Annotated in this window: 58 protein-coding genes and 1 tRNA gene (2 of these 59 cut by a window edge); 33 read left to right on the forward strand and 26 right to left on the reverse strand. The window is 66.8% G+C overall.

What is annotated here, in order from left to right; all coding sequences use genetic code 11:
* Window positions 1-465, reverse strand: the 5' portion of a protein-coding gene (rpiA, locus tag AC13D8_RS10755) for a ribose-5-phosphate isomerase RpiA (protein ID WP_482968835.1). 324 nt of this gene lie to the left of the window's left edge; the window shows 465 of its 789 coding nt (coding positions 1-465); its start codon is at window positions 463-465; the stop codon falls past the left edge of the window.
* Between the two features lie 81 nt (window positions 466-546).
* On the reverse strand, window positions 547-972 hold the full coding sequence (locus AC13D8_RS10760) for a tellurite resistance TerB family protein (RefSeq protein ID WP_129431232.1): 426 nt from the start codon (window positions 970-972) through the stop codon (window positions 547-549).
* 119 nt (window positions 973-1,091) lie between these two features.
* On the opposite strand from AC13D8_RS10760, the gene AC13D8_RS10765 reads away from it, so the two are divergent.
* Both AC13D8_RS10765 and AC13D8_RS10770 read left to right on the forward strand, forming a co-directional pair.
* The gene (locus AC13D8_RS10765; protein WP_482968836.1) at window positions 1,092-2,666 is read left to right on the forward strand and encodes a lysine--tRNA ligase; all 1,575 of its coding nucleotides are present in this window, start codon (window positions 1,092-1,094) and stop codon (window positions 2,664-2,666) included.
* Between the two features lie 65 nt (window positions 2,667-2,731).
* Entirely contained in the window at window positions 2,732-3,136 is a 405-nt protein-coding gene (locus AC13D8_RS10770; protein WP_482968837.1) for a c-type cytochrome, read from the forward strand.
* Between the two features lie 13 nt (window positions 3,137-3,149).
* Here the strand turns inward: AC13D8_RS10770 and AC13D8_RS10775 are convergent, their stop codons facing one another.
* The 6 genes from AC13D8_RS10775 to AC13D8_RS10800 form a co-directional block, all read right to left on the reverse strand.
* Entirely contained in the window at window positions 3,150-3,476 is a 327-nt protein-coding gene (locus AC13D8_RS10775) for a DUF3775 domain-containing protein (RefSeq protein WP_129431229.1), read from the reverse strand.
* Window positions 3,477-3,541: 65 nt separating this feature from the next.
* A complete protein-coding gene (locus AC13D8_RS10780; RefSeq protein ID WP_482968838.1) occupies window positions 3,542-4,276 on the reverse strand; it encodes an SDR family NAD(P)-dependent oxidoreductase in 735 nt (244 codons plus the stop codon).
* Window positions 4,273-4,833 (reverse strand): DUF3833 family protein, encoded by a 561-nt coding sequence (locus tag AC13D8_RS10785; protein WP_482968839.1) that lies wholly within the window; start codon window positions 4,831-4,833, stop codon window positions 4,273-4,275. Before AC13D8_RS10785 ends, AC13D8_RS10780 begins: the two co-directional genes overlap by 4 nt.
* Window positions 4,834-4,837: 4 nt before the next feature.
* Window positions 4,838-6,082 (reverse strand): MFS transporter, encoded by a 1,245-nt coding sequence (locus AC13D8_RS10790; protein ID WP_482968840.1) that lies wholly within the window; start codon window positions 6,080-6,082, stop codon window positions 4,838-4,840.
* Window positions 6,079-6,837: a DUF1365 domain-containing protein gene (locus AC13D8_RS10795; RefSeq protein WP_482968841.1), complete on the reverse strand. Its 759-nt coding sequence runs from the start codon at window positions 6,835-6,837 to the stop codon at window positions 6,079-6,081. Before AC13D8_RS10795 ends, AC13D8_RS10790 begins: the two co-directional genes overlap by 4 nt.
* Window positions 6,834-8,132, reverse strand: a complete 1,299-nt coding sequence (locus tag AC13D8_RS10800; RefSeq protein WP_482968842.1) for an NAD(P)/FAD-dependent oxidoreductase — start codon at window positions 8,130-8,132, stop codon at window positions 6,834-6,836. The genes AC13D8_RS10795 and AC13D8_RS10800 overlap by 4 nt, the downstream gene beginning before the upstream one ends.
* Before the next feature lie 275 nt (window positions 8,133-8,407).
* Here AC13D8_RS10800 and AC13D8_RS10805 point away from each other — a divergent pair, with 275 nt between their 5' ends.
* Window positions 8,408-8,947 (forward strand): sigma-70 family RNA polymerase sigma factor, encoded by a 540-nt coding sequence (locus tag AC13D8_RS10805; RefSeq protein WP_482968843.1) that lies wholly within the window; start codon window positions 8,408-8,410, stop codon window positions 8,945-8,947.
* 5 nt (window positions 8,948-8,952) lie between these two features.
* A complete protein-coding gene (locus tag AC13D8_RS10810; protein ID WP_482968844.1) occupies window positions 8,953-9,606 on the forward strand; it encodes a ChrR family anti-sigma-E factor in 654 nt (217 codons plus the stop codon).
* A 19-nt stretch (window positions 9,607-9,625) separates the two neighbouring features.
* Here AC13D8_RS10810 and AC13D8_RS10815 read toward each other — a convergent pair whose 3' ends face one another.
* Window positions 9,626-10,030, reverse strand: coding sequence for a MerR family transcriptional regulator (locus tag AC13D8_RS10815; RefSeq protein ID WP_482968845.1), 405 nt, complete (start codon window positions 10,028-10,030; stop codon window positions 9,626-9,628).
* A gap of 91 nt (window positions 10,031-10,121) precedes the next feature.
* Here AC13D8_RS10815 and merF point away from each other — a divergent pair, with 91 nt between their 5' ends.
* Together merF and AC13D8_RS10825 are read left to right on the forward strand one after the other, a co-directional pair.
* On the forward strand, window positions 10,122-10,331 hold the full coding sequence (merF, locus tag AC13D8_RS10820) for a mercury resistance system transport protein MerF (RefSeq protein ID WP_104020104.1): 210 nt from the start codon (window positions 10,122-10,124) through the stop codon (window positions 10,329-10,331).
* The gene (locus tag AC13D8_RS10825; RefSeq protein WP_482968846.1) at window positions 10,328-10,534 is read left to right on the forward strand and encodes a GDCCVxC domain-containing (seleno)protein; all 207 of its coding nucleotides are present in this window, start codon (window positions 10,328-10,330) and stop codon (window positions 10,532-10,534) included. Before merF ends, AC13D8_RS10825 begins: the two co-directional genes overlap by 4 nt.
* Here AC13D8_RS10825 and AC13D8_RS10830 read toward each other — a convergent pair.
* The gene (locus tag AC13D8_RS10830; protein WP_482968895.1) at window positions 10,529-10,615 is read right to left on the reverse strand and encodes a hypothetical protein; all 87 of its coding nucleotides are present in this window, start codon (window positions 10,613-10,615) and stop codon (window positions 10,529-10,531) included. The two genes, AC13D8_RS10825 and AC13D8_RS10830, sit on opposite strands and share 6 nt — an antisense overlap.
* 125 nt (window positions 10,616-10,740) lie before the next feature.
* Here AC13D8_RS10830 and dddP point away from each other — a divergent pair, with 125 nt between their 5' ends.
* Window positions 10,741-12,081 carry a dimethylsulfonioproprionate lyase DddP gene (gene dddP / locus AC13D8_RS10835; RefSeq protein ID WP_482968847.1) on the forward strand — a complete coding sequence of 447 codons (1,341 nt, stop codon included), beginning with the start codon at window positions 10,741-10,743 and terminating at the stop codon, window positions 12,079-12,081.
* A 6-nt stretch (window positions 12,082-12,087) separates the two neighbouring features.
* On the opposite strand, the gene AC13D8_RS10840 is transcribed toward dddP, so the two are convergent.
* Window positions 12,088-12,276: a hypothetical protein gene (locus AC13D8_RS10840; protein ID WP_482968848.1), complete on the reverse strand. Its 189-nt coding sequence runs from the start codon at window positions 12,274-12,276 to the stop codon at window positions 12,088-12,090.
* Window positions 12,277-12,399: 123 nt separating this feature from the next.
* Entirely contained in the window at window positions 12,400-13,149 is a 750-nt protein-coding gene (locus AC13D8_RS10845) for a GGDEF domain-containing protein (RefSeq protein ID WP_482968849.1), read from the reverse strand.
* Window positions 13,150-13,348: 199 nt separating this feature from the next.
* Between AC13D8_RS10845 and AC13D8_RS10850 the strand changes: the two genes are divergently transcribed.
* From AC13D8_RS10850 to rpmE, 13 genes are all read left to right on the forward strand, one after another.
* Window positions 13,349-14,560, forward strand: coding sequence for a bifunctional alpha/beta hydrolase/OsmC family protein (locus AC13D8_RS10850; protein WP_482968850.1), 1,212 nt, complete (start codon window positions 13,349-13,351; stop codon window positions 14,558-14,560).
* A gap of 120 nt (window positions 14,561-14,680) precedes the next feature.
* Window positions 14,681-15,487 (forward strand): mechanosensitive ion channel family protein, encoded by an 807-nt coding sequence (locus AC13D8_RS10855; protein WP_482968851.1) that lies wholly within the window; start codon window positions 14,681-14,683, stop codon window positions 15,485-15,487.
* Window positions 15,488-15,704: 217 nt separating this feature from the next.
* Window positions 15,705-17,201 carry a signal recognition particle protein gene (gene ffh / locus AC13D8_RS10860; protein WP_104020094.1) on the forward strand — a complete coding sequence of 499 codons (1,497 nt, stop codon included), beginning with the start codon at window positions 15,705-15,707 and terminating at the stop codon, window positions 17,199-17,201.
* A 51-nt stretch (window positions 17,202-17,252) separates the two neighbouring features.
* Window positions 17,253-17,816 (forward strand): GNAT family N-acetyltransferase, encoded by a 564-nt coding sequence (locus tag AC13D8_RS10865; protein WP_482968852.1) that lies wholly within the window; start codon window positions 17,253-17,255, stop codon window positions 17,814-17,816.
* Entirely contained in the window at window positions 17,813-18,421 is a 609-nt protein-coding gene (locus AC13D8_RS10870; protein WP_482968853.1) for a GNAT family N-acetyltransferase, read from the forward strand. The genes AC13D8_RS10865 and AC13D8_RS10870 overlap by 4 nt, the downstream gene beginning before the upstream one ends.
* An 83-nt stretch (window positions 18,422-18,504) precedes the next feature.
* On the forward strand, window positions 18,505-18,804 hold the full coding sequence (locus tag AC13D8_RS10875) for a chorismate mutase (RefSeq protein WP_104020091.1): 300 nt from the start codon (window positions 18,505-18,507) through the stop codon (window positions 18,802-18,804).
* A 48-nt stretch (window positions 18,805-18,852) separates the two neighbouring features.
* Window positions 18,853-19,218, forward strand: a complete 366-nt coding sequence (gene rpsP / locus AC13D8_RS10880) for a 30S ribosomal protein S16 (RefSeq protein ID WP_104020090.1) — start codon at window positions 18,853-18,855, stop codon at window positions 19,216-19,218.
* Between the two features lie 18 nt (window positions 19,219-19,236).
* On the forward strand, window positions 19,237-19,866 hold the full coding sequence (bluB, locus tag AC13D8_RS10885; RefSeq protein ID WP_482968854.1) for a 5,6-dimethylbenzimidazole synthase: 630 nt from the start codon (window positions 19,237-19,239) through the stop codon (window positions 19,864-19,866).
* 25 nt (window positions 19,867-19,891) lie between these two features.
* Window positions 19,892-20,395, forward strand: coding sequence for a ribosome maturation factor RimM (gene rimM, locus AC13D8_RS10890; RefSeq protein WP_482968855.1), 504 nt, complete (start codon window positions 19,892-19,894; stop codon window positions 20,393-20,395).
* A 5-nt stretch (window positions 20,396-20,400) separates the two neighbouring features.
* On the forward strand, window positions 20,401-21,207 hold the full coding sequence (gene trmD / locus AC13D8_RS10895) for a tRNA (guanosine(37)-N1)-methyltransferase TrmD (protein ID WP_482968856.1): 807 nt from the start codon (window positions 20,401-20,403) through the stop codon (window positions 21,205-21,207).
* Window positions 21,208-21,268: 61 nt separating this feature from the next.
* Entirely contained in the window at window positions 21,269-21,880 is a 612-nt protein-coding gene (gene cobO, locus AC13D8_RS10900; RefSeq protein ID WP_482968857.1) for a cob(I)yrinic acid a,c-diamide adenosyltransferase, read from the forward strand.
* Between the two features lie 261 nt (window positions 21,881-22,141).
* Window positions 22,142-22,525 carry a 50S ribosomal protein L19 gene (gene rplS / locus AC13D8_RS10905; protein WP_104020085.1) on the forward strand — a complete coding sequence of 128 codons (384 nt, stop codon included), beginning with the start codon at window positions 22,142-22,144 and terminating at the stop codon, window positions 22,523-22,525.
* 11 nt (window positions 22,526-22,536) lie between these two features.
* The gene (rpmE, locus tag AC13D8_RS10910) at window positions 22,537-22,758 is read left to right on the forward strand and encodes a 50S ribosomal protein L31 (RefSeq protein WP_104020084.1); all 222 of its coding nucleotides are present in this window, start codon (window positions 22,537-22,539) and stop codon (window positions 22,756-22,758) included.
* 375 nt (window positions 22,759-23,133) lie between these two features.
* On the opposite strand, the gene AC13D8_RS10915 is transcribed toward rpmE, so the two are convergent.
* Window positions 23,134-26,589 carry a chromosome segregation SMC family protein gene (locus AC13D8_RS10915; protein ID WP_482968858.1) on the reverse strand — a complete coding sequence of 1,152 codons (3,456 nt, stop codon included), beginning with the start codon at window positions 26,587-26,589 and terminating at the stop codon, window positions 23,134-23,136.
* Window positions 26,590-26,769: 180 nt separating this feature from the next.
* Here AC13D8_RS10915 and AC13D8_RS10920 point away from each other — a divergent pair, with 180 nt between their 5' ends.
* Entirely contained in the window at window positions 26,770-27,237 is a 468-nt protein-coding gene (locus tag AC13D8_RS10920) for a GNAT family N-acetyltransferase (RefSeq protein ID WP_482968859.1), read from the forward strand.
* Here AC13D8_RS10920 and AC13D8_RS10925 read toward each other — a convergent pair.
* From AC13D8_RS10925 to AC13D8_RS10935, 3 genes are read right to left on the reverse strand one after another with little or no spacing between them, the layout of a single operon-like run.
* Window positions 27,234-27,626 (reverse strand): hypothetical protein, encoded by a 393-nt coding sequence (locus AC13D8_RS10925; protein WP_482968860.1) that lies wholly within the window; start codon window positions 27,624-27,626, stop codon window positions 27,234-27,236. The genes AC13D8_RS10920 and AC13D8_RS10925 overlap by 4 nt on opposite strands.
* Before the next feature lie 48 nt (window positions 27,627-27,674).
* Complete coding sequence (gene dnaE / locus AC13D8_RS10930; protein WP_482968861.1) at window positions 27,675-31,235, reverse strand: DNA polymerase III subunit alpha; 3,561 nt, start codon at window positions 31,233-31,235, stop codon at window positions 27,675-27,677.
* 46 nt (window positions 31,236-31,281) lie between these two features.
* Window positions 31,282-31,725, reverse strand: a complete 444-nt coding sequence (locus tag AC13D8_RS10935; protein WP_482968862.1) for a hypothetical protein — start codon at window positions 31,723-31,725, stop codon at window positions 31,282-31,284.
* A 242-nt stretch (window positions 31,726-31,967) separates the two neighbouring features.
* Between AC13D8_RS10935 and AC13D8_RS10940 the strand changes: the two genes are divergently transcribed.
* Genes AC13D8_RS10940 through AC13D8_RS10955 form a run of 4 tightly spaced genes read left to right on the forward strand, consistent with a single transcriptional unit; the run spans window position 31,968 to window position 36,627 of the window.
* Window positions 31,968-33,485, forward strand: coding sequence for an ABC transporter ATP-binding protein (locus AC13D8_RS10940; RefSeq protein ID WP_482968863.1), 1,518 nt, complete (start codon window positions 31,968-31,970; stop codon window positions 33,483-33,485).
* 48 nt (window positions 33,486-33,533) lie between these two features.
* Complete coding sequence (locus AC13D8_RS10945; protein ID WP_482968864.1) at window positions 33,534-34,616, forward strand: ABC transporter permease; 1,083 nt, start codon at window positions 33,534-33,536, stop codon at window positions 34,614-34,616.
* The gene (locus AC13D8_RS10950) at window positions 34,616-35,530 is read left to right on the forward strand and encodes an ABC transporter permease (RefSeq protein ID WP_482968865.1); all 915 of its coding nucleotides are present in this window, start codon (window positions 34,616-34,618) and stop codon (window positions 35,528-35,530) included. The genes AC13D8_RS10945 and AC13D8_RS10950 overlap by 1 nt, the downstream gene beginning before the upstream one ends.
* 23 nt (window positions 35,531-35,553) lie before the next feature.
* A complete protein-coding gene (locus AC13D8_RS10955; RefSeq protein ID WP_482968866.1) occupies window positions 35,554-36,627 on the forward strand; it encodes a BMP family ABC transporter substrate-binding protein in 1,074 nt (357 codons plus the stop codon).
* A 56-nt stretch (window positions 36,628-36,683) separates the two neighbouring features.
* Here AC13D8_RS10955 and AC13D8_RS10960 read toward each other — a convergent pair whose 3' ends face one another.
* From AC13D8_RS10960 to AC13D8_RS10970, 3 genes are read right to left on the reverse strand one after another with little or no spacing between them, the layout of a single operon-like run.
* Window positions 36,684-37,304, reverse strand: coding sequence for a class I SAM-dependent methyltransferase (locus AC13D8_RS10960; RefSeq protein WP_482968896.1), 621 nt, complete (start codon window positions 37,302-37,304; stop codon window positions 36,684-36,686).
* A 19-nt stretch (window positions 37,305-37,323) separates the two neighbouring features.
* Window positions 37,324-38,067: a CDP-alcohol phosphatidyltransferase family protein gene (locus tag AC13D8_RS10965; RefSeq protein ID WP_482968867.1), complete on the reverse strand. Its 744-nt coding sequence runs from the start codon at window positions 38,065-38,067 to the stop codon at window positions 37,324-37,326.
* Window positions 38,064-38,726 carry a phosphatidylserine decarboxylase gene (locus tag AC13D8_RS10970; RefSeq protein WP_482968868.1) on the reverse strand — a complete coding sequence of 221 codons (663 nt, stop codon included), beginning with the start codon at window positions 38,724-38,726 and terminating at the stop codon, window positions 38,064-38,066. Before AC13D8_RS10970 ends, AC13D8_RS10965 begins: the two co-directional genes overlap by 4 nt.
* Window positions 38,727-38,836: 110 nt before the next feature.
* Here AC13D8_RS10970 and AC13D8_RS10975 point away from each other — a divergent pair, with 110 nt between their 5' ends.
* From AC13D8_RS10975 to AC13D8_RS10990, 4 genes are all read left to right on the forward strand, one after another.
* A complete protein-coding gene (locus AC13D8_RS10975) occupies window positions 38,837-39,775 on the forward strand; it encodes an aldo/keto reductase (protein ID WP_482968869.1) in 939 nt (312 codons plus the stop codon).
* Window positions 39,772-40,431, forward strand: coding sequence for a DUF938 domain-containing protein (locus AC13D8_RS10980; protein WP_482968870.1), 660 nt, complete (start codon window positions 39,772-39,774; stop codon window positions 40,429-40,431). Before AC13D8_RS10975 ends, AC13D8_RS10980 begins: the two co-directional genes overlap by 4 nt.
* 72 nt (window positions 40,432-40,503) lie before the next feature.
* Window positions 40,504-40,845, forward strand: coding sequence for a carboxymuconolactone decarboxylase family protein (locus AC13D8_RS10985; RefSeq protein WP_482968871.1), 342 nt, complete (start codon window positions 40,504-40,506; stop codon window positions 40,843-40,845).
* An 83-nt stretch (window positions 40,846-40,928) separates the two neighbouring features.
* Entirely contained in the window at window positions 40,929-41,666 is a 738-nt protein-coding gene (locus AC13D8_RS10990; RefSeq protein ID WP_482968872.1) for a GH25 family lysozyme, read from the forward strand.
* A 30-nt stretch (window positions 41,667-41,696) separates the two neighbouring features.
* Here the strand turns inward: AC13D8_RS10990 and AC13D8_RS10995 are convergent, their stop codons facing one another.
* Entirely contained in the window at window positions 41,697-44,204 is a 2,508-nt protein-coding gene (locus AC13D8_RS10995) for a GcvT family protein (RefSeq protein WP_482968873.1), read from the reverse strand.
* Window positions 44,205-44,399: 195 nt separating this feature from the next.
* Here AC13D8_RS10995 and panB point away from each other — a divergent pair, with 195 nt between their 5' ends.
* Together panB and panC are read left to right on the forward strand one after the other, a co-directional pair.
* Window positions 44,400-45,224, forward strand: a complete 825-nt coding sequence (panB, locus tag AC13D8_RS11000) for a 3-methyl-2-oxobutanoate hydroxymethyltransferase (RefSeq protein WP_482968874.1) — start codon at window positions 44,400-44,402, stop codon at window positions 45,222-45,224.
* Window positions 45,221-46,066, forward strand: coding sequence for a pantoate--beta-alanine ligase (gene panC / locus AC13D8_RS11005; protein WP_482968875.1), 846 nt, complete (start codon window positions 45,221-45,223; stop codon window positions 46,064-46,066). Before panB ends, panC begins: the two co-directional genes overlap by 4 nt.
* A 212-nt stretch (window positions 46,067-46,278) precedes the next feature.
* Here panC and AC13D8_RS11010 read toward each other — a convergent pair whose 3' ends face one another.
* On the reverse strand, window positions 46,279-47,271 hold the full coding sequence (locus tag AC13D8_RS11010; protein WP_482968876.1) for a P1 family peptidase: 993 nt from the start codon (window positions 47,269-47,271) through the stop codon (window positions 46,279-46,281).
* Window positions 47,272-47,423: 152 nt separating this feature from the next.
* On the opposite strand from AC13D8_RS11010, the gene AC13D8_RS11015 reads away from it, so the two are divergent.
* A complete protein-coding gene (locus tag AC13D8_RS11015; RefSeq protein ID WP_482968877.1) occupies window positions 47,424-48,632 on the forward strand; it encodes an aminopeptidase P family protein in 1,209 nt (402 codons plus the stop codon).
* 41 nt (window positions 48,633-48,673) lie between these two features.
* On the opposite strand, the gene AC13D8_RS11020 is transcribed toward AC13D8_RS11015, so the two are convergent.
* The 4 genes from AC13D8_RS11020 to AC13D8_RS11035 are packed head-to-tail and all read right to left on the reverse strand — an operon-like array spanning window position 48,674 to window position 52,178.
* The gene (locus tag AC13D8_RS11020; protein WP_482968878.1) at window positions 48,674-49,816 is read right to left on the reverse strand and encodes a saccharopine dehydrogenase family protein; all 1,143 of its coding nucleotides are present in this window, start codon (window positions 49,814-49,816) and stop codon (window positions 48,674-48,676) included.
* Between the two features lie 3 nt (window positions 49,817-49,819).
* Window positions 49,820-50,875 (reverse strand): saccharopine dehydrogenase, encoded by a 1,056-nt coding sequence (locus AC13D8_RS11025; RefSeq protein ID WP_482968879.1) that lies wholly within the window; start codon window positions 50,873-50,875, stop codon window positions 49,820-49,822.
* 10 nt (window positions 50,876-50,885) lie between these two features.
* Window positions 50,886-51,500, reverse strand: a complete 615-nt coding sequence (locus AC13D8_RS11030) for a glutathione S-transferase family protein (RefSeq protein WP_482968880.1) — start codon at window positions 51,498-51,500, stop codon at window positions 50,886-50,888.
* A gap of 27 nt (window positions 51,501-51,527) precedes the next feature.
* Window positions 51,528-52,178, reverse strand: coding sequence for a histidine phosphatase family protein (locus AC13D8_RS11035; RefSeq protein ID WP_482968881.1), 651 nt, complete (start codon window positions 52,176-52,178; stop codon window positions 51,528-51,530).
* A gap of 192 nt (window positions 52,179-52,370) precedes the next feature.
* On the opposite strand from AC13D8_RS11035, the gene AC13D8_RS11040 reads away from it, so the two are divergent.
* A tRNA-Thr gene (locus AC13D8_RS11040) sits at window positions 52,371-52,446 on the forward strand.
* Window positions 52,447-52,964: 518 nt separating this feature from the next.
* Here AC13D8_RS11040 and AC13D8_RS11045 read toward each other — a convergent pair.
* Window positions 52,965-54,254, reverse strand: partial view of an FAD/NAD(P)-dependent oxidoreductase gene (locus AC13D8_RS11045; protein ID WP_482968882.1) — the 3' portion only. The gene runs 105 nt beyond the window's last position; the window shows 1,290 of its 1,395 coding nt (coding positions 106-1,395); the start codon falls outside the window, past its right edge — the gene reads right to left on this strand; the stop codon is at window positions 52,965-52,967.

The raw sequence follows: 54,254 nt of genomic DNA on the forward strand, positions 1-54,254 counted from the left end.
GATCAACGATTTCGTGGTTTGCCAACCGAACGGGATCACCTCGACCGGCAGCGGAAAGGCGCCGAGATGCTCGACCTCCTTGCCCACATCGGCGATCACGATCATCTGGTCGCTGGCGGTGGCGACGATCTTTTCCTGCAACAGCGCCCCGCCGCCGCCCTTGATCAGGTTGAGATTGGCATCGAACTCATCCGCGCCGTCGATGGTCACGTCCAGCCATTTCGCCTCGTCGAGGCTGATGACCTCGATGCCCACCTCGCGGGCAAGCTCGGCGGTACGGGTGGAGGTGGGCACGCCCTTGATCTTGAGCCCGTCCTCGCGCACCAATTCGCCTAGGCAGCGCACCATCCACGCGGCAGTAGAACCGGTGCCAAGCCCGACGCGCATCCCGTCCTCGATGTAGTCGACCGAACGTTTGGCGGCGACGAACTTGGCCTTGTCGATGGGCGAAAGCTCTCCTGTCATGGCGGCGTCCCTCCAGGCTGTGGCACCTGACGTTATAGGCGCGTTGCGGTGGCGGCGCGAGTGGCAATCGCCGTCCCGCACTCAGATCGTGAGGTGGCGCGCGCGCGCGCCGCGCTCGATCGCGGCGGCGTGCAGCCGATCGATATCGAGCTCGTAGCGCATTTCCTCCAGCAGCCGCAACTCACGGTCGTTGAGCGTGCCATCGGCCGCCGCAACGTCGCAGGCAAGCGCGTAGGCGGTCTCGTTCAGCGCCTCGGGCAGGTTGGCACGCATGAGACCAAACAGCGCGTCAAGCCCGTCCTCGACCGAGAACAGGTCGAACACCGTCTGCGACATCACGCGCAGCCGGTCGAGATCGTAGCTGGCAAAGATGGGCAGGTTGTTGATCGTGCTCTCGATCTTGACGAGTTCGGCGGTTCGCATGTTCTCGTCGGAGGCAGAGACCGCGATCATCAGGGCGACGAGGCAATCCTGCGGCGAGAGCGAATGTGGGATCGGGTCTGACATGGGGGGGCCTTTCAGGGGGCGCGTGTTGCGGTGCAGAATATTGACTGTCTCGCGCCCCGGCAATAGGAACCCGCAAGGTCGCGCGGGCCATTGCCTGCGACAAAACCGGAGTTTGAGCGATGTCCGATCTGCGCGAAGCGGCGATGAATTCGAAGGCGTGGCCTTTTGAAGAGGCGCGCCGCGTGCTCAAACGCTACGAAAAGGCCCCGCCGGAAAAGGGGCACGTGCTGTTCGAGACCGGCTATGGCCCGAGCGGATTGCCGCATATCGGCACCTTCGGCGAGGTGCTGCGCACCACCATGATCCGCCGCGCCTTCGAGACGATCAGCGACATCCCCACGCGGCTCATCTGTTTTTCCGACGATCTCGACGGGATGCGCAAGGTGCCGGGCAACGTGCCCGATCGCGAAATGCTGGCCGAGCACCTGCAAAAGCCGCTGACATCCGTGCCCGACCCGTTCGGCACGCACGAAAGCTTTGGCGCGCACAACAACGCCATGCTGCGGCGGTTCCTCGATACGTTCGGGTTCGAGTATGAATTCGTCAGCGCCACGGAATTCTACCGCTCCGGGCAGTTCGACGAGGTGCTGCTGCGCGCCGCCGCGCGCTATGACGACATCATGAAGATCATGTTGAAATCGCTGCGCGAAGAGCGTCAGCAGACTTATTCGATCTTCCTGCCCATCCACCCCGAGACGGGGCGCGTGCTCTACGTCCCGATGAAGCATGTGGACGGCGCCAAGGGCGAGATCACCTTCGACGACGAGCAGGGGCGCGAATGGACGCTTCCCGTCACCGGTGGCCGGGTAAAGCTTCAGTGGAAGCCCGATTTCGGCGCGCGCTGGGCGGCGCTGGGCGTCGACTTCGAAATGTATGGCAAGGACCATTCCACCAACACGCCCATCTATGACGGCATCTGCCGGGCGCTGGGCGTGCGCCCGCCCGAGCATTTCACCTACGAGCTGTTCCTCGACGAGAGCGGGCAGAAGATCTCGAAATCCTCCGGCAATGGCATCAGCATTGATGAATGGCTGCGCTATGCCTCGACCGAGTCCCTCAGCTATTTCATGTATCAAAAGCCCAAGACCGCCAAACGGCTGCATTTCGACGTGATCCCCAAGGCGATGGACGAGTATCACCAGCAATTGCGCGCCTATGCCGGTCAGGACGCGGCGCAGCGGGCGGCCAACCCGGTCCATCACATCCACAACGGCGACGTGCCCGAGAGCCGGATGGTGGTGCCCTTCTCGATGCTGCTCAACCTTGCCTCGGTTTCCGCCGCCCATGACAAGGAGACGCTCTGGGGCTTCATCCGCCGCTACGCGCCCGAGGCAAGCGCCGCGACGCATCCCGATCTCGATGCCGCGGCGGGCGGGGCGGTGCGCTATTACGAGGATTTCGTCGCCCCTACCAAGGTCTATCGCGCGCCCACCGATCTGGAGCGTGAGGCGCTGACCGATCTGCGCGATCAACTGCTAGCCTATGACGGGCCCACGGATGACGAGGCGCTGCAATCAATCGTCTACGCCGTGGGGCGCGACCGGTTCGACCCGCTCCGCGACTGGTTCAAGGCGCTCTACGAGGTGCTTTTGGGGGCCTCTCAGGGCCCGCGCTTCGGCGGATTCATCGCGCTCTATGGCATCGAGGAGACGGTGGCGCTGATCGACCGGGCGCTGGCGGGCGAACTCGCGTGATCGGGACCATTGCGCCACGCGGGCGACGCGGATAGCCTCGAATGCAAACGCGAATGAGGCCCCCGATGCAGACCCGTCCCCTGTTCCTTGTCGCCGTGCTGGGCGTTGCCGCCTGCGTTCAGGCCGTTTCCATGCCCGATGCGGGCGAAGGCGCGGCGATTTATGCCGAGAACTGCGCGCAGTGCCACGGCGCGTCCGGAAAGGGTGACGGACCCTGGGCCGCACAGATGACCCCCCCGCCCGCCGATCTGACCCGACTTTCCGAGGATGGCACCTTCCCGCGCCGTCACGTGCTGTCGGTGATCGACGGCTACGACCGCACCGGCCTGCCGGGGCAGGACATGCCGGAATTCGGCCTGCTGCTGGAGGGCGAGACAGTGCCGGTGGATGTGGGCGACGGGGTGCTCACGCCCACACCGCGCCCGCTCGCGGCGCTGATGGCCTACCTTGAGAGCATCCAGGAGGGGTGAGGGCAGCCCCCGGCTAGCCGCCGCGGATCAGGTCGTCCTCATCCGCCGCCGCCGACAGGCCGAGCGCGTCCAGCCCGTTCTCGAGGTGATCGGACAGGTGCGGCGTGCCGATCAGGTAATCGGCGCAAGGCGTCGTCGCCTCCTCAAAGGCGGTGCGCTTGGCCTCCTCGATCTCCTCGGCCTCAAAGCTGCCGCGCCCGATCCACATGACCGCGACGAGACTGGCCTGCTCCTCCTCGCTCAGCCGGTCGATGAAGGCACGCAACTCGCCCTCGGCACGGCCAAGCTCGCGCGCCATCAGAACGATCTGAGCAATCTTGTAAACGGTGATGTCCAGCATGGGTGGCCTCCTCGCGCACGATCATGCCACACATTTGCCCGCGCGCAGAGACCCTTTCCTTGATCTCACGCAAACAGGCGATAATAGAGCCCGTCCGGCAAGAATCGCGACAGGCGAAACACGTAGCTGAAAAGCCGGGGAAAATGGCGCTGAAAGGCGCCCGCGTCGCACATCAGCTCGAACATTTCCTGTGCGGCGGCCTCGGGCGACATGATGAACGGCATGTGAAACGCGTTCTTGTCGGTGAGCCGTGTCCTGATAAAGCCGGGATTGGCAAGCTGCACGCGCACGCCACTGCGCCACAGATCGGCGCGCATCGATTCGGCGAGGCTCATCACCCCGGCCTTCGACGCCGCATACCCGATGGCGCCGGGCAGGCCGCGAAACCCCGACAGCGAGCCGGTCAGCACGATGTGCCCCGCGCCCTTCGCCACCATGCCGGGCACGACATGGCCCAGAACCCGCACCGCGCCGGTGAAATTCACATCGGCCATCGCCGTGGCCTCCTCCGCGCGCCATTCGGTCGCGGGCATCGGCCAGTAGACGCCAGCCAGGTAGACCAGGCCGTCGAACTCGCCCACGGCTTCAGCCGCCTGTGCCACGCTCGCATCGTCGCGCACGTCCACCGGCACGGCGCGGGCACGTCCCGGCAGTGCAGCGACAAGCTCCCCGAGCCGCGCCTCGTTGCGGGCGGACACGATCACCTCCGCCCCCGCCGCGCTCAGCTTGTGCGCCAGCGCCGCACCGAGCCCCTCGCTCGCCCCCACCAGCCAGTAGCGCTTGCCCTGCCAGCCGGTCATGGCTCCACCCGGCGCATGGTGGCGACAAGCTCGGCCACCTTGATCCCGAACTTGCGGAACTGGCTGCGGTTCACGATCACGCCACCGGGGGTGAGATACATCCAGTCGGTCACGCTCAACACATGGCCACCCGCCTCCCGCGGCAGGCGGATGCGATAGCTCAGCCGCGCCGCCGCGCCGGTCTGCTGCCCGTGGCCGGGGCCCACGAGATCGTCGGCCTCGGCGCGAATGGTTCCGTCATTGCTGAGCGTGAGCTGCCATTCGCGATCCTGCCGGTTGCCGCTGTCATAGCGGAAATGCTCGCGCATGACGCCACGCCCATCGTGCCATTCCGCCTCGAAATCGGCGTCGAACCGCGACGCGACCCGCCCCAGCGGGCCATAGATCACGCCCTCGCACTTGATCGGGCCATTGAGATGCTCGCGCAGGTCGAGACGCGGCGCAGAGGCGGCATAGTCACCGAGCCGCTGCGCGCCGAACCCGGCAAATCGCGCGGCCACCGCCATGAACGCCAGCATCCCGACCGCGCCGAGGAGAATCAGTCCCACCGCGTCCATCCCGTCATCCTTTCCCGTCGTCGAGGTCCGTGCGCAAGAGCAGCGCGATAGCCCCCAGTTTCAGCAGGCAGGGCAGCCCGCCATACATCAGCGCGAGCAGCCACAGCGCCTGCGCGTCGTTCTCCCCACCCGCACGAAAGCCCCCCGCCTCCAGCGCGGGCAACACCGCCACGGCGGCGAGCGCCAGCGTGAATTTCGACACAAAGGCCCAGAGGCCAAAGCCCTCGGCCCCACCCGGCGCGATGGCCGCCATGCGGCGGGCGAAAAGCGCGGGGAGCAGCGTCATGTCCGCCCCCGTGGCCGCGCCCGAGACCACGCAAATCACCGCAAAGGCCGCGAGATCGCCCGCGCCCAACGTGACCGCCCAGCCAAAGGCGACAATCGAGACGCCCATCGCCCAGAGCAGCATCCGTTTCGCACCATACCGCTCGGCCAGCGCACCCCAGAGCGGCGCGGCACAGGCGGCGCTGAGAAAGAACAACACGAGATAGGACCCCTCCCATCCCGGCGCGGCGAGGAGGCTTTCGACGAAAAACAGAAACAGCGTCGAGGTGACGGCCACCGGCGCGGCATTGACCAGCGCCACCGCCAGCAGCCTCCGGGCGCGCGCGTCGCGCAGCACGGTGCCAAAGCCGGTGGGCGCGGCGGCTCCACCGCCCTGCCATTGGCCGACCATCGCCAGCCAGGCCACCACCACCAGCGCGGCAAAGGCCAGCGCAAATCCCGCGTAGCCGCCCAGCAGCGTCGGCGCCGTCGCCGCGGCACAGATGCCCAGCAGCGCGCCGGTCTCGCGCCAGCGCGCCAGCCGCAAATGCCCCGCGCCGGGCAGCCGGTCAGCGGCAGCGACGCCCTCGGCATACATGCAGATGGTCAGAAAGCTGAACGCGCTGAACACCAGCGTCAGCATCAGCGCGAACCAGACGAGCGGCGCGACGGGCGGCGCGATGGCAAAAAGCCCCAGCATCCCGCCCGCGATCATCGCGGCGGCAACGCTCACCGCCAGCCCCCGCCAGCGCGCGCTGCGCGCCGCCAGCCAGCCAAGCGCCGGATCCTGCACCACGTCGATCAGCCGCAGCGCGAACAGGACCGTGCCCAGCGCCGCAAGCGAGACGCCATGCGCGTCGGCATAGACCTTGGGCGCGTGAATATAGACCGGCAATCCCGCCGCCGCGAGCATCCCGGCAAAAAGCGCGTAGCCAGGCAGGCGCGGGGCGGGGGCCGCACCGGACAAGGTGGCGGCGTGGCTCATCGACTGACCTCGTCGGCGGGCGGCGCGGGGCGTGCGTGAAACCGCGCCCCCTTCCACCACAGCCGCAGAGCCTGCCAATGGATCAGCGCCAGCACCCGGCGCGACCCGAACGGGCGGCGCAGCAGCGCCCCCGCCATGCCCCGCAGGCTCAGCGGGCGCACGGGGCCGGTGAGCGTGGCCACCACCCCGCCATTGCCCGCCGTCAGGTCGATCCAGATGCCGATGCGGTCGGGGCGCAGATCAAACCGGAATTCATACTCCCCCTCGACCGGCTGAAACGGCGAGACGTGGAATACCTTGCGCGCGCGCAGCCTGTCCGTGGCGGTGATCGGCGCGTGGTCGTCGCGGTGGCACAGGTAGGAATGGCGATCGCCATAGGTGTTGGTCACCTCCGCGATGATGCAGCGGGTCGCGCCGCCTTCGTCGTGGCACAGCCAGAATGCGACCGGGTTGAAGACATGGCCCAGCACCCGCGGCTGCGCCAAAAGCTCGATCCGCGCGGGCACGGGCAGACCGTGAGCGGCCAGCACCTCGCGCACCCATGCCGCGCCGCGCCCCTTGCCCGGCGGGCCACCGTGGTCGCGGTCATGCAGCGACATCACCCCCGCGCGGCCCCGCGCAAACAGGCGGGGCGCGGTCGGCGCGGCGGCCTCGGCATCCAGCAGGAGGTAATCCACCCGGTAGCGAAACGCATTCTCCACCGCGCCCTTGCGCCCATGCCATGTGTGGCCCGCGATATGGCGGACGATACTCATTCGGCGGCAATATCTGCGGCGACCGGCGCGCTATCGCGGGCGAGGATCGCGTCGGCCACGTCGAGCCCGGTGGCAAGCCCGTCCTCGTGAAAACCATGGCGCAGCCACGCACCGCAGAACCACGTATGCCGCGCACCGTTGCCCGCGCGCACGCGCTCCTGCGCGGCCAGCGCACCGAGGTCATAGACCGGGTGGCGCAGCGTCACCTGGTCATAGATCAGCTCTTCGCGGATCGGCCGCGTGGTGTTGAGCGTAACGAAATGCGGATCGTCCCCGGGGATCGGCTGCAGGCTGTTCATCCAGTAGGTCAGGTCGATCTGGCCCGCGCGCTTGGCCGGGCCCTCGGTATAGTTCCACGACGACCACACCGCCCGGCGCCGCGGCATGAGGCTCGTGTCGGCGTGCAACGTGATGTCGTTGGGCTGATAGGCGATGGCCCCGAGATTGCGGCGCTCCTCTGCGCTTGGATCGGACAGCAGCGCCAGGCTGTCGTCGGAATGGGTGGCAAATACCACCTCGTCGAACCGCTCCCACTCCGCACCCTCGGCGCGCAGCATCACCCCTTGCGCATCGCGCCGCACGCCCCGGACCGGCGTGCCGGGCCGCAGCGCAACACCTCGCGCCCGCATCGACGTCTCCAACCGGTCCACATAGGCCCGCGAGCCGCCCGCGACGGTGTACCACTGATGCTGTTCGTCATAGCCCAGCAGCCCGTGGTTCTTGAAGAAACGCACCAGCGCATGCGCCGGGAAATCGAGGACCTTCTCCACCGGGGTGGACCAGATCGCACCCGAGAACGGCGTGAGGTAATACTCGCGAAACCACCGCCCCAGCCGCATCCGGTCCATCAGCGCGCCGATGCTGAGGCTGCCATCCTCCGACACCGCCAGCGCGCGCGCGTTAAAGCGAAAGATGTCGCGCAGCATGAGCCAATGCCGCGGGTCGAGGGCGCGCGCCCCTTGGGCAAAATAGGCGCGCGCGCCCTCCAGCCCGTACTCGAACGCACCGCCACGGAACGACGCGCCAAAGCTCATGGTGCTTTCCGTCACCGGCACGTCCAGCCGGTCGAACATGGCCGTAAGCTCGGGATAGGTGGCGTAGTTGAACACGATGAAGCCGGTATCGACCGGCTGATCGCCGCGCTTGCCTGCGATCACCGTGCGCGCATGCCCTCCAAGCCGCGGCTCGCTCTCGTAGAGCGTCACCGCGTGACGACAGGCCAGCCGCTCGGCCACCCCCATGCCGGTGATCCCGGCGCCGATGACGGCGATTCTTTTCTGGGCGGGGTTCAGCATGACGGGGCGGCCCTCTTGAGCGTTGCGATGATCAAATGGTTTACGCGGCACGGCCGCCACCGGATTAGAATGCGTGCGACACGGTCGTGGAACGGTGGTCAGCCCCGCAAAGTGATCCGGCCCGGTGCGCGGCGCGTAACATTGGCATGTTCACCGAAACGCACCCCGCGACTGCCCACCGCGCCGCTCCCCCCTCGCCGCCCGCGCGCCTGCGTGCTATGTCGCTCGCTGACAGACGCAATGGAGCGGACAGCAGCGTGGTATCAAAGAACCGGATGACGAGTGGCCAGGACGCCTGGGTGACGTCCATGATCGCGGTGCGCGACGCACGTGACGAGGCGGCTTTCGCCCGCCTGTTCGGCCACTTCGCCCCGCGGGTAAAGGCGTTCCTCATGCGCTCGGGCGCCGATGCCACGCTGGCCGAGGAATGCGCGCAAGAGACGATGGCGACGCTATGGCACAAGGCGCACCTGTTCGATCCGAACCGCGCCTCGGTGGCAACGTGGATATTCACCATCGCGCGAAACCGGCGCATCGACGTGCTTCGCCGCACAAGACACCCCGAGCCCGAAGACCTGCCCTGGGGCCCCGAGCCAGAGCCCGACCAGGCCGACGCGCTGGCCCTGCAACAGGAAAGCAAGCAACTGGGCGAAGCGCTGGCCGCCCTGCCCGAGAAACAGCGCGTGCTGATCGAAAAGGCCTATTTCGGCGATCTCACCCATTCCGAGATCGCCACAGAGACCGGCCTGCCGCTCGGCACCATCAAATCCCGCATCAGACTGGCGCTCGACCGTCTGCGCCACGCAATGAAGTGACGACCATGACCATGCATGACATCAACCACCACCTGACCGACAAGCTGCTGATGGCTTATTCTGCGGGCGCATTGCCCGAAGCGTTCAGCCTGGCCGTGGCCACGCATGTCTCGATGTGCGACGACTGCCGCGCGCGGCTCGGCGCCTACGAGAGCCTTGGCGGCGCGGTCCTGGAACGGGCCGATACCGTGGCGATGGCCCCCGATAGCCTTGACGAGACAATGGCGCGCATCCGCAACGGCGCGCCCGTCGTCAACACCCCCGCGCCGCGCAGGCGCGGCGTGCTGCCCGCGCCGCTTTGCGATTACGTGGGCGGCGACCTCGCCGATGTGCGCTGGCGGTCCATCGGCATGGGGGTGAAACAGGCAATCCTGCCCACCTCGCGCGACGCCACGGCACGGCTTCTGTTCATCCCGGCGGGCGCGGCAGTGCCCGATCATGGACACCGCGGCACGGAACTGACGCTGGTGCTGCAAGGCGCCTTCGTGGACGAAACCGACCGCTACGGACCCGGCGATATCGAAATCGCGGACGAGGATCTCCACCACATGCCGGTCGCCGATATCGGGGCGGATTGCATCTGCCTCGCCGCCACCGATGCGCCGCTGCGGTTCCGCGGGATGATTCCACGTCTGGCACAGCCCTTCCTGCGCATCTGACGGTTAGCGCGCGGCCCTGTCACGGGCCCCTGTCCGGCCCCTCCTCCAGCTTCTCCAGCACCGGGCAAGGGCACGCGCGCCGCGCGCAGTTTTCCACCAGCGCCGCAAGCTCCGCCTCTATCGCACGAAGCTCTGCCATCCGTGCGCGCAGCGCCCCGAGATGCGCCTCGGCAACGGCCTGCGCATCGGGACAGTTGGCGTGGGCATCCGCGGTCAGCGCGGCGAGGCGGCGTGCATCCGTCAGGGGAAAGCCCATGTCGCGGCAGCGCCGGATGAAACCCAGCCGCCGGATATCGGCCTCGGAATAGTCGCGACGCCCGCTTGCGGTGCGTGCCGGGCGCGGCACCACGCCGCTGCGCTCGTAATATCGGATGGTCTCCACATGCACGCCGCTGCGGCGCGCGGCCTCGCCGATCGTGGACATGTGAACGTCTCCCCCTTGATTCTGTAGCGGCTACAGGATGTAGCCTGCACACCGGATTGGCCAGAGAACAACGGGCACGAGGACGATGGGCATGGCGGATTGGCGACTGGCATTCGGATTTGGGGGGACCACGATCACCGCGCTGTGCTGCGTGACGCCGCTGCTGCCGTGGGTGCTCGGGGCGCTTGGCCTGTCGGGACTGATCGGCGTTCTCTATCGCGACGCGGTGCTGTTGCCGCTGCTGGCCGGATTTCTGATCTTCACGGGGGTTACGCTATGGCGCCGCAAGAACCGCAAATGAGCCTGTCCTCGCGGCTGACCTGCCCGCGTTGCGGCGCCGCCGAGGAGCTGGAGATGCCCACCGACTCCTGCCAATGGTTCCACGAATGCAGCGCCTGCGGCGCGGTGCTGCGCCCGCAACCGGGCGATTGCTGCGTGTTCTGCTCCTACGGCACGGTGCCCTGCCCGCCTGTCCAGGCGGGCAAAGGATGCTGCGACTCATGACCCGGTGAGGATGCCCGACACCTTGAGCGCGCGCTGCACGTTGCCCTCCACCCGCAGCTTGCCGGTCACGTAGGCGGTAATCGAGTTCTGCCGAGCAAGCCGGACCCTGCGTCACGAAGGGCGAAAATCGACATTGGCCCGCGTCGCAATCCGGCGCGCGGGCAATGCCCGCCGCTTGCCAATCTGGCGGGAGGGAGGACCAACCGATGAACCGCCACTATCGCGACACCCGCAAGATCGACCCGACACGCGGCACCACGCTTGGCGACAACACCCCCAACGATGCCGACCGGATCGAGATCGGGCCGACGCGGCTCGCCTTCGACGAATGGGCGGCGGCGGGGCTGGAGCTGCCGGACTTGCAGGCGATGCGCCGCTATCGCTGGGCGCGGCTCACGCGGCACATAGTGGACCGCGATTACGCGGGCCTCCTGGTGTTCGACCCCCTCAACATCCGCTACGCCACCGACAGCACCAACATGCAGCTCTGGAACGCGCATAACCCGTTTCGCGCGCTGCTGCTCTGTGCCGATGGCCACATGGTGATGTGGGATTACAAGAACGCGCCGTTCCTGTCCTCGTTCAACCCGCTGGTGGCCGAGGTTCGCTCGGGCGCGGACCTGTTTTATTTCGACCGGGGCGACAAGGTGGACGTGGCCGCCGACCTGTTCGCGGGTGACGTCCGCACGATCTTGGCCGAACACGCCCCCGGCAACACGCGGCTCGCCGTGGACAAGCCGATGATCCACGGGCTGCGCGCGCTAGAGGCGCAAGGGCTCACCATCATGGAGGGCGAGGAGGTCACCGAAAAGGCGCGCAGCGTCAAGGGCCCCGACGAGATCCGCGCCATGCGCTGCGCGAGCCATGCCTGCGAGCGGGCCGTGCGCGCGATGGAGGATTTCGCCCGCGCCAATGTGGGCGACGGCAAGACCTGCGAGGATGACATCTGGGCCGTGCTGCACGCCGAGAACATCCGCCGCGGCGGCGAGTGGATCGAAACGCGGCTCTTGGCCTCGGGACCGCGCAGCAACCCGTGGTTCCAGGAATGCGGGCCGCGGGTATGCCAGCGAAACGAGATCATCAGCTTCGACACCGACCTGATCGGCAGCTACGGCATCTGCGTGGACATCTCGCGCAGCTGGTGGATCGGCGATCAGCGGCCGCGCCCGGACATGGTCTATGCCATGCAGCACGCGGTGGAGCATATCCGCACCAACATGGAGATGCTGAAGCCGGGCGTGAACATCCAGGACCTGAGCCGCAATACCCACGTCCTGGACGAGAAATTCCAGGCGCAGAAATACGGCTGCCTCATGCACGGGGTGGGGCTGTGCGACGAGTGGCCGCTGGTGGCCTACCCCGACAAGATGGTCGAGGGGGCCTTCGACTACGTGCTGGAACCGGGCATGGTGCTCTGCGTCGAGGCGCTGGTGGGCGAGGTTGGCGGCGATTTCTCGATCAAGCTGGAGGACCAGGTTCTCATTACCGAGGACGGCTTTGAGAACCTGACGCGCTATCCGTTCGATGCGGCGCTGATGGGCAACTGACGCCGGTCAGCGCGACCGGCGCACATTGCCGTGCCAGTCCTCGTAGGCGGGCTCGGCCCCCTCGACGTTGCGCGGTTCCGGGGTTTCACCGGAGACGATCACCGCTATCAGCATCGCCACAAGGCCAAGTGTCACTGTAAAGCGGGGAACGGGGCGGGCGCGAGAGGCCGGGGTGAGGCAGGTATCCTGGGGCATTGTGCTGTCCTTTCCTTGAGCGTGGTACGAGGATAGATAGGCCCGCGCATTCAATCACGAAAACGAATGTTTATAATGCTAATCATCAGTTTTCGTTATGTACCGTGTTCCCTTCATCAGCCCTCATTCCGCCGCCGTGCCCATCGGGATCGCCGCATCGTCACAGCCCGGATCGTAGAGCAAGGCGCGGTCGCGCCCGGCGTGCTTGGCACGGTAGAGCGCGCGGTCGGCCTGCTGGATCGCGGTATCCATGTCGCCACCGGGCGGCAGCGCCGCAACCCCGAAACTCGCCGTCAGGCGCAGGGTATGCGCGCCGTGGTAGATCGCCGAGGCACGGACCCGCGCGGCGAGCCGTTCGGCCACGGCGAGCCCCTCATCGGCACCCGCGTCGCGCAGCACGATCACGAATTCCTCGCCGCCGAACCGCGCGACGATATCGGCATGGCGGCAATTCCCGGTCAGCATGGCGGCGAACTGGCGCAGCGCCTGGTCGCCCGCGAAATGGCCGTAACGGTCGTTGAACCCCTTGAAATTGTCGATATCCGTGACGATCACCGCGCAGGCCCCCACGGTCATCGGTCCGGTGCGCTCGTAAAACGCCCTGCGCGTGTGCACGCCAGTGAGCAGGTCGTGGTTGATCGCGTGTTCCAGCCGCGTGCCGAGGCGATGCACCTCGTGCATCCGGCGGCCCACGAACCACGCGATCGGCGCGGCGAGCATCAACGCCATCGCCGACCCGGGAACGAGCGTGCGCGCCGCGAGATCGGGCGGCAGCATCCCGAAGCGCAGGCCCAGGCTGCCCAGCAAAACGATCACCGAGATCGCCACGGTGAATCGCCACACATCCCCTTTCGTGCGCACGCGCCAAGTCATCTCTCACCCTCCTGTTGCGCCCCGTTTCAACATGGCGCGATCCGGGTTAATGACGGGTGGCGGCGCGCCGGGATAATGTGGTCAATTCGATGCGAAAACCACGAAGCCTCACCATCACGTGACGACCCGCGCCCGATGCTGGAAGCCGCGGCATGGCGCGCCTAGTCTCTAGGCGACGGAATTGAAAGGGGACGGGAACATGCCCACCGAACGCTTCACCTTCGCGGGCCATGACGGCCACGAGCTTGCCGCGCGGCTTGACCTGCCCGAGGGGCCGCATCTGGCCACGGCCCTCTTCGCGCATTGCTTTACCTGCTCCAAGGACATTCCCGCCGCGCGCCGCATCGCGGCCCGGCTGGCCGGTGCCGGCATCGCCGTGCTGCGTTTCGATTTCACCGGGCTGGGCCATTCGGGTGGCGAATTCGAGAACACGTCATTTGCCTCGAACGTGGCCGATCTCGAACTCGCAGCGGCGGCGCTGGCCGCGCGCGGCATGGCGCCGGGGCTGATGATCGGGCACAGCCTTGGCGGCGCGGCGGTGCTGGCAGCGGCGGGCGCTATCGACAGCGTGCGCGCGGTCGTCACCATCGGCGCGCCGTTCGATCCCGGCCACGTCACCCATAATTTCGCCGGCGCGCTGGACCGGATCGAGGCCGAGGGCGCGGCCGAGGTCACGCTTGGCGGGCGGGCGATCCGCATCGGGCAGGGCTTTGTCGAGGACGTGCGCGCCGAACGGCTGGCCCCCAGGATCGAAGGTCTGGGCCGTGCGCTGCTGGTGATGCACGCGCCGCGCGACGCGGCGGTGGGGATCGAGAACGCCGCCGAAATCTTCAAGGTGGCAAAGCACCCCAAGAGCTTTGTCACCCTCGACGGGGCCAATCACTTGGTGACCGATCCGGCGGATGCCGAATACGCCGCAGAGGTGATCGCCGCGTGGGCCGCGCGATACCTCGACCTGCGCACCCCCGCCCCGCCGCCGGGCGCGCCCGAGGGCGTCGTGCGGGTGAGCGAGGCGGACCCGGACGGCTTTCTTCAGGATGTGAACGCCGGGCCCCGACACCACATGCTCGCAGACGAGCCCGAGGCCTATGGCGGCACCGATCGCGGCATGTCACCCTATGGTTTTCTCGCCGCCGGTCTCGGGGCCTGCACCTCGATGACCATCCGCATGTATGCCCGCCGCAAGCGCTGGCCACTCGACCATGTCAGCGTCGATGTCTGCCACGACAAGGTCCACGCGCAGGACGCCGACAGCCGCGGCACGGCCAAGGCCGACCGCTTCCTGCGGGTGATCCGGCTGAAGGGCGACCTCGACGAGGATCAGCGCGCGCGCCTGATGGAAATTGCCGACCGCTGTCCGGTGCACCGCACGCTGGAAAAGAGCGCGGTGGTGGAGACGCGGGCGGGATAGACGGCGGGTGCGACGGGCGCAAGACGCACGATCTCGCATCCGGCGACGGCCGCGCCATTGCGAAACCGGCGGTCCTGCTGCAAGGCTGTGGACAGTTCATTCGTACAGACGGAGATCCAAATGCAGGACATCCTTTCATCTCTGGGCGGCTATGCCCCGCTCGTGATCGCCGCGGCCAAGGCGCTGGCGGTCCTTGTGGTGGGCTGGATCGTCGCCGGGGCGGTCAGCGCGACGGTGCGCCGCCGCGTCACCGCCAGCCCCCGCATCGACAAGACCATCGGCAATTTCGCCGCCGCCACCGTGAAATGGGTGATCCTGATCATGGTGCTCATCGCGGTGCTGGGCATCTTCGGCATCGAGGCCACCAGCCTCGTCGCGGTTCTGGGCGCGGCGACCCTCGCCATCGGCCTCGCGCTCCAGGGCACACTGAGCGACCTGGCGGCAGGGTTCATGCTGATCCTGTTCCGCCCCTACAAGCTGGGCCAATACGTCGATATCGGCGGCACCTCCGGCACGGTGGTCGATCTCAACCTTTTCATCACAGAGCTTTCGACACCCGACAACGTGCAGATCATCGTGCCCAACGGACAGGCGTGGGGGGCGATCATCACCAATTACTCGCACCACGCCACGCGGCGCTGCGATCTCGGCTTCGGCATCGACTACGGCGACGACGCGGATCGCGCGATCGGGATCATCCTCGAACTCGCGCGCGCCGACGGGCGCGTGCATGACGATCCCGAGCCATGGGCGCGGGTGGTGAACCTCGGCGACAGCAGCGTCGATATCGGCGTGCGGCTGTGGTGCGACGCCGCCGATTACTGGGATCTGAAATTCCACATGACCAAGGCGGTCAAGGAGGCGTTCGACGCGGGCGGCATCTCGATCCCCTATCCGCACCAGGTGAACGTGGAAAAGGCAGGGTAACGCGGGGTGGGCCTGACCGCCGCGCTTCACCTTGACTCGCCCGCACGCCCGGCGTAAACGCCCCCAATCCCCGGAGGCTTGCCGCTTCCGGTCCCTTGGGCTGAATGCCCGGGATCGCCCCCCGTCAGCGCATTGCGCCCACGGGGGCATTTATCGTTTGAGACGTCACCCCTATCTCGGGTGACAGACATGCAACCGGCGCGAAGGAGCGCGAGCGATGTTCGAAAACCTGTCCGAGCGCCTCTCCGGCGTCCTCGACCGGCTCACCCGGCAGGGGTCGCTCTCCGAAGACGACGTCAAGACCGCCCTGCGCGAGGTGCGCGTCGCCCTGCTCGAGGCCGACGTCTCGCTACCGGTGGCACGCGACTTCATCAAACGGGTTGAGAAAGAGGCCACCGGCCAGGCGGTCACCAAATCCGTCACTCCCGGCCAGCAGGTCGTCAAGATCGTCCACGACGCGCTCATCGACACGCTGCGCGGCGAGGGCGATCCCGGCGCCCTCAAGATCGACAACCCGCCCGCGCCGATCCTGATGGTCGGCCTTCAGGGCTCGGGCAAGACCACCACCACCGCCAAGCTCGCCAAGCGCCTGACAGAGCGCGACGGCAAGCGCGTGCTGATGGCGTCGCTCGACACCAACCGCCCCGCCGCGATGGAACAGCTCGCCATTCTGGGCAAACAGATCGGCGTCGATACCCTGCCCATCGTCAAGGGCGAAGACCCCGTCGCCATCGCCAAACGCGCCAAGACCCAAGCCTCCTTGGGCGGCTACGACGTCTACATGCTGGATACGGCAGGCCGCCTCCACATCGACGCCGAACTCATCGCGCAGGCGGCGGCGGTGCGCGACGTGGCAAACCCGCGCGAGACGCTCCTCGTGGTCGATGGCCTCACCGGTCAGGATGCCGTCAACGTCGCCACCGAGTTCGACGACAAGATCGGCGTGACCGGCGTCGTCCTCACCCGGATGGACGGTGACGGGCGCGGCGGTGCCGCCCTCTCCATGCGCGCCATCACCGGCAAGCCCATCCGCTTCGTCGGCCTGGGCGAGAAGATGGACGCCATCGAGACGTTCGAGGCCGAGCGCATCGCCGGCCGCATCCTCGGCATGGGCGACATCGTCAGCCTCGTGGAAAAGGCGCAGGAAACGCTCGAGGCCGAACAGGCCGAGCGCATGATGCGCCGGATGCAAAAGGGTCAGTTCAACATGAACGACCTGCGCAGCCAGCTCGAACAGATGCAGAAGATGGGCGGCATGGAAGGGCTGATGGGCATGATGCCCGGCATGGGCAAGATGGCCAAGCAGGTGCAGGAATCCGGCTTCGACGACAAGATGATCACCCGCCAAATCGCCCTCATCCAGTCGATGACGAAAAAGGAACGCGCCAACCCCGCCCTGTTGCAGGCCAGCCGCAAGAAACGCATCGCCGCGGGCGCCGGGCAAGAGGTGTCGGACCTCAACAAGCTGCTGAAAATGCACCGCCAGATGGCCGACATGATGAAGAAACTCGGCAAGAAGGGCGGCAAGGGCATGCTCAAGCAGGCGCTTGGCGGCATGATGGGCAAGGGCGGCGGCATGCCCGACATGAACGACCCCAAGGCGATGGAAGAAGCCGCCCGCGCCATGGGCGGCAAACTGCCCGGCGGCATGGGCGGCATGGGCGGCGGCATGGGCCTGCCCCCCGGCCTCTCGGGTTTCGGCAAGAAGAAATAGCCCCATGACTTCATCTTGCCAAAAATATCCAGATTCAACGGGGGCCCGCCCATGACCCTCACCAACGCCCCCGTGCTCGACACGCCCCGCCTGATCCTGCGCGGGCCGGAACCGCGCGACATCGAGCCGATGATCGCCTTCCTGCTCGATCAGGAGCGCGCAGCGGGCTTCGGCGCGTCCCCCAACCGCGGCGACGCATGGCGCTGGTTCGCGCTCAACGTGGGCCACTGGCACATCCACGGCCACGGCTATTTCACGATAGAGGACCGCGAGACCGGCCAGCCCGCCGGCATCACCGGCATCTGGTATCCCGAAGGCTGGCCCGAACCGGAACTGGGCTGGGTGGTGTTCGACGGGTTCGAGGGGCGCGGCATCGCCTACGAGGCCGCCGAACGCGCGCGCCGTTATGCCTACGAGGATCTCGGCCTGACCACGCTCACCTCCAATATCGTGCCCGGCAACACCCGCTCCATCGCGCTGGCCGAACGCCTCGGCGCATGGTTCGAGCGCGAATACGAAAACATCCACATGGGCCACGATTACCTCTATCGCCACCCCGGCCCCGACGCCGCCTTGGGCCGCGACGACGATGGCTCGGTCGAGGCTTACGCATGACCAACTATCCCGACATCCCGGTGATCGAGACCCGCCGTCTCGTGCTGCGCGGGCCAGAGGTGGGCGATTACCCCGATTTCAAGGCGACCTTCGCCTCCTACCGCTCGCGATTCATGGGCGGGCCTCTCAACGGCTACGAGGCGTGGATGCTCTACGCCGCCGAGATCGGCCACTGGGCGATCCGCGGCTTCGGCATGTGGATGATCCACGACAAGGCAACCGACGAGACCCTCGGCATGACCGGCGGCTGGTTCCCCGCGAAATGGCCCGAGCGCGAGATCGCCTGGATCATCTGGCCCGACAAGGCCGGGCGCGGCTACGCGCTCGAGGCCACCCACGCCGTGCGCCGCCATTTCTACGAACATCAGGGCTGGGACGGCGCGGTGAGCTATATCGACCCCAAGAACCTCGACTCGATCCGCCTCGCCGAGCGTTTGGGCTGCACCAAGGACCACGACGCCGCGACCATCGACGGCTCCGACGCGGTCTATCGCCACCCCGCCCCCGGTGCCGCCGCATCGGGGCAGATCCGCGACGGCATCGAACTGGAAATCAACCATTACTGCGACCCGCTGTTCAAACCGAGGGGGATGCCCGTTGACTGATCCTTGCCCCACCGTCCGCCGCACAGGCCGAACCGTGCGGTTCGGCGCGCGAACCGTGCGGTTCGCCTTGCATGGAGGCCGTGATGCCTGACGCCACGACCACCCGCGCCGCCGAGCTTCTGGCCGAGCACCGCGAGAGCATCGACCGCCTCGACGCGATCCTTGTCTTCACCCTCGCCGAGCGGTTCAAACACACCCAAGCCGTGGGCCGGCTCAAGGCCGCGCACGACCTTCCCCCGTCCGATCCCGCGCGCGAAGCCGCACAGATCGAACGGCTCGAAGAGCTGGCAAACGCCGCTGATCTCGACCCGGAATTCGCCCGCGAATTCCTCAACTTCATCATCGCCGAGGTGATCCGTCATCACCGAAAGCAGCAATCGTAAGGTGGGATTACACCTCACCAAACCCCTGCCATTAAAGGAGAAATAAAAATGGCCATGAAAATCCGCCTTGCCCGTGGTGGCTCCAAGAAACGCCCCTTCTACCGCATCGTCGCGGCCGACAGCCGCATGCCGCGCGACGGCCGGTTCATCGAGAAGCTGGGCACCTACAACCCGCTCCTGCCCAAGGACAGCGAGGATCGCGTCAAGATGGATGTCGAGCGCATCCAGCACTGGCTCGACAAGGGCGCGCAGCCCACGGACCGCATCGCCCGCATGCTCGAAGCCGCCGGCGTCCGCGAAAAGGCCGAACGCGCCAACATGAAAAAGGCCCAGCCCGGCAAGAAGGCCCAGGAACGCGCTGCCGAGAAGGCCGAGAAAGCCGCCGCCGCCGCCGAGGCACCGGCGGAAGAGTAAGATATGTAAGGCACTGGAATGTCAGAGTTTTCCATCGACTTCCAGGCCGATCTGCTGCGGCTGATGCGTTGGCGGCGCGACGTGCGCCGCTTTCGCACCGGCCCGGTGGACGAGGCGATCCTGCGCGATTGCCTCGCCACCTTCACCCTCGCGCCCTCGGTGGGGTTGAGCGAGCCGTGGCGCGTGATCCGCGTGCAATCCGACGCCGCCCGCGCCGCCGCGCTGGCGAACTTCACCGCCGCCAACGCAACCGCGCTCGACGGCTACGCGGGGGAAAAGGCACGCCTTTACAGCGGCTTGAAACTTTCGGGCATGCAGGAAGCCCCTGTGCAGCTCGCCGTTTTCTGCGACGAGGGCACGGACAAGGGCGCCGGACTCGGGGCGCAGACCATGCCCGAAGCGCGCCGCTATTCGGTGGTGGGCGCGATCACGCAATTCTGGCTCGCCGCCCGTGCTCGCGGTCTCGGCCTTGGCTGGGTGTCGATCCTCGACCCCGATCGCCTTGCCCAAGACCTTGATATTCCACAAGATTGGCGCCTCGTCGCCTATCTCTGCATCGGCTGGCCCGAGACCGACAGCGACACCGCCGAGCTCGAGCTTGCCGGATGGGAAGACCGCCGTCAGGATGTCCCGGTGGAGTCACGATGATGCCCCGCAACGAAAGGGTCCATCCATGAGCGACAAGGTCTGCGTCGGCGCCATAGCCGGGGGGTTCGGTGTCCATGGCGAGGTGCGGCTCAAGAGCTTCACCGCCCAAGCCGACGACATCGCCGCCTATGGCGCGCTCACCACGGAGGACGGCGCGCAAAGCTTCGAGGTCACGCTGACCGGACAGACGTCGGGTGCGCTCACCGCGCGGCTGTCGGGCGTCAGGACGCGGGATGAGGCCGAACACTTGCGCGGCACGCGCCTCTACGTGCCGCGCGAGCGCCTGCCGGACCTGCCCGAGGACGAATTCTATCACGCTGATCTCATTGGACTTTCCGTTCATGACAGCGGTGGTGCGCTGCTGGGCCGCGTGCGCGCGGTGCTCAACCACGGGGCCTCGGACCTGCTCGAGATCGAGGTGCCGGGCGAGAGCCGCACCGTGCTTCTGCCCTTCACCCGCGACGCGGTGCCGACCGTCGATCTCGCCGCTGGCCGGATCGTTGCCGACCCTCCCGAGGGGATATTCTGATCGCCATGACCGACACCCCCCGATCCCACGGTCGCAAGAGCATCCGCCCCTCGGCGCAACCCCGCGACCTGATCACGCCTGCCCCGACGCTTGCCGGGGTGTGGACCGCGCGCGTCATCACCCTGCTACCGCAGGCTTTTCCCGGCATCCTCGGCGAGAGCCTGACCGGCCGCGCGCTGCGTGAGGGGCTTTGGTCGCTCGATACCATCGACCTGCGCGACTTCGGCGAAGGGCATCACCGCAACGTCGATGACACCCCCGCAGGCGGCGGCGCGGGCATGGTGCTGCGCGCCGACGTGATGGGCCGCGCCATCGACACGGCACAGGCCGGCACGCCGCCCGACCAGCCCCTGATCTATCTCAGCCCCCGCGGAGCCCCGCTCACGCAGGCCCGCGCGCGCAGGCTCGCGGCAGGCCCCGGCGTCACGCTCATCTGCGGGCGATTCGAGGGGCTGGATCAACGGGTTATCGACCATTACGACATCGAGGAAATCAGCCTTGGCGATTTTGTCATGACCGGCGGAGAGATCGCCGCGCAGGCGGTGATTGACGCCTGCGTGCGGCTTTTGCCCGGCGTTCTCGGCAACGAGGCATCGACCGAGGAAGAGAGCTTTTCCGAGGGGCTTCTGGAACACCCCCACTACACCCGCCCCGCCGAATGGCGGGGGCACCCCATCCCCGAGGTGCTCACCTCGGGCGATCACGGCCGCGTGGCCCGCTGGCGGTGCGAGATGTCCGAGCGCCTCACCGCCGAACGCCGGCCCGACCTGTGGCAAGCACATCTTTCCCCGCGCGCGGATGAAAGCGACTGACTTGCGGCACCGGGCGCGACCGGGCTAGGTCAGGTCTGACACGCAGGAACAGGAGCCGCCGATGACCACCGACCCACAGGCCCATACCGAAAAGATGAAGCGGATCAAGGCCGCCCGCGACAGGCTGATGAAACACAAGACGGGAGAGAAGGGGCTAATCATCGTCCATACTGGCAACGGCAAGGGCAAGAGCAGCTCGGGTTTTGGCATGATCTTGCGCTGCATCGGCCACGGGATGCCCTGTGCGGTGGTGCAGTTCATCAAGGGCTCGATGCCGAGCGGCGAGCGCGACGTGCTCAAGGAGCGATTTTCCGATATCTGCGCCTTTCACGTCATGGGCGAAGGCTTCACCTGGGAGACGCAGGACCGCGACCGCGACACCGAGATGGCGCAGGCAGCATGGGACAAGGCCAAGGACCTGATCCGCGACGAGAGAAACCGCATGGTGCTTCTGGACGAGATCAACATCGCGCTGCGCTACGACTATCTCGACATCGACGACGTGGTGCGCTTCCTCGCCGAGGAAAAGCCTCCGATGACCCATGTCGTGCTGACCGGCCGCAGCGCCAAGGCGCCGCTGATCGAAATCGCCGATCTGGTCAGCGAGATGACCGAGATCAAGCACCCGTTCCGCGAGCAGAACATCAAGGCACAGGCCGGCGTGGAATTCTGAACCGAAGGGTTGATCGCCGCCGCGAACCCGCCTATACGCCTCTGGTCTGGAATCGCCTCGGCGGCTGCGGGCATGTTTCCTGTGGCTTCCTTTCGCTCGGCTTTCTTCGGCCGATCATGGCAGCCACGGCGAACGCCGACAAACGAAATGACGACCTGATCTCTGGCGGGCGCATCCGCGGACCCGGAAGAAGACCAAGAGCTCTCAAGGACGCGACACATCTTTGCGGACCAAACCGCAAGCAAACCAGGAGATGCAGCGATGGATATTATCGCTCAGTTGGAGGCGGAACAGATCGCCTCGCTCGGGAAGACCATTCCCGATTTCAAGGCCGGCGACACGATTCGCGTCGGCTACAAGGTGACCGAAGGCACCCGGAGCCGCGTGCAGAATTTCGAAGGCGTCTGCATCAGCCGCAAGAACGGCAAGGGCGTCGCCGGCTCGTTCACCGTGCGCAAGATTTCCTTTGGCGAGGGGGTGGAGCGCGTGTTCCCGCTCTACTCGACCAATATCGAGAACATCGAGGTTGTGCGCCGCGGCCGTGTGCGCCGCGCCAAGCTCTACTATCTGCGCTCGCGCCGGGGCAAATCCGCCCGGATCGCGGAAGACACCCACTACAAGCCCCTCAAGGGCAAGTCGGCGTAAGGACTGGCACGATGAAAAAAAACATCCATCCCGATTACCACGTCATCGACGTCAAGCTGACCGACGGCACCGTCGTGCAGATGCGCTCCACCTACGGGTCCGAGGGCGAGACGCTGTCGCTCGACATCGACCCGTCCGTGCATCCTGCCTGGACCGGCGGAGGCACCCGCCTAACCGATGCTGGCGGGCGCGTGTCGAAGTTCAAGAACAAGTACGCGGGCCTCGGCTTCTGATAAGTCGCGCGTATCGCGAACCAGCAGCGCCGCCCCTCGGGGCGGCGTTTTCGTTTGCGCGGCCAGAGCTTTACTTTTCGCTAAGGAATGGGCAGTATACCGATTATTCGGAAGTTGTTTTCAGTCTGAGCACCGAAAACGTGACCCTGCGGAGCGGCTACTCCGCAGGGTCTTTACTTTTTCAGGGACTCAGAGCCCCATCAAAAGCCGGATGACTGTAACCAACAGCGTTCCCGCCGCCAGAAAAACCATCCATTTTCGGAAATCGGTTTCATTCAGTCTGATCACCTCCTTCTGCTGCTGTGGACTGCAGCAACATTACAGTCTGTAAGCAGCGTGAAGGAAAGGTTAAAATTGATGTTATGGCTGCAAGGCTCACGCCACCATCGCCTCAGCCTTGTTGAGATCGACAGACACGAGCTGGCTTACCCCCTGCTCGGCCATCGTGACGCCAAAGAGGCGGTCCATCCGGCTCATCGTCACCGCGTGATGCGTGATGATGAGAAACCGCGTCTCGGTGCGGCGGCACATCTCGTCGAGAAGGTCGCAGAACCGGGTGACATTGGCGTCGTCGAGCGGCGCGTCCACCTCGTCGAGCACGCAGATCGGCGCCGGGTTGGCGAGGAACACCGCGAAGATCAGCGCCAGCGCCGTCAGCGTCTGTTCGCCCCCCGACAGCAGGCTCAGCGTCGAGAGCTTCTTGCCCGGCGGCTGGCACATGATCTCCAGTCCCGCCTCCAGAGGATCGTCGCTTTCGACCAGCACGAGATTGGCCTCGCCGCCGCCAAAGAGGTGCCGGAACAGCAGGGTGAAGTTGGAGTTCACCTGCTCGAACGCGGTCAAAAGCCGTTCGCGCCCCTCGCGGTTGAGGCTCGCGATGCCCCCGCGCAGGGTCTTGATCGCCTCTTCCAGATCGGCCTTTTCCCCGGTCAGCGAGGCGTGTTCGGCCTCGACCTCGCGCGCATCCTCCTCGGCGCGCAGGTTGACCGCCCCAAGCGCGTCGCGCTGCCGCTTGAGCCGCGCCACGTCGGCCTCGATCGTCTCCGAGGCGGGCATCGCCGCCGGGTCCACATCGAGCGTTTCGCGCAATGCCACGGGTGTCAGGCCAAGCGCCTCCATGATCCGCTCCGCGGCCAGTTCACAGCCCTCGCGCGCGCCATCGCGCCGGGCCTCGGCGCGGGCACGGGCCTCGCGCGCCTCTGACGCATGGCGCTCGGCGTCGCGCTCGTCGGCGGCGGCCTGCCGTGCGCGCGCTTCGGCAGTGGAAAGCGAGTCCGCCGCAGCGGCGCGGCGTGCCTCGGCACGGGTGATCTCCGCGCTCAACTCGGCGCGTTTCGCGGCCAGTGTCTCGGGCGTGGTCCGCGCCTCGGCCAGCTCCGCCTCCGAGGTCTCCTTGCGCTCAGCAAGCTCGGCCCCGCGCGTCGCGGCGGTCTCGAGCCGGTGCCGCCAGCCGCTCACCTCGCGGGCGATCTCCTGTCCGCGAGCCGTGCGCCGCTCGCCTTCGCGGCGCAGGTCGTCAGCTGCCGTGCGCCGCGTCATCATGGTGATCCGCGAGGCCTCGACCGTGGTCTTGATATCCTCCAGTTCGGCCCGAGCCGAGGACAGGTCCCCAAGCTCCGCGAGCGCCGCTTCTGCCTCCGCGAGCGCGGCGCGGGCGGCCTCCGCTTCTTCCTCGTGGCGCGCGGCGGCAAGGCCTAGCGATTCGAGCCGCGAGGCGGCGAGGTTGCGGTCGGCCTCGGCCCGGCTCAGCGCGCGGCTCGCCTCGGTTACGGCGGCATCGGCAGCGCGGCGCGCCTCGCGTGCGGCGCGGTCCTCCTCGGTGCGCGCGGTCAGCGCGGCGCGCAACGCATCGTGTGCGCGCGCGGCCCCGTCAGCCCGGGCCTCTGCCTGCTCAAGTTGCTGCTTGAGAACCTCGAGGCGGTTGAGCTGCTCCAGTCGCAGGGCTGCGGCAGAGGGGGCATCCTCGGCCCATGTCCGGAACCCATCCCAGCGCCACAGATCGCCATCGCGGCTGACCAGACGCTGCCCTGGCTTCAGCAAGGGCTGAAGGCGCGGGCCGTCCTCGGGCTCGACAAGGCCGATTTGCGCGATCCGGCGCGCCAGCACGATCGGCACGGTGACGTGATTGCCAAGCGCCGTCACCCCCTCGGGAAGCGGCTGCGCAGCAGAATAGCCGGGCAGGTCGCGCCAGCCCGAAGGCCCGTCCTCCTCCACCTCGGGCGCGTGCAGATCGTCGGCGAGCGCGGCACCCAGCGCCTTCTCGTATCCGGGAGCCACCTGCAACAGGTCCATGATCTGGCCACCCTCGGCCGTGTCGCGCTCGACGAGCCGCGCCAGCGCCGACGCTTCGGCACGCAACGCGCCCAGCTCGCCTTCGGCCTCGGACCGGGCGGCGCGGGCCTCGGCCTCGCGGGACTGCGCCGCGGCGCGCGCCTCGTCTGCGTCCACTAGCGCAGCCTCCGCCGCCTGCGCGCGGGCCTCCGCCTCCGCCTCGGTCGCCTTCGCGGCGGTGTAGGTAGCCACCGCCTCCTGCTCGGCCGTGCGCGCCTCACGTTGCGCGGTGCGCGCGCGTTCGGCCTCGGCCTCGCTACGCAACAGGGTCTTGCGGTTGTCGTCAATCAGGCGCTGCGCGGATTGGTGCCGCGCCGAGAGGCGGGCCATGTCCTCGGTCAGTCGGCTCAGATCCGCCTCGCGCGCCTCGAGGATGCGGGCCGCGTCTCTCGCCTCCTCAGCTGCTGCGGCAAGGCGCGCTTCGTGACCCTCCGATGCCTTGGCAAGCTCTGCCGCCTCCCATTCGAGGCGCTCGACGGTCTCCTGCGCGTCACGGTTGAGCCCCGCCTCGCGCTCCATGTCCCGATCGAGCTGGGCGATACGCGCCTCGAGCGTGGTGATCCGTTCGCGCGCGGTGTTTTCCTGCTCCGCGATCGTGTCGCGCTGCACACCGAGCCGCTGGAGGATCGCGGCAGCGACCGCCTCTTCCTCGCGCCGGGCGGGCAGGGCATCATCGGCCTCTGCGCGCAGGCGGGCCGCCTCGCGGGCCGCCCTTTCAGCACGGGCAGCCTCGGTCGTGGTCTCGCGCAGGGCCGCCTCGGCCGCCGTGTGGGCCTCGTCAGCCTCCGAATAGCGCCGCCACAGGAGCAGCCCCTCGGCGCGGCGCAGTTCCTCGCCGATCTGGCGATAGCGCGCCGCCTGCTTCGCCTGCCGCGCCAATTGCGCAATCTGCTGGGCCAGTTGCTCGATCACGTCATCGACGCGGGTGAGGTTGGTCTCGGCCCCGCGCAGCTTCAGTTCCGCCTCGTGGCGGCGCTGGTAGAGGCCGGAAATCCCAGCCGCCTCCTCGAGGATACGCCGCCGCGCCTTGGGGCGCGCGTTGATCAGCTCGGCAATCTGCCCCTGCCTGACGAGCGCGGGGGAATGCGCGCCGGTCGAGGCATCGGCGAACAGCATTTGCACGTCGCGCGCACGCACGTCCTTGCCGTTGAGCTTGTAGGCCGAGCCCACGTCGCGGGTGATCCGGCGGGTGATCTCCAGGTGATCGGCATCGTTGAAACCGGCCGGCGCGCGCCTGTCGGAATTGTCGAGATGGATCACGACCTCGGCAAAGTTTCGCGCCGGGCGGCTCGCAGAGCCCGCGAAGATCACGTCCTCCATCCCGTCGCCGCGCATCGCGGTCGGGCGATTTTCTCCCATCGCCCAGCGCAGCGCCTCTAGCAGGTTGGACTTGCCACAGCCATTGGGGCCCACGACACCGGTAAGCCCATCGGCGATCACCAGGTCTGTGGGATCGACGAAGCTCTTGAAACCGGTCAGTCTGAGCTTGGAGAACTGCACGCCAGCGCGCCCCCGGGATGGATGATTCCGATGATAGGGAAGTGTGCTGGGCCACGGGCGGGGCTGTCAACATGGAAACACAGGATATGGGTAAGGTTGACCGCTTATCCACAGTATATTGCGTGCTTTCCCGCTGTCAGGCCGCTTGCAGGATGCGCAGGCTCGGCGTAAACCTGCGCCATGCACGACCCGTCCGGCCTCACCATTACCCCTGGCGACCCGCGCGACGCGGCGGTGGGAGTGCTGCTGCGGCAATCGCACGATCTCATGCGCGCGCTGTTTCCCCCCGAGGACAATTTCTTTCTCGACACAGACGCGCTTTGCACCCCCGACATTCGCTTCTTCGTGGCGAAGCGGGGCGACGAGACGCTCGGCACCGGCGCGCTTGCCCTGCACGAGGGCTATGGCGAGGTGAAATCCATGTTCGTGGCCGAGGAGGCGCGCGGGCAAGGCGTGGCCGAGGCGCTGCTCGCTCGGATCGAGGCCGAGGCGCGGGCAAATGGCCTGCCCTTCCTGCGGCTCGAAACCGGCGACCGGCTCGGCTCGGCACTACGGCTCTATGCGCGCCACGGCTTCGTGCGGCGCGGACCATTCGGCGACTACCCGGATGCAGCCAGCTCGATCTTCATGGAAAAATCGCTCGGCTAATCCTCCGCTCGCAGGGTGCAGGCCACTTCGGTCCACCGCCTGCGCGTCGGCACCACGCGGCACTCATGCACGCCCGGCACGCCGCGCTGCGCGGAGGCAGCCGGCCCGCAGACAAGCGCCGCCTCCAGCATCGCCTGATCGCCCCAGAGCCGGGGAACCGCGCAGCCGCTGACTTCTGCGATGGCGACGGCGGCACGCGGTGCGACCGAGATCGTGCGCGGTGCCCATTCCCGGCTTAGCCGGATCGCCTGCGCGTGCCGCCCCACGATCCGCACGTCAAAGGTGCTCTGCCCGACGCTGACACGCACCGGGGCCACGCCCCAGAACGCCGGGGAGGGATGCGAACAGGCGGCCAGCATGGCCATGAGGACAAGCGCGATCCACCGCATGACCGAGCCTTGCCCCGCGCCGGTTAAAATCAGCTTAAGCGCACCGGGCTATATCTCCTCGACCATGACCACGCCGGTCAGGCTTCGGATTGCGCCCTTGATCTGCGGGTTGACGGGGTATTCCGCGCCGCTGTCGATCTCCACCTCGCCGGGCAGCCCTGCGCCAAGGAGCCGGAACCGGATCGGACCGGGCCGCGCCCCTCGCACAGATTTCGCCGCGCCGTCCAGCACCGCCGCAACCGAGCCGATTGCCTCGACCTGATCGACAAAAACGCACAGCCCGACCGCCCCGGCATCGGCCACCATGCCGTCAACAGGCTGCACCGTTCGGCACAACAGCTTCAACTGGTCCGCCTCCATCGTCGCCTCGGCGGTGATCACCACCTGCGCGCCGGCCTCGAGAAAATCGCGGGATTTCTCCAGCACCTCTGAAAACAGCGTGACCTCGTAGCTACCGGTCGGATCGCTGAGCTGGGCAAAGGCAAAGCGGTTGCCGCGCGCCGATTTCCGCTCCTGCCGCCCGGCCACCACCCCGGCCATCTTGGCAAGGAACGGACCCCGCTCTGCGCGCGCCATCACCTCGTCGAGCGTCTTGACCTCCTGCCGCTTGAGCACGGCCATGTAGTCGTCGAGCGGATGGCCCGAGAGATAGAAACCCACGGCCTTGAATTCCTCGGTCAGCCGCTCGGCGGGCAGCCAATCCTCCACCGGTGCGAGGCGGGGCTCGGGCAAGTCCTCCCCGGCATCGCCGAAGAGCGAGACCTGGTTCGAATTCTTCTGCTCATGTATCGCCGCCGAATAGTTCATCAGCGCGTCAATGCTCTCGAACACGCGGCGGCGGTTGCGGTCCAGCGCATCGAAGGCGCCCGCCCGCGCCAGCATTTCCAGCGACCGTTTGCCAATCCGCTTGAGATCGACCCGCCGGGCGAAATCGTAAAGCGTGGCAAAGGGCCGTTCACCCCGCCCCACCACGATGAGCTTCATCGCCTCGACACCCACGTTCTTGAGCGCGCCGAGCGCGTAATGCAGCACACCCCCGCGCACCACGAAATCTGCCGCCGACCGGTTCACGCAGGGCGCGGCCCAGTCGAGCGCGAGTCCCTTCTTCACCTCCTCGAAATAGACCGCGAGCTTGTCGGTGAGATGGATGTCGCAATTCATGACACCCGCCATGAACTCCACCGGGTGATTGGCCTTGAGCCAAGCGGTCTGATAGCTGACCACCGCATAGGCGGCGGCGTGGGATTTGTTGAAGCCGTAATTGGCGAACTTGTCGAGCAAGTTCCAGACTTCGAGCGCCTTTGCATCATCGACACCGTTGGCCTTGGCGCCCTCGATGAACTTGGGCCGCTCGGCATCCATCGCCTCCTGGATCTTCTTGCCCATCGCCCGGCGCAGGAGGTCTGCACCACCGAGCGAATAGCCCGCCATTTCCTGCGCGATCTGCATCACCTGCTCCTGGTAGACGATGATGCCCTGCGTCTCGTCGAGGATGTGATCGACCGAGGGGTGCAGGTAATCGCGCGCACTCAGCTCGTTCTTGACCTCGCAATATTTCGGGATGTTCTCCATCGGGCCAGGCCGATAGAGCGCGACGAGCGCCACGATATCCTCGATACAGGTGGGCTTCATGCGCTTGAGCGCGTCCATCATGCCCGAGCTTTCCACTTGGAACACCGCCACCGTGCGGGCGCGGGAGTAAAGCTCGTAGGTCTTGGGGTCATCGAGCGGGATTTGCCCGATATCGTTCTCGGCCCCCTCGAAGGGCTGATAGATGGTGCTGCCATCGGCGGCGATGTGAAGGTCGCGCCCCTCGGCGTGGATCTGCTCGATGGCGTTCTGGATGACGGTCAGGGTTTTCAGGCCCAAAAAGTCGAACTTGACCAACCCCGCCTGCTCTACCCATTTCATGTTGAACTGCGTGGCCGGCATATCCGACCGCGGATCCTGGTAGAGTGGGACAAGCTCGTCGAGCGGGCGGTCGCCGATCACCACGCCCGCGGCATGGGTCGAGGCATTGCGCAACAGCCCCTCGACCTGCTGGCCATAGGTCAGCAACCGGTCCACCACCTCCTCGGCCTGCGCTGCCTCGCGCAGGCGCGGCTCGTCGGCGAGCGCCTTCTCGATCGAGACGGGCTTGACCCCCTCGACCGGGATCATCTTGGAGAGGCGATCGACCTGCCCGTAAGGCATCTGCAGGACGCGGCCGATGTCGCGCACCGCCGCCTTGGACAGAAGCGCGCCGAAGGTGATGATCTGCCCTACCTTGTCGCGCCCGTATTTCTGCTGCACGTAGGCGATCACCTCCTCGCGGCGGTCCATACAGAAGTCGATGTCGAAATCCGGCATCGAGACGCGCTCGGGGTTCAAGAACCGCTCGAACAGCAGCTTGTAGCGCAGCGGGTCGAGATCGGTGATGGTAAGCGCATAGGCCACCAGGCTCCCCGCCCCCGAGCCGCGCCCGGGGCCCACCGGGATATCCCGTCCCTTGGCCCATTTGATGAAATCGGCAACGATCAGGAAATAGCCGGGAAAGCCCATCCCCTCGATGATGCCAAGCTCGAACTCCAACCGTTTCTCGTACTCTTCCACGGGGGCGGCGTGGGGAATGACGGCGAGCCGCTTTTCCAGCCCCTCGCGCGCCTGACGGCGAAGCTCGTCTACCTCGTCATCGGCAAAACGCGGCAGGATCGGATCGCGCTTGTAGCAGCCAAAGGCACAGCGCCGGGCGATCTCGACAGTATTCTCCAGCGCCTCGGGCAGATCGGCAAAGAGCGCGGCCATTTCGTCCTGGCTCTTGAAGTAATGCTGCGGCGTCAGGCGGCGGCGCGGCGCGTTCTGATCGACATAGGCCCCGTCAGCCACGCACAGGAGCGCATCATGTGCCTCGTACATGTCCGCCTTGGGGAAATAGACATCGTTGGTGGCCACCAATGGCAGGTACAACGCATAGGCCATCTCGACATGGCCCCGCTCGGTCAGCCGCTCGGCCTCGGGCGCGCCGTCCTCGCCGGGGTGGCGCTGCAACTCGACATAAAGGCGGTCACCGAACGCCGCCTTGAGCCGCTGCAAGAGCTGTTCAGCCGCCGGGCGCTGCCCACCCTGCAACAGGCGACCTACCGGGCCATCCGGGCCACCGGTCAGGCAGATCACACCCTCGGCATGGGCTTCGATCTCATCGAGGGTAACATGCGCCACCTGCCCATCGCCACGCAGGTAGAGACACGAATTGAGCTTCAGCAGGTTGCCGTAACCGCGCTCGTCCTGCGCCAGAAGAACCACCGGCGCGGGGAGCCTCGATCGCTCCCCCGGCACCGGCTCCTGATAGGCGAGGTCCACCTGGCAGCCCATGATCGGCTGCACCCCCGCGGCCTGCGCGGTGACGGAAAACTCCAACGCCGCGAACATGTTGTTGGTGTCGGTGACGGCCACGGCGGGCGTCATCATCTTTTCGCAAAGGCCGGGTAGCCGTCGTTGTTGTTCTTTCGGCTTGTTTTTGTCACGCGGGTCAGTGCCACCATCGAAGAGCGATTTTAGCCGCACCGCCCCTTCGAGCAGCGAATACTCGCTGTGCACGCGCAGGTGGATGAATCGGGGGGCATTGCTCATGCCCCGATCCTAGCCCGGCATGTGGACGGCGGAAAGCCGTCTCTGTTCACCTAGGCCAGACCCGGTCGAGCCCCCAGAGAAACAGCCCGAAGAGGAAATGCGGCACGAACGATCCGGGGACCATCTGCGGTCCGATACCGAGACCGAACAAGCCCCAACCGACAATGGGAAAGAACACCAGCAGCACCCCGCCCCACAGCAGCAGAGACAACACGGCGATGGCGCCCGCGCCCTGCCACGGCGAGTAGCGCAGGAAAAGCGCGGACCAGCCGGTCACATAGACGGTGTGAAACAAGAGCCCCACCGGCATCGGCAATTCCCGTCCGGCCAGCGTTTCCGCGAAGGCCAGAGCCGGAGGTTGCGGAAAGGGCGCCATGCCCGAGCGGTTGGCCATGATCGAAACCACGGCCGTGAGAACGGCCACGCAGATGCCGATCAAGATCCCCTGACCCCAGCTTCGTCCGAGTTTCCTGAACGTTTCTTCAGTCATGGTGGATTTTCCCGTGCTCAAGGGGGCCTTGCGCCCCCATCACTGAGCTTGCGCTTCCACGGTGCGGCGGGTCAAGGGACGCGCCGGGCTGCTAAAGAAACCGTGATCGACAAGGGGGCGGTCGCCGGTCCTTCTGCTTTCCCGATCATTGCGCCTCCCGTCTCCTGCAAGGCATTGCCGCGGGCGGCGCGACTGGGCTAGTCATGGGTGGGCAGGTGATACCGCCACCGGGGAAGGAACGCGTGACGCAGACATTGCTCTCCATTTCAGACGTGACCAAGGCCTATCCCGGCGTGATCGCCAATGACGCGGTGTCCTTCGATATCCGCGAGGGTGAGGTTCACGCGCTGCTGGGCGAGAACGGCGCGGGCAAGTCGACCCTCGTCAAGATGATCTACGGACTGGTCAAGCCCGACAGCGGCAGCATGAGCTTGCGCGGCGCGCCCTTCGCCCCCGCGAACCCGTCGGCGGCGCGTGCGGCGGGCGTGGCGATGGTGTTCCAGCATTTCTCTCTCTTCAACGCGCTCAGCGTGGCCGAGAACGTGGCGCTCGGGATGGAACACCCGCCGCCCCTGCGCACCCTTGCCACGCGCATCCGCGAGGTGTCGGAAACCTACGGCCTGCCGCTCGACCCGGGCCGCCTCACCGGAGATCTGTCGGCGGGCGAGCGTCAGCGCGTCGAGATCATCCGTTGCCTGTTGCAGGAGCCACGCCTGCTGATCATGGACGAGCCCACCTCGGTGCTCACTCCGCAAGAGGTGAAGATACTGTTCGAGACGTTGCGCAGGCTCGCCTCCGAGGGCGTGGCGATCCTCTACATCTCGCACAAGCTCGAGGAGATTCGCGCGCTGTGCGATCACGCCACGATCCTGCGGCAGGGGCGCAACGTGGGCACCTGTACCCCGCGTGAGACTTCGACGCGTGCAATGGCCGAGATGATGGTCGGCTCGACCTTCGCCACGCCCACGGGCACGGCGCACGCGCCGGGCGAGGTAGCGCTCGAAGTCGAGGAACTGTCGCTGCCCGCACCCTCGGCCTTTGGCACCGCGCTCAAGTCGATCGGCTTCACCGTCAGACGGGGCGAAATCCTCGGAATCGGCGGCGTTGCGGGCAATGGGCAGGACGAGTTGCTCGCCGCACTCTCGGGCGAGATCACGACCAATGCGCCCACAGTGCGGCTGCACGGCGCGCCCGCGGGGCATCTTGGCCCCGCCGAGCGGCGGCGTCGCGGCCTGCTCACCGCCCCCGAGGAACGGCTCGGACACGCCGCCGCCCCGGACATGACGCTCACGGAAAACGCCCTTCTGACCGGTGCCGACCGCGAGGGGCTGCTCGCCCGCGGTTTCGTCCGTTGGCGGGCTGCACGCGCCTTCGCTGAGGCGGTCATCGCGCGGTTCGACGTGCGCACCCCCGGTCCCGAGACCGCCGCGCGGGCGCTCTCCGGCGGCAACCTTCAGAAATTCGTGATCGGGCGCGAGGTGCTGCAACGGCCCGAAGTGTTCGTCGTCAACCAACCCACCTGGGGCGTCGATGCCGCCGCCGCCGCCGCGATCAGGCAGGCGCTGCTCGATCTCGCCGCCGAGGGCACGGCGATCCTGTGCATCAGCCAGGACCTTGACGAGCTCATGGAAATCTCCGACCGCTTCGCGGCGCTCAACGAGGGACGGCTGTCGCCCGCCCGCCCCGCCGCGGGGCTGAGCGTGGAGGAAATCGGCCTGATGATGGGCGGCGCGCATGACATGGAGGTGGCGCATGTCTGAACCAGCGGATTCGGGTATTTTTGCCAAGAAGAAGCCCGTGGGCGCGCCATGCTGAGGCTAGAAAAGCGGCCGCAGCCCTCGCGGATCTGGACATGGGCGACGCCGCCGCTCGCCGTCCTCGTCACCATGGTCGCGGGCGGCGCGCTTTTTGCCGCGCTGGGCAAGGACCCGGTCGAGGCGATCGCCACGATCTTCTGGAAGCCGCTCTTTGGCGAGTTCGCCTTCTACTACCGGCCACAGCTTCTCATCAAGGCGACGCCGCTCATCCTCATCGCCATCGGACTCAGCCTCGGGTTCCGCGCAGGCGTGTGGAACATCGGGGCCGAGGGCCAGTATATCCTCGGCGCGCTCACCGGGGCGGGGGTGGGGCTCGCACTCTACCCACTCGACAGCGCGGTGGTGTTTCCACTGATGATAATCGCGGGTGCGCTCGGAGGCTGGGCCTGGGCGATGATCCCGGCGCTGCTGAAAGTGCGATTCGGCACCAACGAGATCCTCGTGTCGTTGATGCTGGTCTACGTGGCTGAGCAGCTTCTCGCCGCGATGGCGCTCGGGCCGATGCGCAATCCCGACGGACACGGCTTTCCCGGCTCACGCAACCTGCGCGACTATCCCAGCGCCCACAACGCCGAGATCATCGAGGGCACCGGCATGCACTGGGGGGTGGCCGCCGCGGTGATCGCGGTGATAGCGGCCTATGTGCTGCTCAGCCGCCACATCCTCGGTTTCCAGATCCGGCTGGCCGGACAGGCCCCGCGCGCGGCGCGCTTTTCAGGGGTGCGGCCCGGGCGGCTGGTGGTTGTCTGCCTTGGCACGTCCGGGGCGCTTGCCGGGCTGGCGGGGATGTTCGAGGTGGCCGGGCCTGCCGGGCAGGTCAGCATAGATTTCAACGTGGGCTATGGCTTCACCGCGATCATCGTGGCCTTTCTCGGACGGCTGCACCCGGTGGGTATCGCGCTTGCGGGGCTTCTGATGGCCCTCACCTATATCGGCGGCGAGATGGCGCAATCGACGCTGGGCCTGCCCGCCGCCGCGATCCAGCTTTTCCAGGGGATGCTGCTGTTCTTCCTGCTGGCGGTCGATCTTCTGACAAATTACCGCATCCGAATCCGCAAGAAGGAGGTCGCGTGATGGGTGCGATCGACCCGGCCCTGCTTCTGGCCGCGCTGGTGGTCGCGGCCACACCGATCCTGCTGGCCGCGCTGGGAGAGTTGGTGGTAGAGCGCGCGGGCGTTCTCAACCTCGGCGTCGAGGGGATGATGATCACCGGGGCGATCTGCGGCTTTGCCGTGGCGGTGAACACCGGCTCGCCTGCGATTGGCTTTGTCGCGGCGGCGGCGGGCGGTGCCGTTCTGGCACTGCTCTTCGCCCTGCTCACGCAACTGGCGCTGGCCAACCAGGTGGCGTCGGGCCTCGCGCTCACGCTGTTCGGGCTTGGGCTCTCGTCGCTGCTGGGGCAGGGCTATGTCGGCATCAAGCCACCGCCGACGCCGCGGCTCGATCTCGGCCCGCTGAGCGACATTCCCTTTCTTGGCCGGGTGGTGTTTTCCCACGACCTAATGGTCTACTTGGCGCTGGCACTGGTCGCGGCGATCTGGGCGATGTTGAAATACACGCGCGCGGGCCTGATCCTGCGCGCGGTAGGCGAAAACCATGACGCGGCCCATGCGCTCGGCTACCGGGTGGTGCGCGTGCGGGTGCTGGCGATCCTGTTCGGCGGGGCCTGCGCGGGGCTGGGCGGGGCCTATATCAGCCTCATCCGCGTGCCCCAATGGACCGAAGGCATGACCGCAGGTGCCGGCTGGATCGCCCTGGCGCTCGTCGTCTTCGCCTCGTGGAAGGCAGGGCGCGTGCTGCTCGGTGCCTGGCTTTTCGGCGGGGTCACGGTGTTGCAGCTCAATCTTCAGGCAGCGGGCCTTGCCATCCCGGTCGAATATCTTTCCATGTCACCCTACTTGATCACCATCCTCGTGCTGGTCATCATGTCGGCGGACAAGTCCCGCGCCCCCGGCTCTCTGGGTCGCATCTTCCACGCCTCGCAATGACAACCACAACAGGGAGACCCCACATGACACTCACCCGCCTGCTCACCTCTGCTGCGCTCGCGCTCGGTCTCGCGACCGGGGCCACCGCACAGGAAAAGACCAAGGTCGGCTTCATCTATGTCGGCCCCATCGGCGATGGCGGCTGGACCTACGAGCATGACAAGGGCCGCCTCGCCGTCGAAGAGCATTTCGGCGACGCGGTCGAGACCGTCTACCAGGAGAGCGTACCCGAGGGCGCCGATGCCGCGCGCGCGATCACGCAGATGGCGCTGCAAGGCGCGGACCTGATCTTCACAACTTCCTTCGGCTTCATGGAGCCGACGCTCGAAGTCGCCAAGAAATTTCCAAACGTGAAGTTCGAGCACGCCACCGGCTACAAGGTCGCGCCCAATGTCAGCACCTATTCCGCCCGCTTCTACGAGGGGCGCGCGGTGCAGGGCCATATCGCGGGCAAGATGACCAAATCGAACATCATCGGCTACATCGCCTCCTACCCGATCCCCGAGGTCATTCGCGGCATCAACGCGGCCTATATCCACGCGGCAAAGGTCAACCCCGATGTCGAGTTCAAGATCATCTGGGCCTACACCTGGTTCGATCCGCCAAAAGAGGCTGACGCCGCGCAGGCGCTGATCGAGCAGGGGGCCGACGTGATCCTGCAACACACGGATTCCACCGCGCCGCAGGCGGCGGCGGAAAAAGCCGGTGACGTGATCACCTTCGGGCAGGCTTCGGACATGGCCGAATACGCGCCTTTCCCGCGCGTCTCCTCGATCATCGACAACTGGGCGCCCTACTACATCGCCCGCACGCAGGCCGTGATTGACGGGACGTGGGAGAGCCAGCAGGTCTGGCACGGCATCGACGAGGGCATGGTCAAGATCGGCGAAATAACCGACGCGGTCCCCGCCGACGTCAAGGCCGGTGCGCTGGCGCTCAAGGAGACGATGGCGGCGGGCGAGTATCACCCCTTCACCGGCCCGATCAACCGCCAGGACGGCAGCGCATGGCTGGCCGAGGGCGAGATCGCTGATGACGGCACGCTTCTGGGGATGGATTTCTATGTCGAGGGCATCAGTGGTCAGATCCCCAACTGAGCTCGCCACAGAAGCAGGACCAGAGCCCCGCCGGTTCCGGCGGGGCTATTCTTCGGTCAGTTGAGACGCTTTTCAAGCACCAGGAATGTCATCATCCCCATCGGGGGCAGGTCGCGGCGGGTAACGACATGCAGCCGCGGATCCTGCAACACCGTGTCGATCTCGAAATCCGAATGCCAGCCCAGCACCCGCTCTAGCGGCGCGGCAGCACGGGCCAGACCGGCCCAGACCCCGCGCTCGTGGCGGAAATGGTTGGTGATGACCACCTGCCCGCCTGGGCGCAGCACGCGGGCGATCTCGGCCATCACGCGCTCGGGCTCGGGGACCACCGACAGCACGTGCATCGCCGCTACCGTGTCAAAGCTCGCATCCGGAAATTCGAGGCTGCGCGCATCCATCTGCCGCAGCTCTGCGACATGGTCGAGGCCCAGTTTCGCCACGCGCGCCCGCGCCTTGCGCAGCATGTCCTCGCTGTAATCCATGCCGGTGACGCACAGCGCACTGTTATAGGTCTCGAGCGACAGGCCGGTGCCGACACCTACCTCCAACACCTCGCCACCACGCGCGTTGATATAGGCCACCGCCGCACGGCGACCGGCATGCGTGATCTTGCCGAAAGTCGCGTCATAGACAGGGGCCCACCGGGCGTAGCTGTTCTTGACCGCGTCGAGATCCATCGTCATACCCCTCCGTTGCTCATGAGGATCGATCCTTGGGATACCAGAACACCGCCGCCCAGATCACGACCGCGACATAGGCGAGGCAAATCATGATCAGCGCCGCCCAAGTGAAGAGCGTGAGCGCAGCGGCCACGCAGGCAAAAGCCAGCAGGAAGAATTTCACGTTCTCGCGCGAAATCCGCGTCCGCTTGAAGGACCACACCGGCACCGGCGAGATCATCAGCAGGCCGACACCGGCCATGTAGAGCGCCACCAGCGGCGCGGGCGGCGGTGACATCCCCGGAATGGCGAAAGTAAAGAACATCGGCAGCATTGCCAGCAGCGCCCCCGCAGGCGAGGGCAGCCCCTGGAAATACGCCCCCGATCCGCCCTTGGCCCCCTCTTCGCGGGAACTGACGTTGAACCGCGCCAGCCGCATGACGCAGCACACGGCAAAGAACAGCACCGCGATCCAGCCCGCGTGGCGCATGTCCTGCAAGCCCCAGAAATAGATCACCAGCGGCGCGGCCACGCCGAAATTGACGAAATCCGCGAGCGAGTCGAGCTCCGCCCCCATTGCCGAGGTGCTGCGCAAGAGCCGCGCCAGCCGCCCGTCGAGCCCGTCGAGAACCCCGGCAATGAGCAAGAGCTGCACCGCACGCACGTAATCGCCCTGCACGCCCATCCGGATCGCGGTGACCCCGGCGCAGATCGCCGCCACTGTCAGCATGTTCGGCAAAAGCTGCGCCAGCGTCAGCTCCTTTCTCGGGGGGCGGCTCATGTGCCGGTCTCCGCGATCACCGTCTCGCCGGCGACCATCGTCTGGCCTACGCGCACCAGCGGCACGACCCCCTCGGGCAGGTAGACATCCAGCCGCGAGCCGAACCGGATGAGCCCGAACCGCGCGCCGCGCGCGATCTCGTGCCCCTCGCCGGTGAAACACACGATCCGCCGCGCCACCAGCCCGGCGATCTGCACCACCGGCAACACGCGGCCATCCGCCATCTCGATCACGATGCCGTTGCGCTCGTTGTCGGCGCTCGCCTTGTCGAGCGAGGCATTGAGGAACTTGCCGGGGCGATAGGCCACCTTCGTCACCCGGCCCGCCACCGGCGCGCGGTTCACGTGGCAGTTGAACACCGACATGAACACGCTGACCCGCGTGAGCGGCGTATCCGGCAAGCCGAGCTCGGCGGGGGGCACGGCGGGCTCGATCAGCGACACGATGCCATCCGCGGGGCTAACGATCAGACCGGGGCGCGTGGGCGTTACGCGCTCGGGATCGCGAAAGAAATAGTAGCACCAGACCGTCAGCCCCGAACCGATCCAGCCCAAAGGCTCCCACAGCAAGAAGAGCACCAGCGCGACCCCGGCAAAGATCGCGACGAAGCGGCGCCCCTCGGGGTGCATCGGCTTTATAAAGGTCTCGTGCATCTTCATGGGCGCATGGTCCTTGGGCGCTATATCCTTTCCAATCGCCTAAGCCCCATGACCTTCAGATGCAAGGCGACACCTTTTCTTCGGTTCCACCGCATGGCACTCTCCACCGCATGAGCATCCAGATCACCTCTCCCGACGGGACCGCGGCCAGCCGCTTTGCCTTTGGCACCATGCAATTCGGCGGCACGGCGGACGCGGCGGCCTCGCGCGCCATGTTCGACGCCTGCCTCAACGCTGGCATCACCCATTTCGACACCGCCTATCTCTATACCGATGGCGCGGCCGAGACGCTGCTCGGCAAACTCGCCGCGCCGCATCGCGACCGGCTCGTGATCGCAACCAAGGCTGGCTACTCTGGTGGGGCCGGGGCCGCCAATATCCGCGCGCAGTTCGACATCTCGCGACAGCGGCTCGGGATGGACCACGTTGATATCCTCTACCTGCACCGCTTCGATGCCGACACAGCCCTTGAGGAAACGCTGGAGTGTTTCGCCGACCTGAAGTCGCGCGGACAGATCAGCCATGTGGGCCTGTCCAATTTCGCCGCGTGGCAGGTGATGAAAGCTGCCTGCATCGCGGCTCGGTTTGATCTTCAAATCTCGATCCTGCAACCGATGTACAGCCTCGTGAAGCGGCAGGCAGAGGTCGAAATCCTGCCGATGGCCGCCTCCGAGGGTATGGTCGTGGCGGGCTATTCTCCGCTCGCGGGCGGGTTGCTCACAGGTAAATACGCGCGCGGCGAAACGGGGCGGCTCACCGGCAACGAACGCTACGCGATCCGCTACGGACAGGACTGGATGCAGGAGGCCGCCACAGCGCTGGTGGACATCGCCGCAGAGCTTGGCACCGACCCCGCAACGCTGGCCGTTGCCTGGGCTGCGGGCCATCCCGCCGGGCCAGTCCCGCTCATCTCGGGCCGCTCGGCGGAGCAGATCGCGCCCTCGCTCGCGGCCATTGATTTCGAAATGGATGACGCACTCTATCAACGGCTCGCTGCGCTCACCCCGGCCCCGCCCCCGGCGACCGATCGCACGGAAGAGGGTGCATGAGTACGCGCCGCACCCTGCCGCCAATGGCCTCGGTCGCGCATGAAACCGAGGGTGCCAAGCTGCACGCCCCCTCGGCCGAGCGCAACGCCGGACCGATCACCGACGCGCTGCGCGAGATCGCGCCCGAGACGGGCCGCGCGCTGGAAATCGCCTCGGGCACCGGGCAGCATGTGGTGGCCTTTGCCCGCGCCATGCCCGGGCTCGACTGGCAGCCGACCGAAATCGACCCCGCTCGCCGCGCCAGCATCGACGCCTACGTGGCCGAGGCCGCCCTGCCCAACCTTTCCCCAGCCCGTCCGCTCGACGCGACCGCGCCGGGATGGGGGGCGGAGAATGGCGGGCAGGACCTGATCGTGCTGGTAAACCTGCTGCACCTCATCAGCACGCCCGAGGCGCGCACGGTAATCCGCGAGGCGGCGCAGGCGCTCGCACCCGGCGGGCACCTTGCCCTCTATGGCCCGTTCCTGCGCGACGGGCAGGCCACCTCCGAGGGCGATGCCCGCTTTGACGCGAGCCTGCGCGCCCAGGACGCCGGGATCGGTTACAAGGACGTGGCCGAGGTCGCGGGATGGATCGAGGCCGCCGGGCTGACCTCGCGCGGGACGCGCGTCCTGCCCGCCAACAACCTTCTTCTCGCTGCCCGCCGCCTCACCTGATCTGGATCAATGCCTCGCGGCCTTGCCGGTGCTTTCTGCGATCGCAGGACCCCCGGCAAAAAGGACGCGGAGATGAGCTGGAAAGTGAAAATCGACGACACGAGAACGGAGTTGCGCGCGATGAACGCGCTCATCCCCGACACGGCGCGCGCCTTCGGCGGCCTCGGCAAGGCGGTCAAGGAGGGTGGCACACTCGATTTCAAGACCAAGGAGTTCCTTGCCCTCGGCATGTCCATCGTCATCCGCTGTGAGCCCTGCATCGGCCTGCATGTCGAGGCGCTCGTGCGCGCCGGGGCCACCCGCGAGGAGGTGGGCGACGTGCTGGCCATGTCGATCCAGATGGGCGGCGGCCCGGCGATGATGTATGCCGCGCATGCGCTGGCCTGTTTTGACGAGCTGTCCGAAAGTTCCTGAATCGCGGGCGTGCGAAACATGCTGACCGGCAAGGTCGGGGCGGTTAGGATCGGCGCAAGTCCTCCGCCCGGAGATGCCCACCGATGCTGCGTATCCTGTCTCTTTGTGTTTGGCTCGCCCCCCTGCCCGCCCTGGCCGGCGGACCCTTCGGCGATTACGATCCTGTGGATTTCGGGCCCCGAGGACCCGCTCGCTACGCGGTGCATGGTATCGACGTGGCGCGTTTCCAGGAAGAGATCGACTGGCGGCGCGTTGCGGCCTCGGGCGTGGCCTTCGCCTGGATCAAGGCGACCGAGGGCGGCGACGTCAAGGACCCCAGCTTTGACCGAAACTGGCAGTTGGCCGCGCGCCACGGCATCCCGCGAGGGGCCTATCATTTCTACTATTTCTGCACCCCGCCAGAGGTGCAGGCGCGCTGGTTCATCCGCAACGTGCCGCGCCGGGGCCGCACCCTGCCGCCCGTGCTCGACATGGAATGGAACCCGTTCTCGCCCACCTGCACCACCCGCCCACCGGGGGCTGAGGTGCGCAGGCAGGCGCGAATTTTCCTCGATATCATAGAGCGTTACTACGGCCAGCGCCCGATCATCTACACCACGCCGGAATTCTACGCCGTCACCGGGATCGGACAGGTGCGCGCCGAGTTCTGGCTGCGTTCGGTGGCGAAAACGCCCGACCAGGTGTACCCGGGGCAACCTTGGGTATTCTGGCAATACACCGGCACCGGAGTGGTTCCGGGGGTCGCGGGCGGCGTCGACATCAACGCGTTTCGCGGCACACGGGGCGCGTGGCGCCGATGGTTGCGCCGGCACGAAAAATGAGGGGGCGCCCGAAGGCGCCCCCGTCATTGCTCACCCATCCTTGCGGATGGTTTCGTTCTTCGGGTCGTAGGGGCTGTCGCAGGTAACGGTCGCGTCCCAGAGCTTGTCGAACATGCGAACCTGTAGCTTCGTGCCCTCAACCGCAAGGTTCGGACGGACATAGCCCATGCCGATGGACTGACCGAAGGCCACCGAATAGCCGCCCGAGGTGAGACGGCCCACCCGCTCGCCCTCGGGTGTGTAGAGCGCCTCGCGGCCCCACGGATCGGCGTCCCCGGGCCCGTCGATCAGCAGCGTGCAGCATTTCACGCGAACGCCGGTCTCCACGAGCTTCTCCTTGCCACGAAACTCCTTGTCGAGATCGACGAAGCGGGGGAGGTCGGCCTCGAGAGGCGTCGCGTCGCGGCCCAGTTCGTTGCCGAAGGCGCGGTAGGATTTCTCCTGCCGCAGCCAGTTCTGCGCGCGCGCGCCTACCAGCTTCATCCCGTGCTTCTCGCCAGCGCTCTCAAGCAGGTCGAAGAGGTAATTCTGCATCTCGATCGGGTGATGCAGCTCCCAGCCCAGCTCGCCGGTATAGGCCACGCGGATGGCGTTGACCGGGCACATGCCCAGCTCGATCCGTCGCGCCGACAGCCACGGGAACCGCTTGTTGGTAAGCGCGGTGGCCGGATCGGCGTCCTTGATGACCTCGTTCAGCACGTCGCGCGATTTCGGCCCGGCGATGGCAAAGACGCCCCATTGGGTGGTCACGTCCTGGATTTCGACATAGCCGAACTCGGCCATCTTGTCCTCGGCGGCCTTGCGCATGTAGTCGGCGTCATATTCCGTCCAGCCACCGGAGGAGACGAGGTAATACTCGTGCTCCTTCATGCGCACGATGGTGTATTCGGTGCGCGTGGTGCCGTGATCGGTCAGCGCATAGGTCAGGTTGATCCGGCCTACCTTGGGCAGCTTGTTGCAGGTGAACCAGTCGAGGAACGCGGTGGCGCCGGGGCCCTTGACCACATGCTTGGTAAAGGCCGAAGCGTCGATCAGGCCCACGCCCTCGCGGATCGCCTTGGCCTCTTCCACCGCGTATTGCCACCAGCCGCCACGGCGGAAGCTGCGGGCGTCGTGGTCGAAATTCTCGGGGGCATCCAACGGCCCGAAATAGTTGGGACGCTCCCAGCCGTTCACCCAGCCGAATTGCGCACCGCGCGCCTTTTGCCGGTCATAGGCAGGTACGGTGCGCAGCGGGCGGGCGGCGGGGCGTTCTTCATCAGGGTGGTGGAGGATGTAGACGTGGTCATACGCCTCCTCGTTCTTGCGCGCGGCGAATTCAGTGGTCATCCAGTTCGAGGAATACCGCTTGGGATCGAGGCTCGCCATGTCGATCTCGGCTTCGCCCTCGACCATCATCTGCGCGAGATAATATCCGGTGCCGCCCGCGGCGGTGATGCCGAAGGAAAAGCCCTCGGCCAGCCACATGTTGCGCAGCCCCGGTGCGGGGCCGACCAGCGGGTTGCCATCGGGCGTGTAGCAGATCGGGCCGTTGAAATCGTCCTTCAATCCGCTTTCCTCGCAGGACGGGATGCGGTGGATCATCGCCATGTACTGCTCTTCGATCCGCTCCAGGTCGAGCGGGAAGAGATCGGCGCGGAAGCTGTCGGGCACGCCATATTCAAAGCAGGCGGGGGCGTTTTTCTCATAGACGCCGAGAATCCAGCCGCCGCGCTCTTCGCGCACGTAGGATTGCGCGTCGGCATCGCGGACCACGGGGTGCTCCTGCCCGCCATTCGCGCGATATTCGACCAGCGCCGGATCCTTGTCCATCACGATGAACTGATGCTCGACCGGGATCGCGGGGATCTTGATGCCGAGTTTCTTCGCGGTGGTCTGCGCATGGTTACCGGACGCGGTGACGACATGCTCGGCGGTGATGGTGATCTGCTCGTCCGAGGGCACGAGGTTACCGCCCTTTTCCACCATCTTGGTGCAGGTGACTTCCCACGCCGCGCCGTTCCAGTGGAATGCATCGGCCTGCCATTTGCGTTCGATCATCACGCCGCGCTGGCGCGCGCCCTTGGCCATCGCCTGCGTCACATCTGCGGGGTTAATATAGCCGTCGGTATTGTGATAGATCGCGCCCTTGAGATCCTCGGTATTGATGAGCGGCCAGCGCGCCTTGATCTCGTCCGGCGTCAGCCACTCGTAGGGCACACCACAGGTCTCGGCGGTCGCGGCATAGAGCATGTATTCGTCCATGCGCTCGTCGGTCTGCGCCATGCGCAGGTTGCCGACCACCGCAAAGCCGGCGTTGAGCCCGGTCTCGGCCTCGAGCGTCTTGTAGAATTCCACCGAATACTTGTGGATATGCGTGGTGGCGTAGGACATGTTGAAAAGCGGCAACAGGCCCGCAGCGTGCCAAGTCGAGCCGGAGGTCAGCTCGTCGCGCTCCAGCAGCATGATGTCCTGCCATCCTGCCTTGGCCAGATGATAGGCGATTGAGGTACCGATCGCTCCGCCGCCGACGACGAGGGCTTTGACTTCGGTTTTCATGGCGTGCGACTCCGTTGGGATAACGTCTTTGGGCAGATGTTTATCAATCCTGTGAAATCACGCGCAGCCCATCCGACACAACGCCGCACGAAAGCGACGCTGCCCGCCGATCACGGTGCGATAACAGAGAGGTGGATTTCCCCCGCGCAGCTTGATAGCTAGCGCGCCAACACGGACATCACGGAACCGACAGCCATGAGCGCCACCGCCCGCAAGACCGCCCCCCTGCCCGAGGACATCCGGGCGATGAAGGGCCGCGCGCCCATCGTCTCGCTGACCGCCTACACCACGCCGATGGCGCGGATGATGGATGCGGCCTGCGATTTCGTCCTCGTGGGCGACAGCCTCGGGATGGTGGTTCACGGCATGACCTCGACCCTCGGTGTCACGATGGAAATGATGATCCTGCACGGGCAGGCGGTGGCGCGGGGGCTGTCGCGCGCGATGCTGGTGATCGACATGCCCTTTGGCAGCTACGAGGAAAGCCCCGCACAGGCGTTCCGCAACGCCGCGCGCATCATGCGCGAGACGGGCGCGGCGGCGGTCAAGCTCGAAGGTGGGCAGCACATGGCCGAGACCATCGCCTTTCTGGTGGCGCGGGGTGTGCCGGTGATGGCGCATATTGGCCTCACACCGCAGTCGGTGAACACGCTGGGCGGCTACAAGGTGCAGGGCCGTGGCGAGGCGGCCGAGCGTCTGATGGCCGACGCGCGCGCCGTTGCCGAGGCCGGGGCGTTCTCGGTGGTGCTGGAAAAGCTGCCCTCGGTGCTGGCCGATCGGATCACTGCCGGGATCGACATTCCCACGATCGGTATCGGCGCGGGGGCTGGCTGTGACGGGCAGATCCTCGTGGTCGATGACATGCTGGGCCTGTTTACCGAGTTCAAGCCGAAATTCGTCAAGCGCTATGCAGAGTTGGGGGACGCGGGCACCGCCGCCATCGCCGCCTATGCCGAGGACGTGCGCGCGCGCACCTTTCCCGCGCCGGAGCACGGATTCGCCGAGGAGTCGCCGAGTTGAGCGCGCCGATCCTGCGACGCCTCGACGACCTGCGCATCGCCACCCGCCCCTGGACGCTTGCCGGCGAGCGCATCGGCGTGGTGCCGACGATGGGCGCGCTGCATGACGGGCACCTGTCGCTGGTGGCGGCGGCCAAAGAGTGTTGCGACCGGGTGATCGTGACGATCTTCGTCAACCCGAAGCAATTCAACAACGCTGCCGATCTGGATAAATACCCCCGCACCGAGGAAGAGGACGCGCGAAAGCTGGCCCGATTCGGGGTGGATGCGCTGTGGGTGCCGGAGGCTGACCAGATGTATCCGGCGAATTTCGCCACGACCATTTCGGTCAGCGGGTTGACCGACGTGATGGAGGGATCATTCCGCCCCGGCCATTTCGACGGGGTGGCGACGGTGGTGACCAAGCTGTTTACCCAGACCAGCGCCACCGACGCGTTTTTCGGCGAGAAGGATTTCCAGCAGCTCCTGGTGGTGCGCCGCATGGCCACCGATCTCGACCTGCCCGTGACGGTGCATGGCTGCCCGACGATCCGCGATATCGACGGGCTGGCGCTCAGCTCGCGCAACCTGCTGTTGTCGGACCGCGCGCGCACCTCCGCGCCGCGCCTGCACGAGGAGATGGAGGCGCTGGTCGAGGGGCTGCGGTCGGGACAGGCATTCCCGGCTCTTCGCGAGAGGGCGGTGGCGCGACTGGAGAAGGCCGGGTTCACCCGCGTGGATTACCTTGACCTGCGCGCGCAGAACGACCTTGCAGCCCTCGACGCGCCCGACCGTCCCGCACGGCTCTTTGCCGCCGCGTGGCTCGCCGGGGTGCGGCTGATCGACAATATCGCCGTCGCCTGAACCGGTGAGTGACAAAACGTAATGCGCCTCCGAGGGGAAAAGGTAAGGATTTCCTGACGGGACAAGCGCGCGAGTCTTCCCCATGTGACGGGTGCCGGGATCGCGCAGATTCGCGCTGGTCAAGAGTGTCCTGATTGACGGTGCCCGGTATGCCACCGCTCACGTCTGTTGTGTCCCAGGGCCCCGGTGGAAACACCGGGGCCGCTTTTCTCTCAGCCGAACCGCTCCGACCACGTCGGCAGCAGGTCGCCGGGCGCCGGGCGGGCGGCGTGGATCGCACGGGCGATGGCGCGGGCCATGGTGCAGGCGGCGGCGTGGCCCAGCAGCACCTGCGCAGCAAGGTCGGGCGCGGGGCGCGCCCCTGTGGCGGCGGCGAAGACCAGGTCACCATCCATCAGCGTGTGCGACGGCAGCAGAGCGCGGGCAAGTCCGTCATGCGCGGCAGTGGCGAGCCGGGTGCATTGCGCCTGTGTGAGCGTGGCGTCGGTGGCGACGATGCCGATGGTGGTGTTGGCGTGCTGCGCGAGCTTGGTCGGCGCAACCAGCGGGTTGGGGAAGGACGCGGCCGGGCCGAACCCACCGAATTCCCCGTCGATCTCGAAGGGCGCGGCCCAGAAATGCGGCCCATCCCCCACCGTGGCCGAACCAAGAGCGTTCACGGCCACCAGCGCCCCCACCGTGCTGCCATCCGGCAGGATCGTGGAAGCGGAGCCGAGCCCGCCCTTGAACGTGGCCGTGGTGGCACCGGTCCCGGCGCCCTCGCTGCCGAGGGCGAAATCCTCCGATACGTCGGCGAGCGCGGCGCGGCCAAGCGCCTTGTAAGGATTATCCGACCAGCCCTTGTCCCCGCCGTTCGCGAGATCGAACAGGATCGCGGCGGGCACGATGGGCACGCGCACATCCCCCACGGCAAAGCCGCGCCCCATGTCGCGCAGCCCCTCCGCCACGCCCGAGGCCGCATCGAGGCCAAAGGCCGAGCCGCCCGACAGCACCAACGCGTCCACCTTCTGCACCGCGCGGTCGGGGGCGAGCAGATCGGTCTCGCGCGTGCCCGGCGCGCCGCCCATGACATGCACCCCGGCGGTAACGGGGGCGGCGGCGGTGAGCACAGTCACGCCGGAGCGCAGCGCGTCATCCCCGGCATTGCCCACTCTCAGCCCGGCCACATCGGTGATAAGGTTGCGCGCACCTGTCCGCGTAATCATGCCGCAAATCTCCGTTCCGGCCACAAACCACCTTGCCAGAGCACATGCGATCGGCAAGAAAAGGCATCAGGCCCGGGCGATGGCGTCGCCCCGATCAGGGCCTTTCCCAACAGTCCTGAACGCCGGGACCTTCTTTTGCAAGGAGGGTCACAATGACTGCACGTCCAGACTTCTACCGCTTCCACAACGGCGAAAAGGCCCCGCTGCCCTTTGCCGTGCCCGAATACGAGGCGCGGGTCGCGGGCCTGCGCGCGATCATGGAGGAGGCGGGGGCAAGCGCCGTCGTCCTCACATCGATGCACAATATCGCGTATTATTCGGGCTTTCTCTATTGTTCATTCGGGCGGCCCTATGCCCTTGTCATCACCGAAACCGACTGCATCACCATCAGCGCGGGCATCGACGCGGGCCAGCCGTGGCGGCGGTCATTTTGCGACAACATCACCTATACCGACTGGCAGCGCGACAATTTCTGGCGCGCGGTGCGGTCCGTGGCAGGGACAGGCGGGGTCGTCGGCTACGAGGGCGATCACCTGACGCTGATGCAGCGCGACAGGCTGGAGGATTTCCTCGAGCCCTTGACGATGCTGGACCTCGCCCCGGCCACGATGCGGCAGCGGATGCGCAAATCCGAAGCCGAGATTGCCCTGATCCGGTCCTGCGCACAGGTGGCCGATGTGGGCGGCTACGCCATCCGCGACGCCGTGACCGTCGGCGCGCGCGAGATCGACGTGGCAATGGCGGGCCGCGATGCGATGGAATTGGAGATCGCCAAGCGCTTTCCCGAGGCCGAGTACCGCGACACATGGGTGTGGTTCCAGTCCGGGATCAACACCGATGGCGCGCACAACCCGGTGACGGCGCGCATGATCGAGCGCGGCGATATCCTGTCGCTCAACACCTTCCCGATGGTGTCGGGTTACTACGTGGCGCTGGAACGCACCATGTTCGCGGGCGAGGTGGACGCGGCCAGCCGCAATATCTGGGAGGCCAATGTTGCCGCCCATGAATTCGGCATGTCACTGCTGAAGCCCGGGGTGAGCTGCGCCGAGGTCACGCACCAGATCAACGCGTTCTTCGAAGAGCGCGATCTGCTGCAATACCGCACCTTCGGCTATGGCCACAGCTTTGGCATTCTAAGCCACTACTATGGCCGCGAGGCGGGGCTGGAACTGCGCGAGGATATCGACACGGTTCTGGAGCCGGGCATGGTGATCTCGATGGAGCCGATGCTCACGCTTGCCGAGGGACAGCCCGGCGCCGGTGGCTACCGCGAGCACGATATTCTCGTGATCACCGAGGACGGCAACGAGAACATCACCGGCTATCCTTACGGCCCGGACTTCAACGTGGTGGGTTGAGCCCGGTGCCGGGGCGGCATCGCGCCGCCCCGGCACACCGTTCAGGCGAGGTGATCCACCACCTGCAAATGCTGCGCCAGCCGGTCAACCTCGGACAGGTAGCGCGCCACCAGCTTCGGGTCGTGCGGCGCGGGGCTGACGCCCGCAGGTATTTCGCGTGCCAGCACCGATTCGACCGCCAGCGAGACGGGCACCGACACCAGCCGCGCCATCGCCATGCCGCGCAGGTCGCCCCATGCGTCCATCACGTAGGTCTTGTGCCAAACGGGCGCGCCGTCCCGCTCGGCCCGCAGCCCGACGCAGAGCACGACGCGATCCGGCTCGCCCTCGTCATAGGCGTTCTCTCGCCAGAACTGATCGGACATTTCCCTGAGCCGCGCCTCGCCGGCATCGCCCTCGAGCGTCTCGATCTCGGCAAACACGTCCTTCCACGCCTCTGACCAGCCGTTGAGCCGCAGCGTGCCGCGCACGAAATCCCTGACCCGCCAGTCGGGGTCGAAGCGGTAATCCGCGATAAAGGGGATGGAATCGCGGTTGGGGTAGACCTCGAAGGTCTCGGGCGTCGGCAATGGGGCCTGGTAGGACGAGATCGCATCCCACGGCCGCGCGACGTTCAACTCCGCGAACTCGCGGATCGAGCGCGAGGGCGAGCGAAGCGCCTTGAGCACGCCCAAGGGCGACCAGCTGAACTTGTAGCGGAAGGCATTGGGGTGTTTGGGCACGCCGCCGCAATAGGAGGTGAAGCTGAGGTCGTTGGCCGCGTCGCACACCCCCGAGGCGCGATAATCGGCCACGAGGTGATGCGCCATCAGGTGGTCGATCCCCGGATCGAGGCCGATCTCGTTGACGAGGCTCAGCCCGCGTGCGCGTGCGGTCTCATCCAGCGCCCGCATCTCTGGCGCAATGTAGGAGGACGAGACGAAATGTGCGCCCTTGGACAGGCACAGCTCCGCCAGCGGCACATGCCAGTCCCCGGGCAGCATCGAGACGACCACATCGCCGGGGGCGAGGGCGGCGGCGAGCGCGTCCTTGTCGAAGGCGTTGATCCGGTCGGTCAGGTCGCCCACCGCCGCCTGCGCCTTGTCGGTGGAGCGGTTCCACACGGTCACGTCATGGCCCGCCTCGATCAGCCGCCGCAGGCCGGGGATGGCCGAAAGGCCGGTGCCGCACCAGTGAATCGTCATGTTTCAGACCTCCTTGATATGGGTGTCGAATGTCGCCCGCGCCCGGCCCCAGACGCCCGCGTCGATGGCGTCGAGCGTCCCGAGATAGGGGAGAAGCTGCGCGGCGAAATCCTCCGAGGATTCGCGCGGCAGGAGCGAGGGCAGGTTGTCGATGGCCATCACGTCAAGTGGCGGTGCGTCATGGACGCGTACCGCCGGCTCGGCCCAGGTGGTGGCGCGGTCATAGACCGGCACCGGGTTGTAATCGCTGTCGGGATCGCAGGCCACGTCACCGATCACCGTCAGGCGGCGGGGTTCAGCCACCGCCGATTTCGGCACGAAGACCGGCGTGCCGGGGCGCGCGAGGATGCAGTTGATGAACAGGTCATGCGCGAGGAGTTCCGGGAACGGCCCGCCATGCGCGGTCTCTGCCATGTCCCAGCGGGTCACCGTCACGTCCAGCGCCTCGCACAGGTCGCTCGCCCCGGTGCCGACGCGGCCCAGCGCGCCGATGACGATGGCCGTGGGCCGGGGCGCGCCGGTGGCGTCGAGCTGCGCGGCGAGCGCCGCCAACAACGCATCGCGGCCCGCAAAGGTATCGACGGGCGGACAGGTCTTGCCCTGCCGCTGCGCCGCCCATGCCATGAGCGACACCGCCGCGCCCGCATAGCCCGCCCAGTAGCCGAAGGCAGCGACGCGGCGTCCGTCCTCGTCCACGAGGTATTCCAGGTCATAGAGCACGCCGCCCCCGGCCCTGAACCGCTGCAACAGCCGTTTGCCGGAATGCTGCCCCTTGAAGGCATGGCCGAACATGACGTGACGATGGCGTAGCGGCGTGCCATCCTCGGGCAGTTCCTTGAGCCCGAAGATGATGGCATCGGCGGGGGCGTCGGGCCACGCGCCCTCGGGCGCGATCTCGCAGCCCGCGTCGCGGTAGCCGTCAATCGGGATCGCACGATTGCGGCTTTCCTCGACCGTCACGCGCATACCCTTGGCGACCAGTTGCGCCGCTCCGTCGGGCGTGATCCCCACCCGTTCCTCATTCGGCCGCTGCTCGGCCCGGACCCAGAGATGTGTCATGGTTGTCCTCTCAGATCATGTCATCGGCGATGACCTGCGCCACCGAGGCACGGGTGCGCATCGCCTCGACAAAGGCGGTGATCTTTGGATAGGCCGCCATGTCCACCCCGTCACCGGGCAGCCAGCTACAGGCGACGTAGAGATACGGATCGGCCAGCGAGACCGCCTCGCCCAGCACGTAGGGCCCCTTGAGCATGTGGTTTTCGACATGGGCCGCGCTCGCGGTCATGGTCTCGACGGCCTTGGCCTTCATGTCGGCGAGCGAGCTTTCCTCGTCGGCCCAGCGATGGCCGCGCACGCGGTGCGCATGGTTCACATGCATGGTCGAGGCGAGATAGCACATCGCCTCGCGCATCTTCGCGGCCTCAAACGGATCGGTCGGGCGCAGCCCGGCGGCAGGCGCGAGGTCGGCGATGTGCTCAAGAATGGCGGCGGTCTCGGTCAGGATGCCGCTCTCGGTCACGAGTGCCGGCACGCGCCCCTTTGGGTTGACCGCGTGATACCGCGGTTGCGTCTGCTCGCCCGCCTTGAAATCGAGCCGCACCGGCTCGAACTCGAGCCCCGCCTCGTGGAGTGCGATGGCCACGGCGATGGCGATTGTGCCCCTTGCATAATAGAGTTTCATGTTCCTCTCCCGTCTCAGATGCCCGTTTCAGATAAAGGTGCGGGCATGGGCCCGGTCCGGTGCGTCGAGATGCGGCGTGGCGTTGAACGCCCCCACCATCAGCATGTCATGGACATGGTGCACACGGTGCAGCGAACTGTTCATCACTTGCAGCATGACCTTGGACATGCCGCCGATGTCGAGCCCGAGCGCGTGGCGCATGGCCATGCCGATCACGCCCCCGGAGGTGACAACGAGCACGCGCCCGCCGCTGCCCGACAGCTCGTCGAGCAGGTCCGTCACGCGGGCCGAGAAGCTCTCGTAACTCTCGGGCAACCCGTCGAGATTGCCTTGCGCCCAATGTTCGATGACCCGCGGCAGGTAGCGCGCGAATTGCGTGGCATCCTGCGGGGCGGGGATGCCGTGCTGCGCCTCCACGGCCTGCGCCAGCGCGAAATAGCTCAGCTCGTCGAGGCGCGCGTCCACGTCGCCGCCGCCATAGCCCATGGCGTCGGCCGTGCCCCGCTGCCGGGCGAGCGTGCCGGTGATGACCCGGTCGAAATGCGGATCGGTGGCGCGCATGTGCATGCCGAGCCAATCCGCCTGCTGCACGCCCAAGGGCGAGAGCCGGTCATATCCCGCCTCGTCGGTGGCCCTGTTGTTGGCCTGCCCGTGCCGCACCAGAACGATCTCGGTCACATTTCGCCCCCCGTCTTTCGCCGCGACGTTAGCGCCCCGCGCGACCGGGCGAAAGGTGGCATGGGCGGATTTCTCGGAGCACCGGCCCGGGCGCGTGGGCGCGCGCGCAATTCCTGTTGCGCCCTGCCCCCGGCTCGGTTAAAGCGGCACCCGGTCCCGCCGCGCCAGACCCGGCCCGCGGGCGAGAAGGTGGCCGCTGTAGCTCAGCTGGTAGAGCACGTCATTCGTAATGATGGGGTCGGGGGTTCGAGTCCCTTCAGCGGCACCACTTCCTCAACTGAAAGAGTCGTTTCGCTCCAGCTTCTTGAAGTTGATCGGAGCCGGTAGACCATGTCGCGCCCATTCATCGTCGCGAAGACCGGGATATTCTACTTTCTTGGTGAGAAGCACCTCGACGCATAGGCTGTATTGCTGCTTCATGTATGGTTGTGACCGCGCGCGGGTTGCGGCGCTGCGGGCGGGGCAGGCCGCGCGGACGGGCGAGGGCTGATTTCTTGAGCTGCGTCCAGTGGCGGGCGAGATCGACAAGTTGCTGGCCGCGCGCGAGGCCGAGACTGCCCGCGGCCGCACCCGCGCCGCGGACCTGGCCCATGAAGGAACAAGCTTGGACAGCGTATGCAGCCCACCCCCGTTTCGGGCCGTCCTGACCCTTGGGCCGATCATGATATCCAAGGCCGACGAATAGCCCCGTCAACACCGGGGAGATGCGGCCGATTTCGCTGCACTGTGCTTGATGCGCTTGCTCATGCTTTGGTCGGGTCCGATCCGTTGCATGATGCGGTGATCCTATCCCGCCGCGTCCTTCTCGGGCCCGTCCATGGAGGCCAGCTCGCCCAGCGTAATCGGTTTGAGCGGCGGGCGTATGCGGTAATAGCCGGTTTCGTCGGGCGATTGCCCGTTCGCCTCGGCCAACAGGGCGGTAACGGTCAATCCGCAATAACGGCCCTGGCACGGCCCCATACCCGCACGGCCAAAGGCCTTGGTCTGGTTGGGGCCAAGGCAGCCGATCCTGGCGTAAGTTCTTATGTCGCCAGCGGTGACTTCCTCGCAGCGGCAGATCACGGTGGTGTCGGCCGGCGCGATGGCGCCGGCATAAGGGGGATAGGCCAGATCGAGAAAGGGCCGCGCCGCCCGCTCGACCGACAGGGCAGCGTGTAATGGGGTGGCCCTTTCATCACGGTCGGACGCGGACAAGCGCCCGGCTTCCTCGGCCAGCTTCAACGCGGCCAGCCGCCCGGCGATTCCGGCCACCCTGGCCCCGCCGATCCCGGCCCCATCCCCGGCGATGCAAACCCCGGGCACATCGCTCTGGCCCCACTCATCGAGGACCGGCACGAAGCAAGCCTGCGCCGCGTTCCATTTATGACTGACACCAAGGGAGCGCGCGGCTTGCGTGTTCGGCACTACTCCGTGATGCAGGTAGACCGTCTCGCAGGCGATGCGGTGGTGCTTGCCCCGGCTCTCGAAGGACACCGCCTCGGCTCGGCCCTCGCCCTCGACCTCAATCTCCGTGGCCCCGGTATGGCGCGGCACGCGGGCGCGCGTGATCTCGGCCAGCAGGCCCAGCCCCTTGAGCAGGTAGCGCCAGCCGCGCAGCGCGCCCCCCAAATGCTGTGCGGAACGGATGAGGTCCGCGCGCCTCTGCGTCTCGACCAGTGCCAAGGGCGGCGTGCCTGCCCGCACCATCTGCACCGCAATGAGATAAAGCAGCGGGCCCGAGCCCACCAGCACCGCGCGCCGCGCCAAGACGCCCGACTGCTTGAGCAGGATTTGCCCCGCCCCCGCCGTCATCACGCCTGGCAAGGTCCAGCCCGGCAGCGGCATGGGCCGTTCCAGCGCACCGGTGGCGAGCAACACGCGCGCCGCCTCGACCTGCGCCGCTGCCCCGTCGCAGGTGTAGGAAAAACGAAAGCCCGGCTCGATGGCCCAGACCACCGCGCCGCCGACATGCGTGATCCCCGCCTGCCGCAGCCCCGCCACCAGCGGCGCGCCTTGGGTGTAATCCTTGCCCAGAATATCCCCGCGCAGGCCCGCCGCGCGCTCTACGTCGCGATAGATCTGCCCGCCCGCGCGGGG

The sequence above is a fragment of the Roseovarius sp. B-10 genome (genome assembly GCF_056859295.1).

What these genes read in the sequence shown, in the direction of transcription:
- AC13D8_RS11025 (WP_482968879.1), bottom strand. Translation starts at nt 50,875, where the DNA reads ATGACACATCTCTGGGTCCGGGCCGAGCAGCGGCCGAATGAGGAACGG.
- AC13D8_RS10985 (WP_482968871.1), top strand. Translation starts at nt 40,504, where the DNA reads ATGAGCTGGAAAGTGAAAATCGACGACACGAGAACGGAGTTGCGCGCG.
- AC13D8_RS10955 (WP_482968866.1), top strand. Translation starts at nt 35,554, where the DNA reads ATGACACTCACCCGCCTGCTCACCTCTGCTGCGCTCGCGCTCGGTCTC.
- AC13D8_RS10970 (WP_482968868.1), bottom strand. Translation starts at nt 38,726, where the DNA reads ATGAAGATGCACGAGACCTTTATAAAGCCGATGCACCCCGAGGGGCGC.
- AC13D8_RS10815 (WP_482968845.1), bottom strand. Translation starts at nt 10,030, where the DNA reads ATGTCCACGATCGGCGAGGCCGCGCGCCGCAGCGGCGTGCATGTGGAG.
- AC13D8_RS10795 (WP_482968841.1), bottom strand. Translation starts at nt 6,837, where the DNA reads ATGAGTATCGTCCGCCATATCGCGGGCCACACATGGCATGGGCGCAAG.
- AC13D8_RS10870 (WP_482968853.1), top strand. Translation starts at nt 17,813, where the DNA reads ATGACCAACTATCCCGACATCCCGGTGATCGAGACCCGCCGTCTCGTG.
- AC13D8_RS10850 (WP_482968850.1), top strand. Translation starts at nt 13,349, where the DNA reads ATGCCCACCGAACGCTTCACCTTCGCGGGCCATGACGGCCACGAGCTT.
- AC13D8_RS10995 (WP_482968873.1), bottom strand. Translation starts at nt 44,204, where the DNA reads ATGAAAACCGAAGTCAAAGCCCTCGTCGTCGGCGGCGGAGCGATCGGT.
- AC13D8_RS10785 (WP_482968839.1), bottom strand. Translation starts at nt 4,833, where the DNA reads ATGGACGCGGTGGGACTGATTCTCCTCGGCGCGGTCGGGATGCTGGCG.
- AC13D8_RS10920 (WP_482968859.1), top strand. Translation starts at nt 26,770, where the DNA reads ATGCACGACCCGTCCGGCCTCACCATTACCCCTGGCGACCCGCGCGAC.
- AC13D8_RS10965 (WP_482968867.1), bottom strand. Translation starts at nt 38,067, where the DNA reads ATGAGCCGCCCCCCGAGAAAGGAGCTGACGCTGGCGCAGCTTTTGCCG.
- AC13D8_RS10845 (WP_482968849.1), bottom strand. Translation starts at nt 13,149, where the DNA reads ATGACTTGGCGCGTGCGCACGAAAGGGGATGTGTGGCGATTCACCGTG.
- AC13D8_RS10975 (WP_482968869.1), top strand. Translation starts at nt 38,837, where the DNA reads ATGAGCATCCAGATCACCTCTCCCGACGGGACCGCGGCCAGCCGCTTT.
- cobO (WP_482968857.1), top strand. Translation starts at nt 21,269, where the DNA reads ATGACCACCGACCCACAGGCCCATACCGAAAAGATGAAGCGGATCAAG.
- AC13D8_RS10775 (WP_129431229.1), bottom strand. Translation starts at nt 3,476, where the DNA reads ATGCTGGACATCACCGTTTACAAGATTGCTCAGATCGTTCTGATGGCG.
- AC13D8_RS10770 (WP_482968837.1), top strand. Translation starts at nt 2,732, where the DNA reads ATGCAGACCCGTCCCCTGTTCCTTGTCGCCGTGCTGGGCGTTGCCGCC.
- AC13D8_RS10960 (WP_482968896.1), bottom strand. Translation starts at nt 37,304, where the DNA reads ATGGATCTCGACGCGGTCAAGAACAGCTACGCCCGGTGGGCCCCTGTC.
- AC13D8_RS10980 (WP_482968870.1), top strand. Translation starts at nt 39,772, where the DNA reads ATGAGTACGCGCCGCACCCTGCCGCCAATGGCCTCGGTCGCGCATGAA.
- AC13D8_RS10810 (WP_482968844.1), top strand. Translation starts at nt 8,953, where the DNA reads ATGACCATGCATGACATCAACCACCACCTGACCGACAAGCTGCTGATG.
- AC13D8_RS11030 (WP_482968880.1), bottom strand. Translation starts at nt 51,500, where the DNA reads ATGAAACTCTATTATGCAAGGGGCACAATCGCCATCGCCGTGGCCATC.
- rimM (WP_482968855.1), top strand. Translation starts at nt 19,892, where the DNA reads ATGAGCGACAAGGTCTGCGTCGGCGCCATAGCCGGGGGGTTCGGTGTC.
- AC13D8_RS10925 (WP_482968860.1), bottom strand. Translation starts at nt 27,626, where the DNA reads ATGCGGTGGATCGCGCTTGTCCTCATGGCCATGCTGGCCGCCTGTTCG.
- AC13D8_RS10945 (WP_482968864.1), top strand. Translation starts at nt 33,534, where the DNA reads ATGCTGAGGCTAGAAAAGCGGCCGCAGCCCTCGCGGATCTGGACATGG.
- AC13D8_RS10825 (WP_482968846.1), top strand. Translation starts at nt 10,328, where the DNA reads ATGAGCCTGTCCTCGCGGCTGACCTGCCCGCGTTGCGGCGCCGCCGAG.
- panB (WP_482968874.1), top strand. Translation starts at nt 44,400, where the DNA reads ATGAGCGCCACCGCCCGCAAGACCGCCCCCCTGCCCGAGGACATCCGG.
- AC13D8_RS10855 (WP_482968851.1), top strand. Translation starts at nt 14,681, where the DNA reads ATGCAGGACATCCTTTCATCTCTGGGCGGCTATGCCCCGCTCGTGATC.
- AC13D8_RS11010 (WP_482968876.1), bottom strand. Translation starts at nt 47,271, where the DNA reads ATGATTACGCGGACAGGTGCGCGCAACCTTATCACCGATGTGGCCGGG.
- AC13D8_RS10935 (WP_482968862.1), bottom strand. Translation starts at nt 31,725, where the DNA reads ATGACTGAAGAAACGTTCAGGAAACTCGGACGAAGCTGGGGTCAGGGG.
- AC13D8_RS10790 (WP_482968840.1), bottom strand. Translation starts at nt 6,082, where the DNA reads ATGAGCCACGCCGCCACCTTGTCCGGTGCGGCCCCCGCCCCGCGCCTG.
- AC13D8_RS11015 (WP_482968877.1), top strand. Translation starts at nt 47,424, where the DNA reads ATGACTGCACGTCCAGACTTCTACCGCTTCCACAACGGCGAAAAGGCC.
- AC13D8_RS10865 (WP_482968852.1), top strand. Translation starts at nt 17,253, where the DNA reads ATGACCCTCACCAACGCCCCCGTGCTCGACACGCCCCGCCTGATCCTG.
- dddP (WP_482968847.1), top strand. Translation starts at nt 10,741, where the DNA reads ATGAACCGCCACTATCGCGACACCCGCAAGATCGACCCGACACGCGGC.
- bluB (WP_482968854.1), top strand. Translation starts at nt 19,237, where the DNA reads ATGTCAGAGTTTTCCATCGACTTCCAGGCCGATCTGCTGCGGCTGATG.
- AC13D8_RS10800 (WP_482968842.1), bottom strand. Translation starts at nt 8,132, where the DNA reads ATGCTGAACCCCGCCCAGAAAAGAATCGCCGTCATCGGCGCCGGGATC.
- AC13D8_RS11020 (WP_482968878.1), bottom strand. Translation starts at nt 49,816, where the DNA reads ATGACGATTCACTGGTGCGGCACCGGCCTTTCGGCCATCCCCGGCCTG.
- merF (WP_104020104.1), top strand. Translation starts at nt 10,122, where the DNA reads ATGGCGGATTGGCGACTGGCATTCGGATTTGGGGGGACCACGATCACC.
- AC13D8_RS10765 (WP_482968836.1), top strand. Translation starts at nt 1,092, where the DNA reads ATGTCCGATCTGCGCGAAGCGGCGATGAATTCGAAGGCGTGGCCTTTT.
- rpmE (WP_104020084.1), top strand. Translation starts at nt 22,537, where the DNA reads ATGAAAAAAAACATCCATCCCGATTACCACGTCATCGACGTCAAGCTG.
- trmD (WP_482968856.1), top strand. Translation starts at nt 20,401, where the DNA reads ATGACCGACACCCCCCGATCCCACGGTCGCAAGAGCATCCGCCCCTCG.
- AC13D8_RS10760 (WP_129431232.1), bottom strand. Translation starts at nt 972, where the DNA reads ATGTCAGACCCGATCCCACATTCGCTCTCGCCGCAGGATTGCCTCGTC.
- ffh (WP_104020094.1), top strand. Translation starts at nt 15,705, where the DNA reads ATGTTCGAAAACCTGTCCGAGCGCCTCTCCGGCGTCCTCGACCGGCTC.
- AC13D8_RS10805 (WP_482968843.1), top strand. Translation starts at nt 8,408, where the DNA reads ATGACGAGTGGCCAGGACGCCTGGGTGACGTCCATGATCGCGGTGCGC.
- AC13D8_RS10840 (WP_482968848.1), bottom strand. Translation starts at nt 12,276, where the DNA reads ATGCCCCAGGATACCTGCCTCACCCCGGCCTCTCGCGCCCGCCCCGTT.
- rplS (WP_104020085.1), top strand. Translation starts at nt 22,142, where the DNA reads ATGGATATTATCGCTCAGTTGGAGGCGGAACAGATCGCCTCGCTCGGG.
- AC13D8_RS10780 (WP_482968838.1), bottom strand. Translation starts at nt 4,276, where the DNA reads ATGACCGGCTGGCAGGGCAAGCGCTACTGGCTGGTGGGGGCGAGCGAG.
- AC13D8_RS10990 (WP_482968872.1), top strand. Translation starts at nt 40,929, where the DNA reads ATGCTGCGTATCCTGTCTCTTTGTGTTTGGCTCGCCCCCCTGCCCGCC.
- dnaE (WP_482968861.1), bottom strand. Translation starts at nt 31,235, where the DNA reads ATGAGCAATGCCCCCCGATTCATCCACCTGCGCGTGCACAGCGAGTAT.
- AC13D8_RS10950 (WP_482968865.1), top strand. Translation starts at nt 34,616, where the DNA reads ATGGGTGCGATCGACCCGGCCCTGCTTCTGGCCGCGCTGGTGGTCGCG.
- rpsP (WP_104020090.1), top strand. Translation starts at nt 18,853, where the DNA reads ATGGCCATGAAAATCCGCCTTGCCCGTGGTGGCTCCAAGAAACGCCCC.
- AC13D8_RS10875 (WP_104020091.1), top strand. Translation starts at nt 18,505, where the DNA reads ATGCCTGACGCCACGACCACCCGCGCCGCCGAGCTTCTGGCCGAGCAC.